This window comes from Gottfriedia sp. NPDC057948, from assembly GCF_042887255.1.
In the GTDB taxonomy this organism is placed as follows: Bacteria; Bacillota; Bacilli; order Bacillales; family Bacillaceae_G; genus Gottfriedia.
Map to the genome: position 1 here is coordinate 115,344 of NZ_JBHVPN010000010.1, position 42,869 is coordinate 158,212.

38 protein-coding genes and 2 pseudogenes are annotated in these 42,869 nt (G+C 30.8%); 30 read left to right on the forward strand and 10 right to left on the reverse strand.

What is annotated here, in order from left to right; translation table 11 throughout:
• The first annotated feature begins 176 nt into the window (after positions 1–176).
• From ACFVRR_RS15740 to ACFVRR_RS15755, 4 genes and pseudogenes are all read left to right on the forward strand, one after another.
• Positions 177–1,010, forward strand: a complete 834-nt coding sequence (locus ACFVRR_RS15740) for a protein-glutamine gamma-glutamyltransferase (protein WP_387330330.1) — start codon at positions 177–179, stop codon at positions 1,008–1,010.
• Between the two features lie 194 nt (positions 1,011–1,204).
• Positions 1,205–1,726: pseudogene (locus ACFVRR_RS15745) on the forward strand (DUF2199 domain-containing protein).
• A complete protein-coding gene (locus tag ACFVRR_RS15750; RefSeq protein WP_387330332.1) occupies positions 1,723–2,001 on the forward strand; it encodes a hypothetical protein in 279 nt (92 codons plus the stop codon). Before ACFVRR_RS15745 ends, ACFVRR_RS15750 begins: the two are co-directional and overlap by 4 nt.
• Before the next feature lie 94 nt (positions 2,002–2,095).
• A complete protein-coding gene (locus ACFVRR_RS15755; RefSeq protein ID WP_387330422.1) occupies positions 2,096–2,317 on the forward strand; it encodes a glucoamylase family protein in 222 nt (73 codons plus the stop codon).
• A 225-nt stretch (positions 2,318–2,542) separates the two neighbouring features.
• Here the strand turns inward: ACFVRR_RS15755 and ACFVRR_RS15760 are convergent, their stop codons facing one another.
• Positions 2,543–3,628 (reverse strand): hypothetical protein, encoded by a 1,086-nt coding sequence (locus ACFVRR_RS15760; protein ID WP_387330333.1) that lies wholly within the window; start codon positions 3,626–3,628, stop codon positions 2,543–2,545.
• Positions 3,629–3,996: 368 nt separating this feature from the next.
• Between ACFVRR_RS15760 and ACFVRR_RS15765 the strand changes: the two are divergent.
• Positions 3,997–4,927 (forward strand): annotated as a pseudogene (locus ACFVRR_RS15765) (LacI family DNA-binding transcriptional regulator).
• Positions 4,928–5,956: 1,029 nt separating this feature from the next.
• Here ACFVRR_RS15765 and ACFVRR_RS15770 read toward each other — a convergent pair.
• Positions 5,957–7,363 carry a catalase gene (locus ACFVRR_RS15770; RefSeq protein WP_387330335.1) on the reverse strand — a complete coding sequence of 469 codons (1,407 nt, stop codon included), beginning with the start codon at positions 7,361–7,363 and terminating at the stop codon, positions 5,957–5,959.
• A gap of 625 nt (positions 7,364–7,988) precedes the next feature.
• Between ACFVRR_RS15770 and ACFVRR_RS15775 the strand changes: the two genes are divergently transcribed.
• The 8 genes from ACFVRR_RS15775 (at position 7,989) to recQ (ending at position 14,912) form a co-directional block, all read left to right on the forward strand.
• The gene (locus tag ACFVRR_RS15775) at positions 7,989–8,543 is read left to right on the forward strand and encodes a pyroglutamyl-peptidase I (RefSeq protein ID WP_387330338.1); all 555 of its coding nucleotides are present in this window, start codon (positions 7,989–7,991) and stop codon (positions 8,541–8,543) included.
• Positions 8,544–8,592: 49 nt separating this feature from the next.
• Positions 8,593–9,336, forward strand: a complete 744-nt coding sequence (gene pxpB / locus ACFVRR_RS15780; RefSeq protein WP_387330340.1) for a 5-oxoprolinase subunit PxpB — start codon at positions 8,593–8,595, stop codon at positions 9,334–9,336.
• A complete protein-coding gene (locus ACFVRR_RS15785) occupies positions 9,323–10,081 on the forward strand; it encodes a 5-oxoprolinase subunit PxpA (RefSeq protein WP_387330343.1) in 759 nt (252 codons plus the stop codon). Before pxpB ends, ACFVRR_RS15785 begins: the two co-directional genes overlap by 14 nt.
• Before the next feature lie 4 nt (positions 10,082–10,085).
• Positions 10,086–11,030 (forward strand): 5-oxoprolinase subunit C family protein, encoded by a 945-nt coding sequence (locus ACFVRR_RS15790; protein WP_387330346.1) that lies wholly within the window; start codon positions 10,086–10,088, stop codon positions 11,028–11,030.
• A 2-nt stretch (positions 11,031–11,032) separates the two neighbouring features.
• A complete protein-coding gene (locus ACFVRR_RS15795; RefSeq protein WP_387330349.1) occupies positions 11,033–11,536 on the forward strand; it encodes an ankyrin repeat domain-containing protein in 504 nt (167 codons plus the stop codon).
• 82 nt (positions 11,537–11,618) lie between these two features.
• Positions 11,619–12,335 carry a pseudouridine synthase gene (locus ACFVRR_RS15800; protein ID WP_387330351.1) on the forward strand — a complete coding sequence of 239 codons (717 nt, stop codon included), beginning with the start codon at positions 11,619–11,621 and terminating at the stop codon, positions 12,333–12,335.
• A complete protein-coding gene (locus tag ACFVRR_RS15805) occupies positions 12,319–12,759 on the forward strand; it encodes a YaiI/YqxD family protein (RefSeq protein WP_097977482.1) in 441 nt (146 codons plus the stop codon). Before ACFVRR_RS15800 ends, ACFVRR_RS15805 begins: the two co-directional genes overlap by 17 nt.
• 41 nt (positions 12,760–12,800) lie before the next feature.
• Positions 12,801–14,912: a DNA helicase RecQ gene (recQ, locus tag ACFVRR_RS15810; RefSeq protein WP_387330353.1), complete on the forward strand. Its 2,112-nt coding sequence runs from the start codon at positions 12,801–12,803 to the stop codon at positions 14,910–14,912.
• Between the two features lie 63 nt (positions 14,913–14,975).
• Here the strand turns inward: recQ and ACFVRR_RS15815 are convergent, their stop codons facing one another.
• Complete coding sequence (locus tag ACFVRR_RS15815; RefSeq protein WP_387330355.1) at positions 14,976–16,577, reverse strand: glycoside hydrolase family 10-like protein; 1,602 nt, start codon at positions 16,575–16,577, stop codon at positions 14,976–14,978.
• A 315-nt stretch (positions 16,578–16,892) separates the two neighbouring features.
• Here ACFVRR_RS15815 and ACFVRR_RS15820 point away from each other — a divergent pair, with 315 nt between their 5' ends.
• Positions 16,893–20,063, forward strand: a complete 3,171-nt coding sequence (locus ACFVRR_RS15820; protein ID WP_387330357.1) for an ATP-binding cassette domain-containing protein — start codon at positions 16,893–16,895, stop codon at positions 20,061–20,063.
• Between the two features lie 601 nt (positions 20,064–20,664).
• Positions 20,665–21,246 (forward strand): MerR family transcriptional regulator, encoded by a 582-nt coding sequence (locus tag ACFVRR_RS15825; protein WP_387330359.1) that lies wholly within the window; start codon positions 20,665–20,667, stop codon positions 21,244–21,246.
• Positions 21,247–22,037: 791 nt separating this feature from the next.
• Here ACFVRR_RS15825 and ACFVRR_RS15830 read toward each other — a convergent pair.
• From ACFVRR_RS15830 to ACFVRR_RS15840, 3 genes are all read right to left on the reverse strand, one after another.
• Positions 22,038–22,262 (reverse strand): hypothetical protein, encoded by a 225-nt coding sequence (locus ACFVRR_RS15830; RefSeq protein ID WP_387330362.1) that lies wholly within the window; start codon positions 22,260–22,262, stop codon positions 22,038–22,040.
• A 14-nt stretch (positions 22,263–22,276) separates the two neighbouring features.
• On the reverse strand, positions 22,277–23,779 hold the full coding sequence (locus ACFVRR_RS15835) for a fibronectin type III domain-containing protein (RefSeq protein WP_387330364.1): 1,503 nt from the start codon (positions 23,777–23,779) through the stop codon (positions 22,277–22,279).
• A gap of 691 nt (positions 23,780–24,470) precedes the next feature.
• Complete coding sequence (locus tag ACFVRR_RS15840; protein WP_387330365.1) at positions 24,471–25,385, reverse strand: DMT family transporter; 915 nt, start codon at positions 25,383–25,385, stop codon at positions 24,471–24,473.
• 499 nt (positions 25,386–25,884) lie between these two features.
• On the opposite strand from ACFVRR_RS15840, the gene ACFVRR_RS15845 reads away from it, so the two are divergent.
• Complete coding sequence (locus ACFVRR_RS15845) at positions 25,885–26,436, forward strand: NADPH-dependent FMN reductase (RefSeq protein ID WP_387330368.1); 552 nt, start codon at positions 25,885–25,887, stop codon at positions 26,434–26,436.
• Between the two features lie 64 nt (positions 26,437–26,500).
• Here the strand turns inward: ACFVRR_RS15845 and ACFVRR_RS15850 are convergent, their stop codons facing one another.
• A complete protein-coding gene (locus ACFVRR_RS15850) occupies positions 26,501–27,127 on the reverse strand; it encodes a trimeric intracellular cation channel family protein (RefSeq protein ID WP_387330370.1) in 627 nt (208 codons plus the stop codon).
• 172 nt (positions 27,128–27,299) lie between these two features.
• Here ACFVRR_RS15850 and ACFVRR_RS15855 point away from each other — a divergent pair, with 172 nt between their 5' ends.
• The 7 genes from ACFVRR_RS15855 to ACFVRR_RS15885 all read left to right on the forward strand — a co-directional run bounded on the left by ACFVRR_RS15855 (position 27,300) and on the right by ACFVRR_RS15885 (position 33,889).
• On the forward strand, positions 27,300–28,529 hold the full coding sequence (locus tag ACFVRR_RS15855) for a serine hydrolase domain-containing protein (RefSeq protein WP_387330373.1): 1,230 nt from the start codon (positions 27,300–27,302) through the stop codon (positions 28,527–28,529).
• A 225-nt stretch (positions 28,530–28,754) separates the two neighbouring features.
• Entirely contained in the window at positions 28,755–29,339 is a 585-nt protein-coding gene (locus tag ACFVRR_RS15860; protein WP_387330375.1) for an undecaprenyl-diphosphatase, read from the forward strand.
• A gap of 27 nt (positions 29,340–29,366) precedes the next feature.
• Positions 29,367–30,038 carry a response regulator transcription factor gene (locus ACFVRR_RS15865; protein ID WP_387330378.1) on the forward strand — a complete coding sequence of 224 codons (672 nt, stop codon included), beginning with the start codon at positions 29,367–29,369 and terminating at the stop codon, positions 30,036–30,038.
• A 100-nt stretch (positions 30,039–30,138) separates the two neighbouring features.
• The gene (locus ACFVRR_RS15870) at positions 30,139–31,368 is read left to right on the forward strand and encodes a sensor histidine kinase (RefSeq protein ID WP_387330381.1); all 1,230 of its coding nucleotides are present in this window, start codon (positions 30,139–30,141) and stop codon (positions 31,366–31,368) included.
• 27 nt (positions 31,369–31,395) lie between these two features.
• Entirely contained in the window at positions 31,396–32,028 is a 633-nt protein-coding gene (locus ACFVRR_RS15875; protein ID WP_387330384.1) for a VTT domain-containing protein, read from the forward strand.
• Between the two features lie 152 nt (positions 32,029–32,180).
• Positions 32,181–32,753 carry a hypothetical protein gene (locus ACFVRR_RS15880; RefSeq protein ID WP_387330386.1) on the forward strand — a complete coding sequence of 191 codons (573 nt, stop codon included), beginning with the start codon at positions 32,181–32,183 and terminating at the stop codon, positions 32,751–32,753.
• Between the two features lie 32 nt (positions 32,754–32,785).
• Positions 32,786–33,889, forward strand: a complete 1,104-nt coding sequence (locus ACFVRR_RS15885; protein ID WP_097977455.1) for an MGDG synthase family glycosyltransferase — start codon at positions 32,786–32,788, stop codon at positions 33,887–33,889.
• Positions 33,890–33,966: 77 nt separating this feature from the next.
• Here ACFVRR_RS15885 and ACFVRR_RS15890 read toward each other — a convergent pair whose 3' ends face one another.
• A complete protein-coding gene (locus ACFVRR_RS15890) occupies positions 33,967–34,668 on the reverse strand; it encodes a polysaccharide deacetylase family protein (protein WP_387330389.1) in 702 nt (233 codons plus the stop codon).
• 418 nt (positions 34,669–35,086) lie between these two features.
• Between ACFVRR_RS15890 and ACFVRR_RS15895 the strand changes: the two genes are divergently transcribed.
• From ACFVRR_RS15895 to ACFVRR_RS15910, 4 genes are all read left to right on the forward strand, one after another.
• Positions 35,087–35,407 (forward strand): YbjQ family protein, encoded by a 321-nt coding sequence (locus ACFVRR_RS15895; RefSeq protein ID WP_088011817.1) that lies wholly within the window; start codon positions 35,087–35,089, stop codon positions 35,405–35,407.
• A 424-nt stretch (positions 35,408–35,831) separates the two neighbouring features.
• A complete protein-coding gene (locus ACFVRR_RS15900; protein WP_387330392.1) occupies positions 35,832–36,143 on the forward strand; it encodes a hypothetical protein in 312 nt (103 codons plus the stop codon).
• Positions 36,144–36,159: 16 nt separating this feature from the next.
• Complete coding sequence (locus ACFVRR_RS15905; protein ID WP_387330395.1) at positions 36,160–37,707, forward strand: hypothetical protein; 1,548 nt, start codon at positions 36,160–36,162, stop codon at positions 37,705–37,707.
• Between the two features lie 347 nt (positions 37,708–38,054).
• A complete protein-coding gene (locus ACFVRR_RS15910) occupies positions 38,055–38,348 on the forward strand; it encodes a hypothetical protein (protein ID WP_387330398.1) in 294 nt (97 codons plus the stop codon).
• A 529-nt stretch (positions 38,349–38,877) separates the two neighbouring features.
• On the opposite strand, the gene ACFVRR_RS15915 is transcribed toward ACFVRR_RS15910, so the two are convergent.
• Positions 38,878–39,201, reverse strand: a complete 324-nt coding sequence (locus tag ACFVRR_RS15915; RefSeq protein ID WP_387330401.1) for a hypothetical protein — start codon at positions 39,199–39,201, stop codon at positions 38,878–38,880.
• 422 nt (positions 39,202–39,623) lie between these two features.
• The gene (locus tag ACFVRR_RS15920) at positions 39,624–39,755 is read right to left on the reverse strand and encodes an anti-repressor SinI family protein (RefSeq protein WP_387330404.1); all 132 of its coding nucleotides are present in this window, start codon (positions 39,753–39,755) and stop codon (positions 39,624–39,626) included.
• Between the two features lie 1,164 nt (positions 39,756–40,919).
• Here ACFVRR_RS15920 and ACFVRR_RS15925 point away from each other — a divergent pair.
• The 3 genes from ACFVRR_RS15925 to lsrK all read left to right on the forward strand — a co-directional run.
• Positions 40,920–41,189, forward strand: a complete 270-nt coding sequence (locus tag ACFVRR_RS15925) for a hypothetical protein (RefSeq protein WP_387330407.1) — start codon at positions 40,920–40,922, stop codon at positions 41,187–41,189.
• A gap of 12 nt (positions 41,190–41,201) precedes the next feature.
• Positions 41,202–41,525 carry a sugar-binding domain-containing protein gene (locus ACFVRR_RS15930; RefSeq protein WP_387330425.1) on the forward strand — a complete coding sequence of 108 codons (324 nt, stop codon included), beginning with the start codon at positions 41,202–41,204 and terminating at the stop codon, positions 41,523–41,525.
• 4 nt (positions 41,526–41,529) lie between these two features.
• The coding region (gene lsrK, locus ACFVRR_RS15935) for an autoinducer-2 kinase (RefSeq protein WP_387330410.1) at positions 41,530–42,869 on the forward strand (1,340 nt) is incomplete at its 3' end.

Here is a 42,869-nt window from a genome sequence, read left to right on the forward strand (position 1 = left end):
TATAACTATTGGAGATGTAGTATCTTAATAGCTAATTTTCCTTTACATTTTCAAATTTGTGTATAAAAAAAAGAACCATTGAGAAAGGTTCTTCGTCGAATATACACTTTAAACCAATCTTTGAATATGATGGGTATATATGGAAAATAATACTTGATGCTGAAAAGAGGTATATTATGAATCATTTATCGAGGATGCCAGTTCAACAAATTGACACAGGAGCGTCTGATAGTGGTATAAGTATAAAAATTCAACAGATGAATGAAAATCCGACGGTTCATGAATTTCGATCCATTGTTGAATTTGAAAGTATGTTGCGAAATAATATCACTTTAAGTGCGAGAGCTATGTTTCAAAATAGATTAAGCTTTGCAGTATTCGCAAGATCACGATGTAATCCTATGTACTGGCAATTAATGAGAACAGGAGGTTTCCTATTAAGGCAAGGTGTAAGACCTTCTGACGCGATTAATGATATTTACATTAATAGTTCATTATATGCGTTTGAATGTGCAACGGCAATGGTCATTATTTATTACCATGCGGTCCTAAATCTGATTGGTGAAGACTTATTTAATCAAATTTTTCAAAACATCTATTTATATGGCTGGCATACTGATTCTGACTTAGGAATAGGTGCCCAGTATTCTGACCGAATTTTACCCGGAGATATCGTATATTTTAATAATCCAGAATTTAATCCACTAACCCCTGAGTGGAGAGGAGAAAATGCGGTTGTTCTAGGAGATGGTACGTTTTTTGGACATGGACTAGGCATAATGACAGCCGAACAAATGATTTTTTCACTAAATAAAATGAGATGGCCAGGTGCATATCGGTCTGCCTACTTGACTAATTCAGTTACAAGACCGAATTTTAAACATTTGGCGGAATTATCGAGTTGGCAACGAGACTATTCAATTAATAAAAATAGGAATATAGTATTGCATCATAACCAAAGTTCGATTTCATTTGATTTTTATATGTATTTGTTAAATTTGTTTATGTGATATTCAATAGTTATAGTTAATACTTAAATAAAAGCAAAGTGAGGTCTTGGCAGAGTGTTTTATTTGCCTAAACCTCACTTTTTTTCATTAATTTATTCCCTAATATTCCATTTTCTATCTAAACTATTTAATATAAAATGAAAAGTAAAAAATTGTTTATTATTAATTTAGTTAATATCTTTGGGGGAAATCACATGAGTAATGGGTTTGTATGTAAGTGTTGTTTAAAATATCATAAAGAGTTACCGATGAGTTACGGAAGTGCAGTTCCCGACTATTTTTTTGATATTCCGGATGATGAGCAAGAAAGTCGTGTCGAAATGAACAATGATTAATGCATAATTGATGATAAGTATTTTTTTATTCGTGGACATATTGAAACTCCTATTATCGATACAAATCAGAAATTTATTTGGGATGTTTGGGTATCTTTAAGCGAAGAGAACTTCGATAAAACAAATGATTTATGGGATGATCCTAATAGAGACAAAAAATTGGATCCTATGTTTGGATGGCTATCGACAAATATTCCTAATTATCCAGTCACAATTAATTTAAAAACTATGGTACACACAAGGAGTGTTGGTTTGTGTCCTGTTATAGAAATAGAGCCAACGAAACACCCATTAGCAATAGAACAAAGAGAAGGTATAACATTAGAACGAATTATGCAAATAGCAGAAGAATTATGTGAATCGGAAGAGTATGATATATGAAAGAAATTTGGATTGAAGCTGAAGAGTGGTCAAACGAATATGATATTTATAATGAAAATTCAGATGTGAAAGTAATATTTAAAGATGGCACAGAAGCGGTTGCAACCTTTATTACATATAAAAATATTTTGAGTTTAAGAGAAAAAAATCAAGCTAACGGCGAGTGTCTGAGCGGTAAATATTTTTGGGCAAGTGATATGTTATTAATAGAAGATATTAGTCGTGAAACTATAACAGATGTTGTAGCACACCTTCTTAAAAATAATGAATTTTAGTCCGTATTTGAAAAATGTTAATTAGAATGAGCTTATTCAACAAACGGATCCGAAAGTTGCTTTAAAGTAATATCTTATTTGAAAGTCATATCATATATATGGCTTTTTTTTTGTATATTTCCTAGATTCATATAATCGAGACGTTTCATCAAACTGGGTGTCAGTCCGAGTAATTGGAATTGATAAAGGTGCAACATTGCTAATGACTGAAAACTATCAAACAGGATTAATTTGGAATTTATATATGAAAAACGATTATGTAAAGAATGGGGATAAAATATTAGGCTGGAAACGCAATAACTTAATTACTTCCTAAATTTTATCTGAATTGTAAAAATGGGCAATTGAAGTTCTAAATACTTCAGTGGCTCACTTTTTAGAAGTAGGTTCTGTTAAATTAAAATGTTGATTTTTGAATTTAAAAAGAGGTTGTCTAATTAGACAACCTTAGGTACTCTTATATTAATATCGCTAACTTTGTAATGTTTAATTATTCTAATGATTTTTGGAGATTTCGTTAAATTACTCATAAGGTTTAAAGTCAATCTAATTCCTTGATATATTCTTCTCTTTCTTTAAAAGCTTGTTTTACGATTTCTTTCGATACCCCATCTGGAATATGAAAGGAAATTGAATTCATATAGTCCTCTGGATATTTATTATCTAAAGAAAAAATTGTAACATTATAAACGTCAAGTTTGGCACTCGTTAAAAATTGGAGTAACTGATAGACCTTATCTACATTGTCTATATCACCTTTTAGTTGAATGTCAAAAATTTTATATTCATCAGACTCGAAAGCTAAATCAAGATTCTGATTGAAAACTGGCATTTGATTTGTATTCAAATAGTCATAACCAAGACTCCTTAACCCACCTTCAAAATCCTTGAAAAGCGCATATTCTTCAACATAGTAAGAGTATTGTGCAAAATTTGTTATATTCGGCGGTTCATAAGGTGTTGAGCTTTCACGTTCAAAATCAGTCATCGAATAAATAGAATGTACATTATCTATATCAAAAGTTATTCTTTTATTTACATCATTTGTATAGTTCATACTAATTTCTTTCACATCTAATGGCTTGTAAACATCGCTAAACTCTTGAAATTTTTTAAGCACTTCATAAATTGATTTCATTTTTTCAGTATCATATAAATTTTTAACATTTGCACTCACAACATTTACTTTTAAATGTTTTATAACATTTCCATTATCAGCGTAATCAAACGATTCCATATCATTTTCACTATTAAATTCGATTGACTTTACTTTGGCTCGACTAAGAATTGATGAATTCGATTCTTCAAAAGCCTTTTTCATTTCAAATGTTTTAGATTGGATGTCATAGTCATCTCCAATAATTTTTGTAAATATAATCCCCGTAATGTAGATGTTAAAAGTGAGTTTATTGCCCGTTTTCTTTCTAACTTTAAAATTGGTATCTCCCATGTTCCCTTCGTTTATGTTTGGTTTTTCCAAAACATCTACTTCGAAACCGTATTTGTCTTTAATATATTTTTGTGCCTTTACATCGATTTTTCCTGCCCCAACACATGCAGTCATTAAGAACATCGAAACGAAAATTAACATTGTACAAATTGATAGTTTGATAGCTTTTATATTCAAAAAAAATTACCTACTTTCTAGACACCAAAATCCTTATTTTTCAATTAGAAAACTCCTAAAAATTCATTACTGACTAATTAACTTTACCATATTTTGGAATTAATTTCGTTATATTTTTAAACTTCTTATTCAACTATACTGCCATTTTGTTGAATAAGAAAATCAACAATCTGCTTTAACAGAGCCTAAAAGTAAAAAATAACTTTTCTTATTTAGGTACAAAGGGTGAAAAAAATGTAGGGAAATTTTACTTAATTTTGATAAAATTAAAATATGTATTGTATTTCATCTACATTTAATCTAAACATAATAAAAGTAAAAAATATAAAAAATAGGCTTTTTGGTATACATAGAATGGAGGATATGGGATGGCGGGAATAAAAGATATTGCCAAAGAAGCTGGTGTTTCCATTTCAACAGTGTCATATGCATTGAATGGTAGCCCAAAAGTAACAGAAGAAACTCGAAGCAGAATTATGAAGATCGCAAATAGTTTAGGTTATGTTCCTAATGCGGCGGCAAGAATGTTAAAGGTTAAAGAAACTAAAATTATTGGGGTATTCTTAGCTGATTATGGAGGTTATTTTTACGGACCACTATTAAGAGGAATGAGACAAGCTCTAAACGACAAAGGGTATGAATTAATTGCATGTTCTGGCGTACAATCTCACCGACTTTTACTAGAAAAAGTAATTGACGGTGGAATCATTTTAGATCAAGCTTGCTGAAAAAAAATATAAAATGGTAGTAATGGATCGAGAGTTACAGCACAGCAATATTAAAGGAGTTCTATTAGATAATAACGGTGGAGCTAAATTAGCGATTAAAGAACTTCTTAAAAATGATGTCAAAAAAGTATATGTTGTAACAGGGCCAGAAGGATCATATGATTCAAGAAAACGTATGGAAGGTGTTAGAGAAGAATTAGCAAATTATCCTGAAATTGAGTTAATTGAAATCGGTGGAAATTTCATGAAAGATTCAGGAGAGTTTGCAGCAAAACAAATCTTTTCAAACTATACTGAACCAAGTGCAGTTTTCTGTTTAAATGATGAAATGGCGATTGGGATCTATAACTACATACAAGATACAGATTACAAAGTAGGCAAAGATGTTTTTATTGTCGGTTTTGATAATATCGAATTATCACAATATGTAACACCTAGATTAAGTACAGTATCTTATTCTACATTTGATTGGGGTTCATTAGCGGCTAAAAATTTATTGAAATTAATTTCTAATGAAGTGGTTGAGAATGAGAAGATTGAGGTCTCATTGACTGTTGGTGGTTCTGCATAATGTAATTAAAGTGCAGTTCGATATTCAAATAAATTTTTACTATAGATTTAATGGATGGAGAATAGTTAGACTTTAGCGACTTAGATATAATCTATGTCGCTATTTTTTACTATATTTTTCTTGCCCTATGAAATAGTTTTAATATGAATAAAGAAATTGAATTGATAAGATGTAATTCAACATATAAGGTATTTATTGATTAAAAGGCTGGGCATACTGACGAAAAGGTGAGTGATGCTATGCTTAAGAAAAAGATTCTCAAGGGTGAAGAAGGATTACGGTCGGAGTCTTTTTAGAACCTCCAAAAGAGAAGGAACCGGAGAATTTAACACCAGAATAATTAGATCAATTTCTTATAAAAGAATAAGAATTTCGCAATGTGAAGTGAGAGTAAGATAATAGCGTTGATAACTTATGCACTAGTTTACTATAGGAAAATGCGCTATGATTTTTCTAATATTAGATCCTTCATTAAACAAATTTAAACATAGAGTCTTAAGTTCTTTATTTATTAAAATAAAAAGAACTAAGACTTTTTTTTATACTATTTATAATCTGAAAATTTAAACTTATAAAAAATTTCACATACCGTAATTAGTTCATAAAAATGAAAACTTATAGTTTTTAATAGTAAAGATTTTTTAGTAGAAAAAAAACCTAAAATCAGACACTATAAAATTAGATCTAGTTAATGAAGTAAAGGCACAAAGCGGTATACACAATACAAATGAGGCGGCAGAGTATTTACTTCGAGACGCTCAATTTTTGTTAAGACAACAATAATTTTTTTAAAATGATAGAGTGATTGAATTGTTTAGTCTTAACAATTCAATCACTTAAAATCTCAAAATCTTTAATATGGTATATTTTCAAAATCCTCAATTCCCTTAATTGAGTAATTTTTACTTTAAATTGTATGTGAAAAATCGGAATAGAAAAAGCTAAACATAATTTTCTTTCATTTTGTTTTTTCAAAATCGTATACAATTACTAATCATTTTTTATTACTAAATTTTAATTTTTATATCTTTATAGTTTTTTTAGTTGTATCTCAATTCTTTTTGCCAAGTCAGATGATACCTTATTTAAATACTCCAGAACTTTCATTCTAATATCATCGGATATGGCTATTAGATCACCAGCTAAATTTTCAACTAGATGTTCTTTTTCTATAGGAGATAACATCATATAATAATCACGAGCTTGCACAAAATCATCATGCTTTGTTATGGAAGTTCTTTCTAATTGTCCTTCAATATATATTCCATCACCACTTGTAATTTGTTTAGCCGGAGTCCAGTCTTGCTGTTGATTGATTGGTATTTTACGAAATTCTGGTCCAATTCTTCTTCTTTGAGAATCATTATAAATATTAGTTCGACCCTGCAGTATCTTATCATTAGATAATTCTGCACCTTCAAGTAAATTTGAGGGGGAGAAGGCGACTTTTTCTACTTGTTCCATATAATTATCAGGATTTGTAGTTAATACCATTTTCCCTACTGGTATAAAAGGATATTCTTTCTCATCCCACACTTTTGTATCGTCTAAGGGATCATAAGAAAGATTTACTCCATCTGCTGGATCCATGAGCTGAACGTATAAGCCATATTCTACTGTTTTACCAGTCGCAATAACATCAAATAGATCTTTACCAGCATAATCAGGGTTTTCAGCGGCAAGTCTATTTGCTTCGTCGCGATTAATGTATTGTAAACCTTCAAATGGATACCAAAGGTATTTAACATACTTTCTAATACCTTGAGCATTTCTCCAAACATATGTACTAACACTATGTCCTAAAATGTGACGAAAACTTTTTACTGTACCTGCGTCAGAGTAAAGGCGTAAAACAAAATGAATAGATTCAGGTGCTCTTGCTACAAACCTCCAAAATCTATCAGGGTCAATTAAGTTATTTTTGGGTGAAGGTGAGAGTGCTTTAATAAATTCTGGGAAACGTATCGCATCACGAACAGAAAAGATGGGGATATGATTACATAAAAGGTCAAAAATACCTTCTTCTGTATAAAATTTTGTAGCGAAACCACGTACATTCCTGGAAGTATCAGGTGTTCCTTTCGTTCCGACAGCTAACGAAAAACGAACCACTACTGGTACCTTATTACCAGGATTTTGTAAAAAGTTCAATTTTGTGTATTCGGACATCGAATGTATTGTTTGAAAGTAACCAAATGCACCATATCCTTTAACATGAACAGGTCTTTCTAATATTTTTTCATGAATAAACTCTTGTAAGGTCTCATGAAGTACACTATCTTGTTCCAGTACAGGTCCACTAGATCCCACTGTTTGTGAATGAAGTTTAGCTGACTTTTCATTAGTCCATTTGGAGTGGACTCTATCTAACTTTTTTCTTTCATTATTGTCTTCTTCTGATAAAGCTCGCCTTTGTACTGAATCTTTTTCATTCATTATCCTGGCCTCCAAAATTCATTTTCCATCAATCATTACTAAATATGATTTATAAGCCATGAATATGTATCTTCTACTTTTATTTTCAACTTTTCATAACGTGTTTAGGTGGGCTATTATCTCTATTAATAACATCAAGTATTGCTACTTATTTAATTTGGAAAAAATAAGAAAGAAATAATTCTTTTCATTTCAAATATTTAATAAAACTCCTTAAGTAAAGAACCCTTTCGGTAGTTCAATAAGAAAAGGAAGGAATATATTATTCTGGTCTTTCTCTTTAACTCAAAAATCAATATTTAGAGCATGAATTAAAAAGAACGTATAATAAAAAGAATTAAAATTTCACATACCGTAATAGTTCTTTTGAAAAATGAAGCACTTAGTTTTTAATAGTAAAATAGTAACCCTTGTTTTAGTAGAAAACGCAACCTGAATACAGAACTTTATTCAACTAAGAAGATAGATCCATTTTTAAATGAGAACATTTTAGTACTTAGCATTTATTTTGTCAGACCTAAACTTTTATATTGAACTCTCTACTTTTACTAAATATCAAAGGAAATTAAATTGATTTTGTAGAAGTATTTCTAATATGAAAATTTTACCAAAGGACTGAGAGCTCTTGAATACATTATTGTTAACAGGATTTGAACCTTTTTTGAACTTTTCAATTAATCCTACAGAAGAAATCGTTAAAGAATTAAACGGGCAGGTCGTTGGTTCTTATGAAATAATCGGCAAAGTTTTACCTGTTGATTTTAGTTCAGCTGGTAGTGAGTTAATAAATTTATTCCATACCTATAATCCATCCGCAGTGATTTCATTAGGATTAGCAGGTGGTAGATTTAAAATAACACCTGAACGGATTGCAATAAATTGCAATGATGGTGCAGCGGATAATAAAGGAAATAAATATGCAGGGGCTAAAATTGATCCAGAAGGCCCGGATGGACTATTTACAACACTTCCAATTCAAAAGATTGTTAATGAATTAAACAATCATAAGTTTCCAGCCGAAATATCCGATTCTGCAGGTACTTATTTGTGTAATAACGTTATGTATCAAATGCTTAATGAATTAAAAAAATTAAACAAGAAAATTCCGAGTGGCTTTATTCATATTCCAGCTTCACATGAAATGGCCGTAATTGATCAAAAATTGCCAAGTTGGTCGTAAACTGATTTGACGAATGCTATAAAGCTTGCAATTGAAGTGATTAGTCTAAATGACTAGCACTAAATTAGATATTTTTCCATTAGGTTGCTCTGGCTTAGTATGTTATTTAGGTGATTCGATTTCAATGGAAACAAATAATCTAGTACATGCTTTCTCAGAATATCTTAAAATTCAATTAATGACTAAAATAATAGAAGTCGTACCATCTTATCATTCGATTACGATTTTTTATGATTCAATTAACTTTTCATACGCGGATATAAACCAAGAAATAAAATCTCATTTTAATCGTTATAATCGTTCAAAAATTAACAGAGAGCATACAATTTATGAAATTCCTATTTGTTTTAATGCCACTTTTGGGACAGAACTTCAAAAAGTAGCAGAGCATAATAAACTAAAAACTGAAGAGGTAGTTCGACTTTATTTAGAAAAAATATATCCTATTTATATGATTGGTTTTATGCCTGGGTTTCCGTATCTTGGCGGGTTAATTTCTAAACTATCAACTCCAAGACTAATCAAGCCAAAAACAGTTTTAAAGGGTTCGGTTGGAATTGCTGGAAATCAAACTGGGATTTATCCATTTGAATCTCCAGGTGGTTGGAATATTATTGGACGTACTCCAATTTCAATATTTTCAACGAAAAATAATGGCACAGAAAACTTTAAACCTGGAGATTTAGTGGAATTTTTTGAGATTAATATCGAAGAATTTAATCAGATTGAACAGCTAGTGAAAGTGGACAACTATTCAATTAAAAAGGAAGTGCGTTTTATTGATTCACATTGATTTAAACTGTGACTTAGGTGAAAGTTTTGGAAATTACAAAATAAATGATGAGCAAATTATGCCACATATTACTTCAGCCAATATCGCTTGTGGATTTCATGCAGGAGATCCGTTTGTAATTTATGAAACAGTAAAATTAGCAAAGCAGTATAATTTATCAATTGGAGCGCATCCAAGTTTTCCAGATTTACTTGGTTTTGGTAGAAGAGAAATGAATTTCAGTGAAGATGAGATTTATAAATTAGTTCTCTATCAGATTGGTGCACTTTATTCGGTATGCAAAGTAAACCGAGTTGAACTTCGTCATTTAAAACCTCATGGTGCACTTTATAATATGGCAGCTACAAATTTGAAATCTGCTTTAGCAATTACAAAAGCAATGAAAGACTTCGATGCTGAACTAACCTTATATGGACTAGCAAATAGCAAATTAATAGAAGCAGCGATCGAAATGAATATTCCTTTTTCTTCAGAAGTATTTGCAGATCGAGTATATGGTGATGATGGTTTATTGGTACCTCGTAATCAATTAAACTCGGTTCATCATAATACGAAAGATGCCATTAATCAGGCTCTTCAAATTGTAACAACCAAAACCGTATCGACAATTTCAGGTAAAGATATTCCAATTCAAGCTGATACAATTTGTATACATAGTGATTCAGAGATTTCGATTAAATTAGCGAGCGAATTACGTAAGGTATTTAGTGAAAATAATATACTTGTTAAGTCTATAGGAGTGTAATACTTTGAAAGAGTTTTTTGAAGTTTTACAAAAAGGTGTATCTATTTCAATTCAAGATATTGGTAGGAACAAATTTAGACATTTAGGTATACCTGTTTCTGGTGCTATGGACAAGTTAGCTTATCAAATTGGAAATCTATTAATAGGAAATAAATTAAAAGCAGCTAGTATAGAAATTGCGATTGGTGGTACTGTCCTAAAAGCATTAAATCAATTTTCAATCGTCATTACAGGTGGAAATTTGAATCCTACAATTAATGGTAAATTAGTTGGGATGAATAAAATAATCGACATAGCAAAAGGAGAGATTTTGACTTTTAACGGGGGAAATACTGGAGTTTATTCATATATTTCGGTACCCGGTGGAATTAAAAGTGAATCTCATTTCGAAAGTCAGTCATCGTATGAGCCTGCTTCTCTTGGATTAATTCCTAAAAAAGGTACAATAATTTATGGTTCAAGCTCTTCTTATAAACTAGTGAAAAATGGACTAAAACATGAATATATTCCAATCTATCCTAAGGATAATTTGGTTCATTTTATAAAAAGTAGTCATTTTGAGAAAATACCTCACCAGATAAAATCACAAATTTTATCAGCACCACTTACAATTGGTACGTTTAATAGAATGGGAATGTATTTAAGTTCAAAAAAATCTAATTTAGAACCGTTTGATTCAAATATTCTATCAGAAGGCACTACTTTTGGAACGATCCAAGTACTACCAACTGGCCAACCGATTATCTTACTAGCAGACTCTCAAACTACAGGCGGATATGCAACATTAGGTACAATAATTTATTCAGACCTTTGGAAACTTGTACAAATGCAACAAGGAAATATTATTCAATTAATACCAGTAGATCTAGATGAAGCGAGACTTTTAAATAAAAAGCTTCAATTATTTTTAAACTATTTACAAATTGAATGTAGAAATAAGGAGAGATAAATATGGAAAGTTTACTTGCAAAATTATTTGATGCGACGGAAAAAGGCGAAAATGAAATTGTAATGGAGTTAATAAGTGAACAGCCAAATTTGATTCACGAAGAAAATGAGCATGGGTTAACATTACTTGGAATCGCAGCACATTACGGTCAATATGAAGTTGTAAAAACTTTAGTGAAAAATGGTGCACAAGTCAATGCACTTTCTCACTCAAAGCTTTCATTCATACCACAAAACACTGCACTCCATGCAGCAATTGCAGGTGCTAAGTCGATAGAAGTGATTGATTATCTTTTAACTAACGGAGCAAATCCTAATATTAGTGACAGTGAAGGTCACACTCCATTACATATCGCAGCATTTGAAGGAAATACGACTATTGCTGAACATTTGTTAAAAAACGGTGCTGAAATTAAAACGAATAATTCTGGTAAAACTCCAATTGAAATTGCTGAAGAACGTGGTAATAAAGCATTTATCAATTTTATAAAAGAAGTAACTTTATGATTATCTGTAGTGTTGTGATGACTGTTATGTCACAGCACTTTTTGTTATGATAAAAGAAAGACTAGTAAAAGAGGAATAAGTATTGAGAATTAATGTTTATATTAGCGCATCAGGTTTTTGTTCTAGAAGAGCGGCAGAACGATTGGTTGTTTCAGGACACGTTAAAATTAACGGACTAACTGCTGAAAAAAACAGCATAGTAGAAGAAGACGATCTTGTACAAGTTAATGATGAAGTGATTTACTTAACGAGTGAAAAAGACTATATCATTCTAAATAAACCAGTAGGAATTACTTGTACAGGATTACAAACTGTAGAAGGAAATATAATTGATTTTGTCAATTATCCAAAGAGAATTTTTCCAATAGGCAGATTGGATAAAGATTCGGAAGGATTAATCATCCTTACAAACGATGGTCCTATTGCACATAAAATTTTACATAGTGAACACGGACATGAAAAAGAGTATATTGTCAAAGTCGATCAGCCAATTAATGAAGAATTTATTAATGGCATGTCAAATGGTGTACTTATAGGAACAGTTATAACTAAAAAATGTAAAGTTGAAAAAATAGATGAATCTACATTTCGTATTATTTTATCGCAAGGCTTAAATCGTCAAATTCGGAAAATGGCAAAAAGTTTTGGATTTAAAGTGATTAAATTAAAGAGAATTCGAATTATGAATATCCATTTGGAAAATCTAGAAATAGGTAAATGGAGAAAATTAACAGATAACGAATTAGTTAATTTAAAAGAACAATTGAAAGAGGAAGAATCAAATGAAAATTTTAATTGATGCAGATGGCTGTCCAGTAGTTTCAGAAACAATTAAAATTGCAGCAGAATTTAAGATAAACGTTCTTTTGTTATGTGATACTGCCCATATAATGCAAAGAGAGGGCGCCGAAACGATCGTTGTTTCACAAGGTGCGGATGCAGTTGATTTTGCTTTAGTCAATCGAGTTGTAAACGGAGATCTCGTTATTACTCAAGATTATGGTCTTGCTGCAATGGTTTTATCAAAGCAAGCTTATGTATTGAATCAAAACGGTTTTCAATATACAAATGAAAATATTGATTCACTTTTGCATACTCGATATGTTTCAAAGAAAATTCGAAATGCAGGTGGACGAGTGAAGGGACCAAAAAAACGTCAAAAGCTTGATAATACAAATTTCGAAAACGGATTAAGAAAATTACTTTCTTCAATTTCTTTATAGTAAAATAGAATTGTACAAATAAAATAAAAAAGGAGGCAAGCATGTTAACACTTGCAAGAGAAAATTTAAAAAAGTATTTTGGATATGAAAATTTTAGAGCCGGACAAGAACAAATTATTGAACGAGTTTTATCAGGAAAGCATACAGCTGGTATCATGCCTACAGGTGGTGGAAAGTCGATCTGTTATCAAATTCCAGCGACAATTCTCCAAGGAGTTACCCTCGTCATTTCTCCTTTAATCTCTTTAATGAAAGACCAGGTAGATGCATTGCATCAAGTAGGTATTCCTTCCACATTTATTAATAGTTCACTTTCTTATAATGAAGTAAATGAAAGAATGATGGATTTAAGTTATGGTGAATACAAAATTCTATATGTTGCACCTGAACGATTAGAATCAGAAAGCTTTATCAATGAATTAAAAAGATTGCCAATCTTACTTGTAGCGGTAGATGAAGCACACTGTATATCATCATGGGGACATGATTTTAGACCAAGTTACTTACGTATAAAAAACCTAATACAAGAATTGCCTACGAACCCAACAATACTGGCACTTACGGCGACGGCAACTCCACAAGTTAAATCTGATATTTGTAATCAATTAGGAATAATTGAGGAAACGACAATCATTACAGGCTTTGAAAGAGAGAACTTGTCATTTAAAGTCATTAGAGGACAAAATCGATTAGATTATATTTGTAACTACATAAAACAAAATAAAAATGAATCAGGTATTATTTACGCCGCAACTAGAAAAGAAGTAGATAATGTTACGAATAAATTAAAAAACCAAGGCATTTCTGTTGGTAAATATCATGCAGGCTTAAGCGATGCAGAACGTTCAAAACAACAGGATGCATTTTTACAAGATAATATTAATGTTATGGTCGCTACGAATGCATTTGGAATGGGAATTGACAAAAGTAATGTTAGATACGTAATCCATTACCAAATGCCTAAAAATATGGAAAGCTATTATCAAGAGGCTGGAAGAGCAGGGCGAGATGGATTAGAAAGTGAATGTATTTTACTTTTTACTGCACAAGATGTTCAAATACAAAGATTTTTAATTGAACAATCTACTTTTGAACATAATCGTCTAAAACAAGAAATTTCAAAACTACAATCAATGAAGGATTATAGTTATTGCGAAACATGTTTACAGGCATTCATTTTAAAATACTTTGGGGATGAAACTGACCACTCCTGTGGTAAATGTAGTAATTGTATTGATCAAAGAACTTCAATAGACATTACAATTGATGCTCAAATCGTTTTATCATGCATTATTCGAATGGGCGAACGATTTGGTAAAACGATGGTTGCATCAGTTCTAACAGGATCAATGAATAAAAAATTAATAGAATTAAATTTTCATACTTTAACGACATACGGTTTATTCAAAACCCGTACATTAAAAAGTGTCGGCGATTTAATTGATTATTTAACATCGGAACAATTTATTGGCGTTACTAGCGGTAAATTCCCATTGTTAACTGTAACAAATAGAGGAAGAGAAGTACTTTTAAATAAAATAAACGTAATGAAAAAAGAAGAAATCCAAGTTACTGAAATTACACACGTTGATAATAATTTATTCGATCAACTACGAAGTTTACGTAAAGAAATTGCTACTGAGCTTGGAGTACCACCTTTTGTCGTATTTGCAGATAGTACTTTACGAGATTTATGTAAATTGCTCCCTACAACTGATGAAGAATTCTTACATGCAAAAGGTATCGGATTGCAAAAACAACAAAAATTTGGTAAGCAATTTATAGAAGTAATCAAGAAGTATAAAGAAGAAAACAATATTGAAGTAGAGACAACAAAACCAAAACCGACAACTATTAATAAAGTACCTTCACACAAAATATCATACGAGTCTTATCAAAACGGACTAACTATTTCTGAAATTGCAAAAGAGAGAGGATTAAATACAACTACTGTTGAAAATCATATTCTGCAAAGTGCAATGGAAGATGATCAGTTTGATTGGGATGAAGTAGTACCTTTTGATATTGAAAAACAAATTAAAGAAGTAATTAATACAGTTGGAAGCGAAAAACTTCGCCCTATAAAAGATGAGTTACCTTCTGAAATTAGTTATTTCATGATTAAGGCAGTGATTATGAAATCTGCAACATAATATAAACTTTTTACACGAAAAGTATAAAGAGCTTCCTATAGAATGGGAAGCTCTTTATTATTCCTATTTCTTACTAGCTTTAACCTTAATTTGATTACTTTCTTTACTTTCATTATGAAGTCGATCGACAGCAGTTATTTCATACGTGTAGTCTTTATCGATATTTGCTGTTGTATCTATAAATGTTGTTTTACCATTTTCTGATTTGCGAACTGTAGTTAAAATGTTCCTTGGATTATCAATGCTATCTTTATGTAATCCATCAAAACGGTAGACAACATAATATGAAACATCTTGATCATTAGGATGGGTATTCAAAGTAAGTTGGACTCCATCTTTTGTACGAAGAGCGTTTTCGAATTTTGGTTTCTTTGGAGCTTTGTCATCTAACCATGGCATTGAAGGAATTAATGCTTTTGTTCTATATAATTCCTGGCTTAAACGATCCTTAATACCAAGTGGATTTCGATTTAAGTCCGAAATTGAAAAATGCATACTACCTTTGATTTCAGGAATTGTACGATTTAAGGCAATTTGTTTTGGTAATTCATTAGGTAAAGCCCAAGCTGCATTGTTATCGTTAATTTTGTAATCAGCTTGTCCAATATATAAATCAATATTCTTACCTTTTACTTCCTTGGTCCACCAATTTGCAAGTATATCATACGCAGCAGGTTCAAATCCTATATTCCAATAGATTTGCGGAGTAATATAATCTAGATATTCTTTATTAATCCATTCTCTTGTGTCTGCAAATAAATCATCATAATTTGTTTGACCAGCAGTAGTATTTGAACCAGTAGGGTCTTTTACGATATTTCGCCAAACTCCAAAAGGACTAATTCCAAATTTGACATAAGATTTTTCTTTTTTAATTGAATTATGAAGAATTTTTACGAACTGATTTACATTGTCTCGTCGCCAATCTTCAATATTAGCAAACTTTTGTTTACCATATTTTTCGTACGAGGATTGATCTGGAAATTCTTGACCTGCAATACGATATGGATAAAAATAATCATCCAAATGTACTGCATCGATATCATATTTTTTTACAACCTCCATAATTCCATCAATAATAAATTGACGTGCATCAGGATTACCTGGGTCAAAATATAATTGCTTGCCATAAGGGATTACCCATCCAGGATGTTTTCTTGCAGGATGGTTTTCTGCTAAAGAATTTAAATCCAATAAAGTAGCATCACCTGGTGCTGTTCGTGGCATTGTAATACGATACGGATTAAACCAAGCATGAAATTCAATATTACGTTTATGTGCTTCTTCAACCATAAATGCAAGTGGGTCATAGCCTGGATCCTTACCTTGTGTACCAGTTAAGTATTTAGACCACGGACCATAATCAGACGGATAAAAAGCATCGGCTGTCGGTTTAATTTGGACAACAACTGAGTTCATTCCCATCTTTTCCACATCATCTAATAGTTTAATAAACTCCGATTTTTGTTGCATTTCAGACAAGCCAGTAGCTGATGGCCAATCTATGTTTACTACTGAAGCAATCCAAGCTGCTCGTAGCTCATGCTTAGACGGTGTTGAGTTCTGTGAAGTAGTTTCAGCACGAACATTTTGAATTTGTTGAAATAATAGAGATGCACCTACTGTAGCAGCAATCGCATATTTTCCAAGTTTTCTTTTCTTCATAAGTATTCCACCTAACCTTCTATTAAATTAGTAGCGCTTACATAATATAAAACTACCAAAAATGGAAAGTATTGTCTATGTTTTTTGAAATAAAATTTCAAAAAAATCTAAAAAATAAAGAAATTATATTTCGGTATTTTATACTTTTGTGAAATCCTTCAAATATAAATCAATTTATCATCCACGTTCTATAGCTTGGATTGTCTTAAATTGATACAATATTAATTGTAAGTATAATTGCAGAAATTAAAGGTCATATAAGGAAAGAGCATACATAATTTATTCAAATTTCACGAGACAAGAGAGGATAAGAATTTGAAAATATGTCAATTAATTGCAAATAATATTAATAAATTAGATGCAATTTTACCTGAGAATCAGTCATTGGGAATTGCTGGATTATCTGGTTCTGGTAAAACAACTTTTTGTCAAACAATTGGTGAGGAGTCAAAGAAACGTCTAGTGTCTTTACTTCCAAAAGCTGAATATCAATATTTATTCCCAAACATAATGGAAACAAATTTTAGTGCGATTAAGATGGAAGAAATGCCATTAGTACTTTTCCTAGGCAAATCTTCCATTTCTACGAATCCACGTTCAACACTTGGAACACATACAGGTGTTTTTAAAGACATTCGTGTAAGTCTTGCAGAAAAGTTTAATCTTTCTCCAGAAGTTTTTTCGTTTAATAATGAATTAGGCTGGTGTCCAGATTGTAAAGGTCGCGGAATTACAAAAAATATCGAATGTAAAAAATGTAATGGAAACCGCTATAATCAAAAAGTTGAAGAATATACAATTGATTTATTTGGTCGTCCACATTCTATTTCAGATATTAATAACTTAAGTGTAGAAACAATCTTATCACTAGCAGAAGAATTACAAATTAGTGAGGCGAAACAGCATTTACTAAACAATATAATCAAAATGAATATTGGCTATTTATCCTTAAATCGAATAACAGGAACATTATCCGGTGGAGAAATAACTCGACTTTATTTAGCCGAATTTATGGCAACTAGTGAAAATACTGTTATTATCATCGATGAAATTTCAGTTGGTCTTGACCATGATACTTTAAATAGAATATTAGACGAGATAAAAGAATTAGGATTTAAAAATCAAATATGGTTAATTGACCATTCCGATACTGTGCTAGATGCAACAGATGATCAAGTATTTTTCGGACCTGGAAGTGGTAAATATGGCGGGAAAATTGTTGAAGAATCTCCACGACCTAAACCGATTTATTGGGGAAAAAACGAGACTTTGCCAAATGAGTTCTATGAGTTTAAAGATCTTCATTGTCGTAATATCCAAATTCAAGAAATACAGATCCCTAAAAATAGACTAGTAACATTTACTGGTGAATCTGGATGTGGTAAATCTACTCTAGTAAATGAATGTATGTCAAAAGACTTCTTAAAACGATACCCAAAAGATAAACTAGTGATGGTAGGTCAGGATCGAAACCAATCGATTACGAGTCGATCAACAGTTGCGACGTTCTTAGATATAAAAAGAAAGTTAACAAAATATAGTGAAGAAATAGATGATATTTTCCTGCGTTCAATCGAGGATATCATCGAAGAACTACCGAACGAAGACATTGCACATAAGCGATTAAGCTTATTAATCAAACTTGGTCTTGGCTATCTTACGCTAGAAAGAAAAACAAAAACACTATCAACTGGAGAATTTCAATGTGTACATTTAGTTTCTGAACTATTTTCTAATGCAAGAAACCCTCATACACTTTTCATTTTTGATGAACCTTCAAAAGGTTTATCACAAAATATATTAAATCAATTTATAGATAGTGTTCGAGAAATTCTAAAAGATGAATCAATTTCTATTATGATGATTGAACACAATGCTTACATGTTAGAAAGTTCGGATTATATTGTTGATTTTGGGAAAAGAAAGATTACTCCTGTTGAACAGCTTGAAGTTGTAAATCATGATGATTATTTTAATCACATAAAAAAAGATCATGAAAAGCCTCAAGCGCAAATTTCATCATCACTTAAAGTACAAAAGGGAGTTCAATATTTACAAGAAAATAATATAAATTATTTCAAAAATGCAGAAAACATTTATAAAGGTGGAATATTAAAAAGTCTATCATCGATGGCTAGACTCATTTATGGAGAATATGAATCTGATGCGATTCTTCCTGTTATCGCAATTGATTTAGAAAGACATTTATATAGTCAATATACATTTTTATATGAGATCGGCGGACTAATCAATCAAATCGTTGCTTTACATACGACTAATAAGGATACTAGAAGTTTTGACTTTTATAACCAAGAAAATCATTGTCCATCATGTTCTGGCCGTAGAGTAATTGAGAAGTTTGATATTGATGTAGTCATTCAAGATAAAACAGTACCTTTTTGGGAAGGTTTATTACATTCAGATGTAATGGAAGTTTTAAAATATTACCAATATCCTAAAATACAATTCCTATTTGATGAAATAAAAAATGAACTTGGTCAAGACATTAGTAAAAGTTTTAATGAGATGTCAGAAGCAGAAAAGCATACTTTTTTATATGGATACTATGAAAAAACTTTTTATGATAAAGCTGGAAAAACACAAAGATTATGGGAAGGCTTTAATACGATTATTGGACGATATATGTCAATTTCAAAATCGGCTATCAAAGAACAAATGAAGGCTTCTAAAGAGCAAATTATATGTCCTATTTGTGAAGGTACCGTATTAAATCACCACAAAAAATTAATTTTTGGCAAATTTGATATTCGTGAAATCATCAATCAGCCTGTAGATCAAGTCATTAAAACAGTTGGCCAGCTAACAGTCCTAGAAGAAATAAAATCAATTGTTGGCGGAGAAACACCATTAACAGTTGAAGTTTCTTTACTATCTCGAGAACAACAGGTTGCTTTAAAAATGCTAGAAATAAAACAAGCAAGCTTCGTTGGATATGAAATAGTACTGCAAAATGCTTTACCGTTTTGGGATTGTGTTAAGACGAATATTGAAGAAATAAGCAATAAAAACTTAGTAACAATAACTGATTTTAAAGATATATTTGAGACTAGAGAAGACATTATAGACAAATATTTTACAAATGGTAAATTCAAAAAACTAACATATGTTTATGAAGCATTTGGCTATAAAAAAATCGTTACACTAATTAATAAAGTAAAAGCGAGTAACCCTTGTCCGTTCTGTAAAGGAAAGAAAGTAATTTCTGAAGATAATTTACATGACGGAGTATATAAATTAACAATACCTTGTGTTAGCTGTTTAGCTAGTGGAATCAATGAAAGTGGACGTCAACAGCTTGTTGAGGGCATCGCGGTTCAAACATGGCTCACAGGTAAAGTAAGTGAAATAGTTCCTGAAAACCAACTAACTGAAGAAGTTAAAGATCTACCGATATTTAATCGCATAAGAGAACTAAATAAACGTGATATGATGTCAGTTTATCAATGTTTAATTCTAAATAATTAACAATCAAAAAAAACTCATTTTAAAAAATCGTTTTGAAATGAGTTTTTTATTTTGTGGCTTAAAATATATGTGTCAATATAACAGGTAAAATTGTTGAAAAATTTTCATAGAATAATGTTCACACTTTATACATGGTCATAAAAAAGAATACTTAGTATGATTAAACTATAGCAAAAAACGAATTTTCTAAAAAAATATTTTTAATATAACAATATTATATTTGAAAGTAGGAGATATGATGAATCATTTAAACTTAGGTAGGAACTTAAAAATATCAGCGGGTTTAACAGTATTTGTAATATTCTTGATGACATATCTTTTAAACTAAAATATTGTATTTTGACTAATAATTTGATCTGAAAACTCATTTGTTAAAAATACAAATGAGTTTTTTATTATATTACCTTTAAAAAAAAAGAAACTTTTAGATCATTTCATTCGTATAAAAATAAGTGATCCTCTTTTATAAAAATTCATATATTCGCTCATCAAATCTTTCTCGCTCAATAAACTCTGATGCTAAATTCGATAAACCTTTTACAATGCAAAAAGGAGATAGCATGCCAGTATAGAATATAAGCATTGTAAGGAGTGTGAGGTCATGATAGACGGAGACGTAATATTAACTAGTACTCAAATAAGAGAACAGTTGGAGTTGAAACCAAGCACCTTCAGAAAGTATCAGGACATCTTAGAGAACGTTGGTTATCCAATCAAGAAGAATAGTAGAGGACATCGACAATATTCAAATTATGATGTCTTGATCTTCGAAAAACTAATTGAATTAAGTAAGCATGATGGGATGACGTTAGAGAAGTCTGCGAGAATGATAATAGAGCAAACCAATAGATTAATACCTCATACAGACATGATAGTCGAAGAAAAGTCTTTAAACTTAACAGAGCACCTAATACAGATAAACAATGAACACCAGTTGCAAACAATTGAAAAACTAATGAATGAAATGGAAGAAAGACTTTCTAAAAAGATGGATCTACAACATAAAGAAGTTTTAAAGCAACGAGAAAAACAAACTAGCTTACTGATAGAAGAATGGAGAGAACAAAGAAAACAAGATCAACAACTGTTATTAGAAACGGCAGCCACTCAAGAAAAGAATTCATTACGAAAGAAAGTAAGTGAAAAAATAGAAGAATTAAAAAAATGGTATTTCGAAATATAAGCTTATATTACATACTAGCGATTTCGCGTTGCTTTTGTCGTTGGAGTGATAATAGCCATATTATATGGAATTTTACACTTAATAATTAATAGTCGAAATTTGAGGAGCACTTAAAACAAGTGTTCTTTTTTATTAAATTATTATGTAAACTTGTTTTAAATTGATCGTTCTTCAGGAATGGTAGATTTTCATTAACCCACCATTCTAGTAACCCTTATTAAGTTCAAAAAATGCAGTTGAGGTAAGGTTCCTCTTTATGAATAGATGAAATGGCTTCTAATCAAAAAATAAAAAACAGAACATACATTCTGGTATTTTGAATATACTTATGGTAAAATTAGGTAGAGTAGGGTTGTGGTAGGTGCCTTTCTTCGCTAAGAAGGGAGGTGAGAATGTGACTGGTTATGAGATTGCAAATTTAATTATTCAATGTGTTGGAATAACTGCAACTGTAATCTTAAGCATAATCGGTATTATCATTTCTATTAGCAAAAAAAAATAATCACCCTACCCCTCGAATGGTTGTGGTGATTATTTCTTCACTGGATCCGAGGAAAGCAACTTTACCAATTACTACTCGGAAGGGATGTGTTCGCAGCACATCCCTTTTTAGTATATTCTTTTTTTTTATATATGCTGCGAATTTCTTCAGAATGAGACTTCATCGGAATGATAGAATCTAAGATAGCAACTTAGAAACAGTAGCTCATCTTGTAGACAGTTGGTAAAATACCACTTTGTCTACAAGATGAAACGTTCATATTAAATGAACGTTTCTTTTTAAAATAAATTTAAGTTTCTCTCTTTAATTTTTTATAGTCATAAATTAAAACAATAGACCAAGAAATAACAATCATTAAGGACATTATAATTTTAGCATTTTGGGTATAATCTAAATTCCAGAATATTATTAAATAAATTAACCAAATAGGAATAGCTATAACTCTATATAAAAACCTTGTTTTAATAGGCATTTTTTTATAAGGCATAAAAAAAGTACTAAACCATTTTTTCATGAAATTCACCTCATTTATTGTTTAGAGACAACTCTCTTACCTGTGTACCATTGTTTTACATATAAAGCTGTTGCTCTGTCTAGAACATAAGCGTTATAAATTGATCCAATTATTAAAGCAGCCCAAACACCTATACCAGGAAATACTATGCCAAGCATAATACCTGCCCCTCCAATACCTATGCCACCTAAAGTTTTTACAAGTGCTTGACTCATCCAAATTTCCATACCCCATTTATGAAATTTGATTTTTGTAACCCCTTTTTTATCTGTCAAAGTGTCTAAAGGATCTAATCCTTGTTGTTCTAATTTATTTGATAATTGGTAATCAGTTAATTCTAAAGTAAATCCTTCTTCCGTTACATTTTCTATGTTGTTAGTGTTTATTACATCGTTCATCATACTTAAATACGAATTAACAGAACTAATAGCTTGTGAACTTAACTGATTTTGTATATTTTGTGGAATCTCTAATTTATATTGATTATTTTCAAGTAATATATACTCTTCTAAAAAGTCAGATACTAAATTAATATTTGCTAGTGTTGAATGTTCAGAGAAATTACCATATTTGTTATAAGCACTAACTTTTATTTTATAATTCAAGTCATTTTCAACATTAAAATTATTTAGTGAATATAATTCTGAAGGATCAAAAGGTAAATCCGTCCCAGTTCCATCTTTGTGTAGTTTATTAACTCCATTTAATATATCATTTTTTGTTGGCCAAATACCTTTATTACTTGTCGACCAACTTGTTTGGTTACCTATGTCGAAAGATTCATATTCTTTACCATTAAACATCCATATTATATAGCCGGTAGCACCTATTACAGGTTGCCATTCTAAGTTAATACTGCCTTTTAACTTTGTATAAGTCTCAACTGATGATACAGTCACTTTAGGAGTTGATAATGGAATTGTAGAAGATGCAGCGTATGAAATAGGTCTTTCACCATCACTATGTACTGCTGTTACACGAACATAATAACTTTTATTTTCTGAATAGTTCAACCCTCCATTAATTTCAAGAGCTCTTTTATACAGAACTGAAGGGTCGGTTAAAAAGTCAGTCCCAGAATTATCACGTTTAAAATTCACTTGACCTGCCTCGATTTGTTCTAAAGTAGGGAACATTCCCTTACCTTTAGTTGTCCAGGTTGTTTCATCTGCAGGGACATCCCAGTAACTGTGTATTGAACCATTAAATAAGATTACCTGATATTTTGTTATACCTTCAACGGGTTTCCAAGAAACATTTAAGTATCCTGTTCCATTTCCATCATCATTAGAAAATGCCTCAACTGTTGGTGCTGGCATTTGGGGATACTTATCATTTACTGCTCTACCTTGAATAATGGGAGGTGTTGGTAAACTAGTTTGCGTGTTTACTTGATTAATATTGTTTTCACTAATTGGTTTAGAAATTTCCTCAGCATGAGACTTTATTGGAATGATTGATCCTAAGATTGCTGCTGTTATTGCTGTAACAGTAGCTTGTTTAAATAATTTTTTCATGTAATATCTCCACCTTGAATTTTTATTGTATATATTATCCAATGAAAACTTTACTATATTAGTAGAGTTAAGTGTGAGTCCTTATTTGAAATACGATATTTCAAATAAGGACAATCTATTTTGTTTCATACATGATATTATTAATGTGTTATTGCAGTGCTTTTTAAATATGATTCATTAAAACTCCAAGTAAAAAGGACCTTTCCAGTAATAGTGCTGGAAGGGTCCTTTATTCATTTGGTAATAGTGTTGTTAGAGAAAAAAGACTTTGAATAAGTTGTTTTAAGCGCTTATAAAGAGTCCTATAATTTAAAAATGTGGTTACAAGATGATAACATTAAATCATATATATATGATTTCTTATATTTTTAACAGGTTCAAAAACGCTTTATTACCAGTACTTTAAGCAACATTCAGTTTGATATAATATAGTAAAAAACTACTGCAACTGTAATCTTAAGCATAATCGGTATTATCATTTCTATTAGTAAAAAAAAATAATCACCCTACCCCTCGAATGGTTGTGGTGATTATTTCTTCACTGAATCCGAGGAAAGCAACTTTACCAATTACTACTCGGAAGGGGTGTGTTCGCAGCACATCCCTTTTTAGTATATTCTTTATGACTTCATTATAGTCCTTTTAGTATAGTTTGACAATGAAGTTAAAGTTCTTTTAACTGAATGAACAGTTAATTTGCAATTTTTTCCTTTGAATTTTGCGATACTTTCTTCGGTGAATTCAGTAGCAGTATTAAAGCGATACCTAAAAATGTCATAAAAATTCCAACTACTTGGGTTGGTGTTGGTTTAAATCCTGTTATGACTGTATCTAACACAATGGCTACTGCAGGATCTAAAAATGTTAACACAGCTATCATATTAGAAGGTAAAAATCGAATATTACCAAAGAATAATGCATAAATAACGCCTGTATGAACAAATCCAATAATCAAAATAAAACTCCAGTTTTCAAAATGCAAGTTTTGAAAAGAATCAAATTTAACAAAAGGAATTAAAAGTAGAAACCCTAATGTTGTCTGAAGTAAAGTCGTAAAATATGAACTTGTTTGTGTAATCCCTTTATTCACAATCATTAATAAACCATAAAAGATTGCCGCAAGAAATGCCCAAATGACACCAGACGAAAGGAATTTATCAATTGTAAAATCAGAATTAATACCGGATAAAAGAATTGAGCCGATAAAACTACTTAGAACCCCAAGTAAAGGTACTATCGTAATTTTTTCTTTATAAATTAAACTACCTAATAAGAATAAAATTACGGGAGCTAAGTAATAAATTGAAACTGAAATTGTAACTGATAAATTTTCAAATGATTTAAATAAAAATACCCAATTCAAAACTAATAGGATCCCACTAAATAATGAAAGAGTAATATCTTTTTTATTAAATATTTCTTTTTTAGCTATTCCTGAAAAATACCAAACAGAAAATAAGAATATACTTGCAAAAACACATCTAATAAAAACTAAATCAATGGCTTTTAAGCCTGTTTTAGGAGCGACGAAACCTACTGTGCCGAAAGTAGCCATTGCAATAATGATACTAATTGTCGCCTTTTTATTTACTGCCAAATTCCCCAATATGTATCACATCCATTTCATGTGTAATTTCAATATTCTGTCAAATAAGTATAAACTAAACTTTGGTGTTATATCAATTGAATAAATCCTGTAAAAGGAAAATAGCATACTCATAGGGTATTCTTGAGTAAGAAAAATTCAAGGAGAAGTCAGAGGTTAATTTCCTTATAGGGTGTTCATGAGGAAGTAAAAAGCCAAGAAGATGAGATTAACTTCTTCATAAAGGGTTCATGAGTAAGTAAAATGTCAAAAAGATGAGATATACTACCTCATAAAGGGTTCATGAGGAAGTAAAATGGCAAAAAGACGAGATTTCTTTACTCATAAGAAATTTTCCACACCTATTAAGATTTCAAAATCCAAGTTTTCATTAAATTCTGTATAAATTAATAGGCAAAAATATAGATTTCATTTATACTATATTTTGTAGTTTAAAGAATTTTTTAGTAAAAATATGTCAAATATGTGGTAACGATTTTAAGAAGTGAGGGGAATTTAAATGAATATCGTAGTAGTAAATGGTTCACCTAGAGCAAATGGTCGAACTAGATTCTTAGCAAAACAAATCGCTGACTCTAATAATTTTACAAATTTAGATTTAGCATTTGAACAAGTTCCTCTTTATAACGGGGAAGCTGAACAAAAAGAAATAGAAGCAGTTAAAGCAATTAGAGAATTACTAGTTAAAGCTGATGGAATCGTTATTTGTACGCCAGAGTACAATAATGCGATGAGTGGAGCTTTAAAAAACCTAGTTGAACTATTAGGCTCTGAGCCATTTAAGAAAAAGCCAATCTCATTATTAGCAGTAGCTGGTGGTGGAAAAGGTGGTATAAACGCTTTAAATAGTTTGAGAACTGTAATTCGTGGTGTTTATGGAAATGCATTACCAAAACAACTAGTTTTAGATCCAGTTGATTTTGAAAATGATACAGTTGTTAAGCCTGAAGCTTTTGCAAAAGTAGCTGAAGTAATTGATGAATTAAAAGAATATGTACAAAAAGAAATTTTATATAAAGAATACATAGAATCAAATAGTGTTTCTAAGTAATAAAAATGGTCCTAATCAATTATTGGTTAGGACCATTAAAAATAGCTTAACATTTTTGTTAAGCTTAAAGTAAAAACGATTTATCATTTACATTTCTAATAGGAAAGTTTACTTTGTATCGTACAGCGATAATTCTAATTGCTGTTGTAATTAGAAAACAAATATACAAAGATTGCAGTTTAGTAAATTCACCATGTGTAAATAAAATTGTTATAGAGCCAATAATTGCTGCAATTGCATATATTTCTTTTCGGAATACAAATGGAATTTCTCTTGCGAATACATCTCGCATAATTCCACCACCAATTCCAGTAATTAAACCCATCGAAATAATTAAAAAAGAACCTTTTAAACCGTGATCAATTGCCGAATATGAACCAACTGCAGTAAAAACACCTAGACCAATTGCATCAGTAATGATTAAAGTTGATTGAAACTGCATTGTTCGTTGATAAAATAACCAAGTTATAATTGAAACGACTGTACTTACCATAAAGTATTGAGGTTTTGCGAAAGCATTTGGTACCGTTTGACCTAAAATAATATCACGAATTAACCCTCCGCCAAGCGCAGTACAAGCTGCTAAAAAAACAACACCGAATAAGTCCAATTTCTTTTGAATACCAACCAAAGTACCAGAAATGCTAGCAGCTATAATCCCTGCATAAACAAAAACCTCGATCAAAATCATCCATTCTATCCCCTTAATTCCATTTTCTATGATTCATTTTAGCAACAGGTAGGGACTATTACAATATTAAAATAACTTTGAAAACGCTTCATTTAAAAAAAAAATTTTACATAAAAAATTTACTGTATTTTACATAAAAATCACTTGAAATTTATAGATTGGAGAGGTTAAAATGCAAAACAAAATTAAACAACATAAAAATAAAATTGTTTCAAAAGAAATTCAATTAATAATGGACAAATTTAATATTGTTGGGTGTCAAGCTGCTGCAGTTTTAAAAGATAAACTGATTTGGTCTGATGCTTATGGTTATCGTAATATAGAAACAAAAGATTTAGTTACAGAATATACGATGTTTCGAATTGCTTCTATTACAAAGCTTTTTACGGCTACAGCTATCATGCAATTAGTCGAATTAAAATTAATAGATTTAAATCAAGATATTAGTCATTATTTAGGTTTTAAAGTAAGAAATCCTAAATTCCCTAATTCTTATATTACGTTGATGCAAATATTAACTCATACATCTTCACTTAACTCAGACGATGCTTCAAATAGTGTTTATGCAAAGTTCATTAAAGATGGACATTCAAATTTTTCTTTACAACTTATAGAATTATTTGATGAAAATGGGAAGTATTTTACGAAAGAAATATGGGGGGATTGGAAACCAGGAGATCAATGGATGTACTCAAATATTGGTGCGATCATATGCGGTGCAATTATAGAAAAAGTCACTAAATTACGTTTTGATCATTATATCAAACAAAATATTTTTGAACCTTTAGAAATGAAAAATGTAGCATTTTCATATTCTAATTTTAATAAAAGCCATGAACTAGCAAACATATATGAAAAAAATAAAGATACAAACGAATATAAAGTATCAATTGATGATGCTAGGCAGAGTGGGTATTCGAAAACTCATTGGGATCAATATATCATTGGCAATCATGGAGGATTATTTGAACCTCAAGGTGGACTAAGGACATCCGCAGTTGAATTAAGTAAATTTTTACGGGCACATATGTTAAATGGAAATTTAAATGGACAACAAATTCTTGGACAAAAAACGTCAAAATTAATGACATCAACCCAATGGTCTAGAGAAAAAAATAATCATTTCTTTAGTAAAATGGGTCTTGGTTTGCATATTAGCCACGACTTCTTACCGGGTTACGAAGAAATGATCGGCCATGCGGGTGAAGCATACGGATTAATCAGCAACTTATATTGGCATGAAGAAAAACAATTCGGTATAATTTTTATTTTGAACGGAAGTGAATTCGATTTATCTGAAGATTCAAGATTTGAAGTAGAAAAAGAATTAGCAGAAGTTATTTATAAACATGTTATTGAAGAACAATTATTAAAAAGATGTAAGGTAAATAATAAAAAATAGTGAATCATTCTCCATACAACAATTTTTTATTTCTGTTCAATCGTGAAGTAAAAAATTCTCTTTTTCAGACTTAAATTATTTGTCTAACTGCAGTCTCAGTTAAAAGGATCTATTTTACAATAGGTCTTTTTTTATTTGTAATAGAAAATCCCAACTAAATTTTCATCAATTTTTCATAAAACTTTTATATAATAATTTCCGATCAAAAAAAATGGAGGAAATTTTATGAACTACTCAATATTTAAATTAATAAATAGTTTTGCGGGCATTTGGCCTGCATTAGATAATGTAATGATATTTTTATCTAAAACTGCCATTTTAATCGTAATAGGGCTTTTAGCATATTTATGGATTCAAAAAGGTAGCGAACGTAAGTATACAGCTTTTTATATCGTACTAACACTTATATTAGCACTAGGTGGTAACTTTATTATTCATCAATTTTATTACCACGCGCGACCATTCGTTAATCACCATGTGACGAAGCTGATTACACATTCATCTGATTCATCTTTTGTAAGTGATCACGGGACATTAGTATTTTCTACTGCGCTTATTTTATTGTTTAGAAAAGATCGTTTAGGGTTGATTTCATTGGTTTGGGCGATATTAGTTGGTATTTCAAGAATCTTTGTTGGAGTACATTATCCTTTTGATATAATTGGTGCATTTATTTTGGCTGGTATAGTTGCAATCGTTGTTTTAAAAACATCATCATTAACGGAACCATTAATGAAAATATTATTAAAAATTTATGAAAGAATAATAAACAAGTTACCATTTAATACGAAAAAGAATTTAAGTTCCTGAGTAAGAACTTAATAGAGGAGACATTTATTGAAAATTTTATTTGCTGAAGACGATCAAAAATTAGGAAAAATGACAACCCATTTGTTAAAAACACAAACTCCATTTCAAATCGAATGGATAACTAATGGGAAGCAAGCATTGGAGTTAGCTACCCATTATGATTTTGATTTACTTATTTTGGACTGGATGTTACCTGAGATTAGTGGTTTAGAAATATGCAAAATGCTTAGAAGAGATGGATTTAAAGGACCGATCTTAATGTTAACAGCGAGAGATAGTATTAATCACCGTGTTGAAGGATTAGAAGCTGGAGCGGATGACTATTTAATTAAACCATTTGATTTTAGTGAACTGGCCGCAAGAATTAAAGTACTCAATCGAAGAAATTTTGCGCCACTTCAAGATGAAATAATCTCGATTGAAGACTTAACATATAATCGGACAAATTTTAGTTTAAGTAGAGGCAATGAACAAATAATTTTAACGCAAAGAGAATTACAACTATTTGATTTATTAGTAAAAAATAGAGGGATTGTGCTTACTAGAGAAGTTATTTTTGAAAGAGTTTGGGGAATTGAATCAGAAGTAACAAGCAATGCTGTTGAAGCGTATGTAAAAAATCTAAGAAAAAAAATTGATCCACCAAATCAGACTTATATAAAGAGTGTTAGAGGTGTTGGTTATACAATCGAAAAATGAGATCTCATTATTTCAACAAATTAGCAAGCGATTAACATTTTTCAATCTTAGAATTTTAATGATTTTCATTATTTTATTTAATATTTCAGTAGGAATTGTTTTGTCGTTTTACATTTACTTAGACCAAAAGAGCGATCTTATTACAGTATTAAAGCAAGAAATAAAAGAAGTAAAAATGAATGCTGCATCTCTAGGTCCAAATGATGACAATACGCAAAGAAAACATAAACGTAAAAATGTTTATTTTAATTATTTTTTAAATAAAAATAACGGATTTGAAATCTATGATGAAACAGCACCTGGGTATACAAAGGATATAGAAAAAGTTTTAAAACAGATTAATCCAAATCATAATAAAGTCGTTATTAAACGAATTGTTCCACATGATAAGGAAGAACTAAATTTAATGATTGCTGCAGAAAAGGTGTATGATTCATCAAATCATTATCTCGGTACAATTTATAGTGGGAAAGATTTATCATCAGTTATTTATTTAATAAAGCAGTTTATCAGTATCTCATTTTTACTCTCAATTATCTTTTGTTTTATGGCGTACTACTTCGGAAAGAAAATTACAAATCAGGCAATGGAACCAATAATTGCGTCTTATAAAGAACAGCAAGAATTTGTAGAAAATGCTTCACATGAACTAAGAACACCATTATCGGTATTACAAGCTGGTATTGATGTATTGAGTGTTGAACAAAATCGACTTTCTGATTTCGGAAAAGAAACCTTATCCGATTTAAAAAAGGAATTAAGTGATACTCGTAATTTAGTTCATCAATTACTATTTCTAGCAAGACTTGATCATAAACAAATCGCCAAAGTAAATATTGAAGAATTTAGAATCGATGAATTTTCTGAACAAATTCAAAAAGCATGGCAATATAAAGCATCAGAAAAAAAACAAAAAATACAGCTATTAACTGATAAAAAATTTATCGTTAAAACAAATCAAGAAAGTCTAAAACAATTGATTAATATCTTTGTTGATAATGCGATTAAATACTCACTTGAGGATCGTACAATTTCGTTAAATTACTACGTAAGATCAGAAAAAAAAGCAAACTATTTCTATTATGAAATAAATGATAACGGTATTGGAATTGCAAAAGAGCTACAAGATAAAATATTTAATCGGTTTTATCGAATCGAAGAGCATAGGTCAAGAGATGAAGGTAATACTGGTCTTGGCTTATCGATCGCAAAATCGATTATAGAGTCTTTAAATGGAGAAATTATTGTTAATAGCCAAATCGGTAAGGGTAGCAGTTTTAAAATTAAAATTCCGATTTCAAATTTGTTTCAAATTAAGACAAACATATAGAGAAAATTTTGGGGGAGTTAGAGTTATATGGAGATTATTAAAAATTTAATTGATCTCATATTGCATTTAGATCAACATTTATTAACTTTTGTGCATAACTATGGGGCAATAACTTATTTCATCTTATTTTTCATTATTTTATTGGAAACAGGACTTGTTGTGACACCATTTTTACCAGGAGATTCATTAATTTTTACAGCAGGTGCACTTGCTTCCTTACATTTATTAAACTTTTTTGGATTATTAATCCTGTTCATAGTCGCAGCTAGTTTAGGTGATTCTTTAAATTATTTTATAGGTAAGAAATTCGGAAGTAAATTAAGTAAAAGTAAAAAAATAAATACAAAATACATTCATGAAACTGAATACTTTTACAAACAAAAAGGTCCTAAATTTATTGTATTAGCAAGGTTTATTCCGATTGTAAGAACTTTTGCTCCATTTGTAGCAGGGATCGGTGAAATGAATTATTCAAAATTTATTTCATATAACATTTTCGGAGCGACACTTTGGGTTGGACTAATGGTGTCGATTGGTTACTTTTTTGGTAATATTCCTTTTGTTAAAAATCATTTTGGACTATTAACGATTGGAATCATTTTCGTTTCAATCATTCCAATAATAATCGATGTAATTAGAAAAATTATTAAGAAAAAATAAATTGAAACAAAATTAATCAATTTTAGTAAAACAAAATACAATTTTCATTAAATTTTCACTTTTATTTTGTACATTTGTTGTATATAAAGGGAGGCGAATATGGATCATGTATTTTTTAATATCTTTTCAAAATTTGAAAGGAATAGGTCAAAATGATTAGTAATTGGATAAAAAATAAATCTGAGAGAAAATTAATTTATATAGCATTAGCAATTTCGATCATTATTTTCATCATTGCTGGGTGGAAAGTTTCGCATCGAACTGAATTATTAACGAATATGGGACCACAGATACAAAATGGAATACAACATGGTTTTCCTAAAATAAATCCATTAAAAATGTATGCGAAAGAAAAAGGTTCTCTTGGAAGAATAGGTGTATTTGCGGCATTTATTCTCTTTCCACTATACTTTTTAATTCGATTTAAAAAATTAAATGACAAAAAGCAATTTAAGAAATACTTAGCTAAATTATTGAAATGGTGCAAGTTAGTACATGTCCCAATCTCGTTAATTACTTTTGCTTTAATTACAGTACACTCTGTGATTATGACTTTTTTTGAATGGAAAACAGATGCAGTTTATATTTCAGGCGTTATAACTTATTTGCTCTTAGTTCCATTAGGAATATTCGGTTTTTTAAGATATAAACGCAAAGATAAAAACTGGCATTACTATCTTTCATTTGCAGTTGTAATCTCAATGTTAATTCATACATTCGTTTAATTAATTTGTCTATTCAAAAGAGGTTGATTAGTATGGTATTGCAGCCTAAAATACTTGTCGTTACATCGAGTTTTGGAAATGGGCATAAAGAAGTATCAAAAGCGCTAAAAAGTGAGTTTGAACATATTAACTTTAACGATGTAACAATTATTGATATATACGAAGAAGCATATCCAACAATAAATGTATTTGCAAAAAATATTCATTTGCAATTATTCCAACATGCCCAAACAATTTATAAATGGTTCTTCTATGGGACTGAGAAATTATTCAGTACAGTCATTTTTGACAGACTTTTAGAACTATGCGGAAAGAATATAAAAAGTATTCTTCAAAAAGAGAAGCCTGATATTATCATTACTACATTTCCAGTAGGGTCTGTAGCAAAATGGAAGAAATATTCATCACATCCTTGCAAATTATATACAGTTGTTACCGACTATTATATTCACCGTTCATGGATTCATAATGAAATCGATCGCTACTATATAGCGACGGAAGGATTAATACATCAAATGGTCAATTTAGGCGTTTCTTTATCGAAAATATTTGTATCTGGCATACCTCTTCGCCAAGAATTTAAAGAAATAGATTTTTTAAATGAAGGTACAAGTAAATCGAAATCAAACGACCAAATCTTAATAGTTGCTGGAGCAGTTGGATTATTAAAGGACGTAGAAAAAATGGCCAAGCAGTTACTTGCTGAAACAAAACTTAATGTAGCAGTTGTCTGTGGTTATAATCGCATACTTTATAATAAATTATGTAAGTTAAATGAAGAATACAAAGACCGCCTACAAGTATTTGGCTACGTAAATAATATACGTAATTTGTATAAAAAATCTGATCTCTTAATTACGAAGCCTGGTGGTATTACATTATCAGAATGTATTGCATGTAATTTACCGACAATCCTATATAAACCAACACCAGGTCAAGAAAAAGAGAATTCCCGAATTTTTGAAAATGCTGGTGCTTCAGTAACAGTAAAGTCGTTAAATGAATTAACTTTTTATATTAATCGAATTCTTTTCAAATCAAATCATTTAGAACAAATGAAATCATCTTTAACCGCATTAAATAAAGGATTTAGTTCACAATTAATTGTCAATGATATTTTTAGTTCCATTTCTTAAGAGTGTTATGACTAATTGAATACGTAAAAAACACCACAAGGTAAAGAGTTTCCTTGTGGTGTTTAGTTTTAATTTAGCTAATGATCAATCCTAACAAATTGATATTGGTTTTGTAAACAATGTTCAATAAATCCCTCTAACGCTTTTATTGTATGAATAGGAGCATCCTCGTCTGCACCAAATGTATCTCCATTATCATGTAATAAAATAATTGCTCCTGGTTTCGTTTGATTTAACAAAAGACTATAAATCCCTTCACTTCCTTTTTTACTACTCCAATCATTTGCCATTACAGACCATAAAATAATTTTAAGTTTTTTCTGAAATAGGAGTGGAAGTGAAGCTAACCCCCAAGGTGGTCGATAATAAAGTGGGTCATCGTTCGTTATTTTCTTAATAATACTTGCAGTCTTTTCTATTTGATTTTTTAATTGTTTTGGACTGAGAAACCAATTACATTTATGTTTATAATTGTGTATTCCGATTAAGTGACCATCTTCATGTATTCTTTTAATGATCGTAGGATACTTTTCTGCCGCTGAACCTAATACAAAAAAAGTTGCTTTAATCGAATGACTTTGGAGTAAATCTAAAAGTAAATTCGTATAAACTGGATGTGGACCATCATCAAAAGTTAAAGCAATTCGTTTTTGACCTTTAGAAGAAACTCGATGGATTGAAAAAATTTTAAATAAACGTGTTAGTAAACTCGGAATTGGACCATAAAGAATAAAAAATAATAATAGTACCCCCCCGATAATGATGAAAATTCTAAGCATAAATTCTCCTTAACTACCTTTAAATAATAATAATCATATAACATTATTATAGTCCAATTTATATTTTGTTGGTAATTAAATGCAGATATTATTATGATAAAATAAAATTGTGCTCTCGAATAGTGAGTAGGTGGTAAAATGAGAATGATTAAAGTTTAGCACTAAATTTATAGATGTAAATAAGAAGGCATCAATTGAAATAGAAAAATCAGTCTCGGAAATTTTAACGAATATTAATTTTCTAAAAAAATGAATTTCTCTTTAGTAAAAAGGGATTAAACCAATTACATAGAATTAATACAATATACGTTTCAAATTTTCCATTTTTAACTAATGAAGTTTAAAAATGGCATTGAAATACATACACAAAATTGGAAAATAGATTTGTGTAAAGAATAAAAATTTTGAGGTGAACATTATGATCGTAGTTACAACTGAAAACATTGAAGGGTATAAACTAGTTGAAGTAAAGGGTCCTGTATTTGGAGTTATTGTACGTAGTAGAGGACTTGGTGGCGATATTTTAGCTGGTCTAAAAAGTCTTGTTGGTGGAGAAATCAAACAATACACTGCAATGCTTGAGGATGCGAGAAAAGAAGCAATGGATCGAATGACTAAAAATGCTAGTGAAATGGATGCAAATGCAATTATCATGATGCGCTTTGATTCAGGTGAAATAGGGCAAAACATGAGTGAAATTGTCGCTTATGGAACGGCTGTAGTAGTCGAGAAAATATAATGAAAAAACCTTGTCATTTCAAGGTTTTTTTATTTCACTTTTTATAGAATTAAATATAAATAAAAAAAGTGCGGACAAGTTTACAAGTAAACCGTACGAAAAATCCCCATTAAGAAACGCTTTTCGTATCTAGTAAAAAATATTATCTCATAAAAGAGTATTCGCACTAAATTGCAAAAATAAAATTGTTTATCTAGCTTCAAGGATTAAACTATATTTTCTTTTTTTATAATTTAATGACCTATGATTCTTCCGAATTTCAGATCACCTTTATTAATTAATGGGAGGAAACCATAAAAAAATCGCTCAACAGAGCATTTTTGGTAAAAATTTGTAATTATTATCTGAGCTTCTATTTATCACCGCAAAGGAATATCAAATATTAAAATTGAAAGATGTGACAAATTATTGGAGGTAGCGGGTGATGGGAAAAGGAAAGGTCTTAAAGAGAATGATTTTCTGGCACGCTATATACGTCATATTAGCTTTAATTGGATTCTATCCATCAATGGCGACTGCATTCTATTCCGATAGCGCCACTATAACGATGCCTATTTATTTCGCATACTATTCTTATCCTTGCTTTATTCTAACATTTGTAACCTTTGCAGTACTATCATGGATATGCTTTGGACTTGGTAAATATAAGATTATCAGTTGGTTAAATATGATCCCTGTCTTTTGGATTTTCTGGGGGATCTTCTGGGTTATTTTTTTAGAATTAAACAACAAATAAAAAAGGGGGAATCAGAATGAAAAAAGCTATTTTGATTGTTTGTCTGTATCTTCCCCTTTTATTATTATTAGAGCCTTATACAGGGGGAGTTTTTGATCTGCACTTTAATAAGAAGAAGGCAGCAAATATAGCAAGCACTGATAAAATCATCCGCTCACAGGAGATTGGGGATGGTCGGGAGGTCATATTGTATAAGTTTAAATTAAAATATAGACCTGAAGAAGGAGGAGAGAATGAAGGGTTTGGTGTTGCTTTAATCAAAAAGAAACTTGGCTTTCTGTATCAGTTTGATAGTGACAGCTCTTCTTTTGTGATTGAAAAGGATAACCCTTTCGTATACAGCGGTTACGTAGATAGTAAAGAACAATATATATTTGCCATCAAGACCGCTAAATCTTCTCAAATTCAATATATCGCTATTACCGATCAATCGAAACATAATCAGTTCTCGCTGAGTGAAGCTAGAGCTAATCATGATGACTATAAAGTGATGGAAGTAAAAGATCATTATGCATTACTGGTATTTAAGTCATTCTTAAACGAACCAGAGCTAGTCGTACGAGGATTCGATAGTAAAGGAAATTTGGTAGCAGAGCAAAGAGGAGATGGTATTGCTAAATACGTAAATAAACCAAATAAATCTAAAAACAAAATTGTGATAGAGAATAATCGAATCACGACAAATGGTTTCGATCAAATTTTTGCATATATTAATGGAAACAGAATTTTTTGGGAGGGTGAGCAAAAAGGAAATTTTGATATCTACATGTACGATTTAAATACTAAACTTAAGACTCGTATTATATCTGGAGGATCTGATTATGCGGCTCTCTCAATATCTGGAAATAGAATCGTCTGGCAAGATAATAGGAACGGAAATTATGATATCTATATGTATGATATAGCTTCAAAGAAAGAGCGTCAGATCACTACAGACAAAAACGATCAAATGTTTCCAGATATTGATGGGAACCAAATAGTTTATGAGGATAGCCGGAACGGCAACGAAGACATCTATATGTATGATTTAAACACTAATAAAGAGAAGCAAATTACGGTGAAATCGAATGATGAAACGTCTCCTTATATTTCAGGAAACCGAATTGTCTGGGAAGATGAAGGAAACGTATATGCAGGAGAAATTAACACAAAAATCTACATGTATGACATCGCAACAAAGTCCATTTCTCATATTTCAATGAACGATTCAGCACAATATGGTCCAATCATCAATGGAAACCGAATAGTCTGGGTGGATAGTTTAGGTGGCCCCAACACTATTTATATGTACGATTTAAGTACAAAAAAAGAAAGTAAAATCACACAAAATGACAATATAATACACTCCTTATATAGAATTGATAATAACCATATTATCTGGGAGGATAATCGTACAGGGAAATATAATATTTACATTTATGACTTAAACACTAAGAAAGAGACTGAAATCCCAATTAGAGGGTTGGATGAATTTAACTTTTCCATATCTGCAAATACTATAGTTTTTTCGAAAGATTGGAAAGATAATAAGGATATCTATCTGTATAATTTGAACATTCAGTAGTGGGGAGTAATATATTGTCCGGCATCTTTTGGATGCCGGACATATTTCTTTGCAAAAAAATACTTGTACATCCAGAGGTCACTAATGTCTCATTGGATAAAGCTATCTCAGTAAAAGAAAGTCGTATTCAATGTAGACGAAAGAGCAAAGGATCTTGTTAAACGAGTGTTTTTCTTCAATAAAGAATTAGCAATTATTTACAACTAACGCATTGCTTTAGAAGATCATTAAGAACTGTTTTACATTCTTTCGTTGTGTTGACAGTAGGTATTGTTGGAAGAAGGTCTATTTGATATTTATATTTAATATTTATTATCAAACTTTTCTTTTTGATATGAGGTGGAGTAATGAGGATAAGAAATGTGACTTTAGTAGATGATGCAAGTGGAATTTCGGAAATACCTGCTCCAATTGTTATCGATTGGATCAGTCTCATTTTTTGGGTATTAATGTTTTCTGGATTGGTTCTATGTGCATGGGGTCTTTGGAAAAAGTCTTGGAAATCATTACTAATAAGTGGAATTGTATTATTACTTCCAACTCTGTATTTTTTTATTGCATCAGAGAATTGTTTTAGATTACTTGTGCTAGTACCTCTGATTCCTTTCGTACTTACTTATTTCACAAAAAAAGAAAAATGAGAGCAAACCCAGAACTGTGAATGGTTCGTCAGGTGAAATAGCTTTAAATGTAATTATTTGGGACCCGTCCAGCCACGGCAATTTTAAATTGTACAGAAATACTAGATTCTTTGTGAAATAAATAAGATTAAAACCTAGAATCATCAGACTAAATGGACATAAAATCATAAATTAGATTACCTGTTTTTCAAATGTTTAATTGACATAGTAGGGTCGCTGGTTTAAGTCCTGCTGGGATCATACTAATGAGAAGGCTCAAGCCAAAGTGTATCAAGGGTTTGAGCTTTTTATTTTTTGCTGAATTTACTTTATTTCTATAAACTCATAGAATTAGTTTAAAATTAGAAAAAACAAAAATGAGTAAATAATTAAACTATCGAATGCTAGATAAATAGAATTTTTTATTTGAAGAGAGGCAATTTGAGGGAAAATATATAAGGTTCGCTTATACTGTGGATATTAAACTAAAGAACTGAGAGTTTCAGTCTCTTAGTTTGCTTCGTCTTGAATGGTACCATATTCACTTTTTTTAGACGGTATACCAGTCTGTCCTGTTTTTGATAATGACGTTTTGGTTGATTTTGTAAACGTCGATTTCCTCTTTTTGATAAACCACTTCATAAACTGTTTGTTTGTTTTTTGGAAACGGCATTTTCACTGTATTTTGAGGTCTTTTTGTCACTACCTTGATAAATCGCTTGCTCACCATTTTTTCTTTTCTGTTAATGATGACGGTTTCTGTTTTCAAACAAGCTGTTAACGTCAGCGTCATCATAAGAACACAAAAAAAGATCGTGATTTTCTTCACCTGTTCAGCTCGCTTAAAAGTTACACCAAATATCTGAAAACGCATGAAAAATATTTCGTTCTTTCTCAACCCTTTGATTCAAATTTATGTGGGATCTCTACGCTTGATGATAGGAGAAGAAAGGAAACTCACAAGCCAAAAAAAGAATGGAAATCAACATGAATGGATGAAGGAAAACAAATCTTTTTTATGAACTCTTTAGCGTCCCTGTTAACTGGACACGTTTATGTTTTATAATCTTTATGTAACATACGAGCATCTCAAGTTTTGCCAATTACAAACTAAACATGCAGAAGTCGTGATGCATGTTGAACTAAAGATGTATAATTAAAAAATTAAAATAAACATTTGCAGTTCGAGCTTGATTTCGTTAAAAAAATACTTTTGAGACTTCGGGGTCTTTTTTCTGTTAAACCGTTGTCAATCTAGTGTTTTCTATTTAATCTTTTTAGCAAAATTAAATTAATTCAGTTTTGACTGGAATCTTTAGTACAAAGAAATGATCTAACTTGCTCTGCGCTTATTCCTATTTCGATGCATTCTAATAACAAATCTATCCAGTTTAAATCCGTTAAGATTTTTTCTTGTTCTGATTGCATAGCAAAGCCCCCTTAAATAATGAATGTATTAAATAGTGTATTAAATCGTTAATACCAATGTTTCCTCCGTCTATCTTCCTTAACTAGTATGTTATTATTTTTGATTACATCTGGATCCTTCGACTTCTCTGTCATTTTACTTTTGTTCTTTTTATTGAAAATTTTCTTTCTAATATTACGTAATTTTGTAATAATTGTAATGTTAATTCCTTCTTTTCATAATACTGTTACGGAAATACATTGTATATTGGGGGAATATTGATAAAATTAGTTTTTTTTATTCGGCATTTATCGATAAAATTGATTATCGAAGACGTTATATAGACAAAAATAGAAGCGATTTTAGATTTTTTACTAAAAAAAGTACTAATTTTTTGCCATTTATTATATTTTTTTCCATAAAAACATTCTAATAAAATTGGGCGAATTATAAGAATTTCTAATGTTTTTTTTTACTAATTTCCAAAATTTACATATTATTCTAAGGCGTTACAGTGAAATTTATTTATTAAGAATTGATCGCCACAAAAGATAAAAATAAAATAAGTTGATGCTCGCTCATTATTTTGCATATGACGGCTATGCTCTTGGTGATAATTTGAAAAAATACGAGATTGAACCATTTTAAATCAGTTAATTTGTACACGCCAACTAACCAAACGTTTAGTAACAGGTCAATCAAGTTACTCTATTAAACCACTTTCGTAGAAGTAATGCTTTATGTGTTTAAAATGGATTAACTACATAGGAGATTTATGAAATGGAAATATTCTTACGATCTCAAGTTGTATCAATACTAAGTAATCCAACAAATCAACAATTAAATTTACTGATTTGAAAAATTCGGAAACGTTTACAAATTGTCCAATCAAATTACGATATAATTCTTCTGTATTTGGAGACAACAGTAATTACTTAATACAGAAAAAATTATAAAAATATTACCAGTCTGAAATAAATATTGAATGTTCGGAAACTTATTTTGTAAGGTCTTATTATTAAAATTACGGATATATTTCTACTAAGCAGGTAAACAATTTTTTTATTGGGAAACTTTCGTTAAAGTGTGTAGTAGTAGATGAGCCAAGTACGTTATACGGAAAATATGCTGATGAAAGTAGTCTGGTACTACTATAAAGAGAACTTAACTCAAAATGAATATTTATGGTTGGCCTAGTTTGGGGAAGAGCCGTTTCCAGAACGATTGAATACTTGAAAATCGAATTCTTTAGTCATATTTCAGTTGTAATCTTAACTGGGGTAGTTCTTTACTATCTCCATAATCGTCGTCAAAAAAAGGGCGGTTTGAAAAAGTTTCAGGATATACATGTAATTCCTGCTCCATTATTGGCTTCAACTGAAGAAATGACAGGAAAATTTTTATCTGAACTTTCAATAAAAGACATTCCCGAGGTGGCTAAATCCACAATATAAATCATTGTTGGTATTGGCGGTATTTATCTTGATGCCACGATAATTCAGGAAGAAAAAATGACCATGTACGAACTGACATTTATTAAACATCCGAATGCAGCCAGCGATATTTTAGGTCAATTTTACGATCAAAATGGTAAAATTATTGATTTGCCACACCAAAAAAGGCTAATCGGAACGGACTTGAAGAGTCTAAGAGTCTTAAATGTTATAGCCGTGGCTAGCGTAGAGAAAAAAATTGAGGCCATCTACAGAGCTTTAAAAGGAAAGTATATTACGGTGTTGATTACAGATGAAGCTACAGCTATTTCATTATTCAATATGGAGGTGAAATAAATTAATGGCGTACATTCTGGCATTGGATGCTGGTACTGGTAGTATTCGCGCTGTTTTGTTTGATCAATTAGGAAATCAAGTTGGGTTTTCACAAATAGAATGGAACCATTTATCAAATGATAAGTATCCAGGATCTATGGATTTTGATTGGGAAACAAACTGGACGTTAGTCGTACAGTGTTTAAAGTCTGTTATAGAAGAAACAGGAGTTGACGCAAAAAATATAAAAGCGATAAGTGCCACGAGTATGAGGGAAGGAATTGTCCTTTATGATAAAACGGGTAAGGAGATTTGGGCTTGTGCAAATGTAGATGCTCGAGCTTCGAATGAGGTCAAAGCATTAAAGGAATTAGATCCTGAATTAGAATACAAGATTTATAGGTTATCAGGTCAAATGTTTGCATTAGGGGCACTGCCTAGGCTTTTGTGGATAAAAAATCATTTACCAGGGATTTATGAAAAAGCTACTAACATGACTATGATTAATGATTGGATTCTTTATAAATTGTCAGGGAAACTTCAAGTGGATCCTTCAAATGGGTGTACTACAGGGATATTTGATATTGAGAAAAGGAATTGGGAAAGTGATGTAGTAAAAATGTGCGGACTAAAAAATAATTTATTTCCGCCGGTAAATGAAGCTGGTACCGTTATCGGTTACGTGACGGATGGAGTAGCAGCGTATACAGGCTTGAATTCAGGAACTCCGGTTATTTGTGGAGGCGGAGATGCTCAAATGGCTTCTGTTGGTGTCGGTGCAGTAAAAGCTGGGCAAGCCGTTGTATCAGGTGGATCATTTTGGCAACAGGAAGTCAATGTTAGACAGCCTTTAGTTGACAAAAGTGGCCGTATACGGGTTAACTGCCATGCAGTGCCTGAATTATGGCAGCTAGAAACCATTGCTTTTTTCCCCGGGCTTGTAATGAGATGGTTTCGTGATGCATTTTGTGATTTGGAAAAAACAGAAGCAAAACTGACCGGTCGAGACCCGTATGAAATTTTAGAAGAAAAGTCAAAAAATGTTCCAATCGGTGCAAATGGGATTATTCCTATCTTTTCAGATACGATGAACTATAGCGCTTGGCGCCATGCATCTCCATCGTTTATTAATCTCACTCTAGATCCTCTAAAGACTGGTAAAAAAGAAATGTTTAAATCGATTCAAGAAAATGCTGCGCTTATCACACTAGGAAACTTAAAGATTATAGAGGAAGAAACTGGTTATTATCCAAGTGAAGTTATTTTTACAGGTGGTGCTTCGAAAGGAAAGCTTTGGAGTCAAACACTTGCAGATGTTCTTGGGGTACCAGTGAAAGTACCTGTAGTTAAAGAAGCAGCAGCATT

What these genes read in the sequence shown, in the direction of transcription:
- ACFVRR_RS15805 (WP_097977482.1), top strand. Translation starts at nt 12,319, where the DNA reads ATGAAAATTTTAATTGATGCAGATGGCTGTCCAGTAGTTTCAGAAACA.
- ACFVRR_RS15815 (WP_387330355.1), bottom strand. Translation starts at nt 16,577, where the DNA reads ATGAAGAAAAGAAAACTTGGAAAATATGCGATTGCTGCTACAGTAGGT.
- ACFVRR_RS15835 (WP_387330364.1), bottom strand. Translation starts at nt 23,779, where the DNA reads ATGAAAAAATTATTTAAACAAGCTACTGTTACAGCAATAACAGCAGCA.
- ACFVRR_RS15770 (WP_387330335.1), bottom strand. Translation starts at nt 7,363, where the DNA reads ATGAATGAAAAAGATTCAGTACAAAGGCGAGCTTTATCAGAAGAAGAC.
- ACFVRR_RS15830 (WP_387330362.1), bottom strand. Translation starts at nt 22,262, where the DNA reads ATGAAAAAATGGTTTAGTACTTTTTTTATGCCTTATAAAAAAATGCCT.
- ACFVRR_RS15910 (WP_387330398.1), top strand. Translation starts at nt 38,055, where the DNA reads ATGAGGATAAGAAATGTGACTTTAGTAGATGATGCAAGTGGAATTTCG.
- ACFVRR_RS15920 (WP_387330404.1), bottom strand. Translation starts at nt 39,755, where the DNA reads ATGCAATCAGAACAAGAAAAAATCTTAACGGATTTAAACTGGATAGAT.
- ACFVRR_RS15860 (WP_387330375.1), top strand. Translation starts at nt 28,755, where the DNA reads ATGAACTACTCAATATTTAAATTAATAAATAGTTTTGCGGGCATTTGG.
- ACFVRR_RS15845 (WP_387330368.1), top strand. Translation starts at nt 25,885, where the DNA reads ATGAATATCGTAGTAGTAAATGGTTCACCTAGAGCAAATGGTCGAACT.
- ACFVRR_RS15750 (WP_387330332.1), top strand. Translation starts at nt 1,723, where the DNA reads ATGAAAGAAATTTGGATTGAAGCTGAAGAGTGGTCAAACGAATATGAT.
- ACFVRR_RS15880 (WP_387330386.1), top strand. Translation starts at nt 32,181, where the DNA reads ATGATTAGTAATTGGATAAAAAATAAATCTGAGAGAAAATTAATTTAT.
- ACFVRR_RS15890 (WP_387330389.1), bottom strand. Translation starts at nt 34,668, where the DNA reads ATGCTTAGAATTTTCATCATTATCGGGGGGGTACTATTATTATTTTTT.
- ACFVRR_RS15740 (WP_387330330.1), top strand. Translation starts at nt 177, where the DNA reads ATGAATCATTTATCGAGGATGCCAGTTCAACAAATTGACACAGGAGCG.
- ACFVRR_RS15925 (WP_387330407.1), top strand. Translation starts at nt 40,920, where the DNA reads ATGGTTGGCCTAGTTTGGGGAAGAGCCGTTTCCAGAACGATTGAATAC.
- ACFVRR_RS15900 (WP_387330392.1), top strand. Translation starts at nt 35,832, where the DNA reads ATGGGAAAAGGAAAGGTCTTAAAGAGAATGATTTTCTGGCACGCTATA.
- ACFVRR_RS15905 (WP_387330395.1), top strand. Translation starts at nt 36,160, where the DNA reads ATGAAAAAAGCTATTTTGATTGTTTGTCTGTATCTTCCCCTTTTATTA.
- ACFVRR_RS15825 (WP_387330359.1), top strand. Translation starts at nt 20,665, where the DNA reads ATGATAGACGGAGACGTAATATTAACTAGTACTCAAATAAGAGAACAG.
- ACFVRR_RS15885 (WP_097977455.1), top strand. Translation starts at nt 32,786, where the DNA reads ATGGTATTGCAGCCTAAAATACTTGTCGTTACATCGAGTTTTGGAAAT.
- ACFVRR_RS15875 (WP_387330384.1), top strand. Translation starts at nt 31,396, where the DNA reads ATGGAGATTATTAAAAATTTAATTGATCTCATATTGCATTTAGATCAA.
- ACFVRR_RS15795 (WP_387330349.1), top strand. Translation starts at nt 11,033, where the DNA reads ATGGAAAGTTTACTTGCAAAATTATTTGATGCGACGGAAAAAGGCGAA.
- ACFVRR_RS15915 (WP_387330401.1), bottom strand. Translation starts at nt 39,201, where the DNA reads ATGCGTTTTCAGATATTTGGTGTAACTTTTAAGCGAGCTGAACAGGTG.
- ACFVRR_RS15855 (WP_387330373.1), top strand. Translation starts at nt 27,300, where the DNA reads ATGCAAAACAAAATTAAACAACATAAAAATAAAATTGTTTCAAAAGAA.
- recQ (WP_387330353.1), top strand. Translation starts at nt 12,801, where the DNA reads ATGTTAACACTTGCAAGAGAAAATTTAAAAAAGTATTTTGGATATGAA.
- ACFVRR_RS15895 (WP_088011817.1), top strand. Translation starts at nt 35,087, where the DNA reads ATGATCGTAGTTACAACTGAAAACATTGAAGGGTATAAACTAGTTGAA.
- pxpB (WP_387330340.1), top strand. Translation starts at nt 8,593, where the DNA reads ATGACTAGCACTAAATTAGATATTTTTCCATTAGGTTGCTCTGGCTTA.
- ACFVRR_RS15850 (WP_387330370.1), bottom strand. Translation starts at nt 27,127, where the DNA reads ATGATTTTGATCGAGGTTTTTGTTTATGCAGGGATTATAGCTGCTAGC.